Annotated in this window: 47 protein-coding genes and 2 pseudogenes (1 of these 49 running past the window's edge); 24 read left to right on the top strand and 25 right to left on the bottom strand. The window is 56.4% G+C overall.

Annotation, left to right across the window (positions count from 1 at the left end; genetic code table 11):
• The 5 genes from dnaA (at window position 1) to ACN9MY_RS00025 (ending at window position 9,328) form a co-directional block, all read left to right on the top strand.
• Window positions 1-1,392 (top strand): chromosomal replication initiator protein DnaA, encoded by a 1,392-nt coding sequence (dnaA, locus tag ACN9MY_RS00005; RefSeq protein WP_426166305.1) that lies wholly within the window; start codon window positions 1-3, stop codon window positions 1,390-1,392.
• Between the two features lie 180 nt (window positions 1,393-1,572).
• Complete coding sequence (dnaN, locus tag ACN9MY_RS00010; protein WP_426166308.1) at window positions 1,573-2,679, top strand: DNA polymerase III subunit beta; 1,107 nt, start codon at window positions 1,573-1,575, stop codon at window positions 2,677-2,679.
• Between the two features lie 154 nt (window positions 2,680-2,833).
• A complete protein-coding gene (gyrB, locus tag ACN9MY_RS00015) occupies window positions 2,834-5,329 on the top strand; it encodes a DNA topoisomerase (ATP-hydrolyzing) subunit B (protein WP_426336642.1) in 2,496 nt (831 codons plus the stop codon).
• A gap of 574 nt (window positions 5,330-5,903) precedes the next feature.
• A complete protein-coding gene (locus tag ACN9MY_RS00020; RefSeq protein WP_426336643.1) occupies window positions 5,904-7,919 on the top strand; it encodes an N-6 DNA methylase in 2,016 nt (671 codons plus the stop codon).
• Window positions 7,913-9,328, top strand: a complete 1,416-nt coding sequence (locus ACN9MY_RS00025) for a hypothetical protein (RefSeq protein WP_426336644.1) — start codon at window positions 7,913-7,915, stop codon at window positions 9,326-9,328. The genes ACN9MY_RS00020 and ACN9MY_RS00025 overlap by 7 nt, the downstream gene beginning before the upstream one ends.
• Window positions 9,329-9,340: 12 nt before the next feature.
• Here ACN9MY_RS00025 and ACN9MY_RS00030 read toward each other — a convergent pair.
• The 4 genes and pseudogenes from ACN9MY_RS00030 to ACN9MY_RS00045 form a co-directional block, all read right to left on the bottom strand.
• Window positions 9,341-10,383, bottom strand: a pseudogene (locus tag ACN9MY_RS00030) (IS5 family transposase); the annotation flags it as partial.
• 144 nt (window positions 10,384-10,527) lie between these two features.
• On the bottom strand, window positions 10,528-11,349 hold the full coding sequence (locus ACN9MY_RS00035; RefSeq protein ID WP_426336645.1) for a hypothetical protein: 822 nt from the start codon (window positions 11,347-11,349) through the stop codon (window positions 10,528-10,530).
• Window positions 11,346-13,577 carry an AAA family ATPase gene (locus ACN9MY_RS00040; RefSeq protein ID WP_426336646.1) on the bottom strand — a complete coding sequence of 744 codons (2,232 nt, stop codon included), beginning with the start codon at window positions 13,575-13,577 and terminating at the stop codon, window positions 11,346-11,348. The genes ACN9MY_RS00035 and ACN9MY_RS00040 overlap by 4 nt, the downstream gene beginning before the upstream one ends.
• Before the next feature lie 269 nt (window positions 13,578-13,846).
• Window positions 13,847-14,999 (bottom strand): IS3 family transposase gene (locus ACN9MY_RS00045; RefSeq protein ID WP_426336647.1). Its coding sequence is split into 2 segments (ribosomal slippage): window positions 13,847-14,741 and window positions 14,740-14,999, totalling 1,155 coding nucleotides; the frame shifts between segments, so codons are not numbered across the junction.
• A gap of 216 nt (window positions 15,000-15,215) precedes the next feature.
• On the opposite strand from ACN9MY_RS00045, the gene ACN9MY_RS00050 reads away from it, so the two are divergent.
• A protein-coding gene (locus tag ACN9MY_RS00050; protein WP_426336648.1) for an IS3 family transposase occupies window positions 15,216-16,465 on the top strand; the annotation gives its coding sequence in 2 pieces (ribosomal slippage) (window positions 15,216-15,501 and window positions 15,501-16,465; 1,251 coding nt in all).
• A gap of 96 nt (window positions 16,466-16,561) precedes the next feature.
• Entirely contained in the window at window positions 16,562-17,095 is a 534-nt protein-coding gene (locus ACN9MY_RS00055; RefSeq protein WP_426337668.1) for a TetR/AcrR family transcriptional regulator, read from the top strand.
• Here ACN9MY_RS00055 and ACN9MY_RS00060 read toward each other — a convergent pair.
• Both ACN9MY_RS00060 and ACN9MY_RS00065 read right to left on the bottom strand, forming a co-directional pair.
• Window positions 17,043-17,918, bottom strand: a complete 876-nt coding sequence (locus ACN9MY_RS00060) for an NAD(P)H-binding protein (RefSeq protein WP_426336649.1) — start codon at window positions 17,916-17,918, stop codon at window positions 17,043-17,045. The genes ACN9MY_RS00055 and ACN9MY_RS00060 overlap by 53 nt on opposite strands.
• Window positions 17,915-18,745: an SGNH/GDSL hydrolase family protein gene (locus ACN9MY_RS00065; RefSeq protein ID WP_426336650.1), complete on the bottom strand. Its 831-nt coding sequence runs from the start codon at window positions 18,743-18,745 to the stop codon at window positions 17,915-17,917. The genes ACN9MY_RS00060 and ACN9MY_RS00065 overlap by 4 nt, the downstream gene beginning before the upstream one ends.
• A 416-nt stretch (window positions 18,746-19,161) precedes the next feature.
• Between ACN9MY_RS00065 and ACN9MY_RS00070 the strand changes: the two genes are divergently transcribed.
• Window positions 19,162-19,851, top strand: a complete 690-nt coding sequence (locus ACN9MY_RS00070) for an HNH endonuclease (protein WP_426336651.1) — start codon at window positions 19,162-19,164, stop codon at window positions 19,849-19,851.
• A 47-nt stretch (window positions 19,852-19,898) separates the two neighbouring features.
• Here ACN9MY_RS00070 and ACN9MY_RS00075 read toward each other — a convergent pair whose 3' ends face one another.
• From ACN9MY_RS00075 to ACN9MY_RS00085, 3 genes are all read right to left on the bottom strand, one after another.
• Window positions 19,899-20,879 (bottom strand): T6SS immunity protein Tli4 family protein, encoded by a 981-nt coding sequence (locus ACN9MY_RS00075; RefSeq protein WP_426336652.1) that lies wholly within the window; start codon window positions 20,877-20,879, stop codon window positions 19,899-19,901.
• Window positions 20,880-21,474: 595 nt separating this feature from the next.
• Window positions 21,475-22,290: a T6SS immunity protein Tli4 family protein gene (locus ACN9MY_RS00080; protein WP_426337669.1), complete on the bottom strand. Its 816-nt coding sequence runs from the start codon at window positions 22,288-22,290 to the stop codon at window positions 21,475-21,477.
• 254 nt (window positions 22,291-22,544) lie between these two features.
• Entirely contained in the window at window positions 22,545-24,230 is a 1,686-nt protein-coding gene (locus ACN9MY_RS00085) for an esterase/lipase family protein (RefSeq protein WP_426336653.1), read from the bottom strand.
• 477 nt (window positions 24,231-24,707) lie between these two features.
• Here ACN9MY_RS00085 and ACN9MY_RS00090 point away from each other — a divergent pair, with 477 nt between their 5' ends.
• The 3 genes from ACN9MY_RS00090 (at window position 24,708) to ACN9MY_RS00100 (ending at window position 26,467) form a co-directional block, all read left to right on the top strand.
• Complete coding sequence (locus tag ACN9MY_RS00090) at window positions 24,708-24,887, top strand: type II toxin-antitoxin system HicA family toxin (RefSeq protein WP_426336654.1); 180 nt, start codon at window positions 24,708-24,710, stop codon at window positions 24,885-24,887.
• Between the two features lie 34 nt (window positions 24,888-24,921).
• Window positions 24,922-25,338, top strand: coding sequence for a type II toxin-antitoxin system HicB family antitoxin (locus tag ACN9MY_RS00095; protein ID WP_426336655.1), 417 nt, complete (start codon window positions 24,922-24,924; stop codon window positions 25,336-25,338).
• Window positions 25,339-25,453: 115 nt separating this feature from the next.
• Window positions 25,454-26,467, top strand: a complete 1,014-nt coding sequence (locus ACN9MY_RS00100) for a hypothetical protein (protein WP_426336656.1) — start codon at window positions 25,454-25,456, stop codon at window positions 26,465-26,467.
• 7 nt (window positions 26,468-26,474) lie between these two features.
• On the opposite strand, the gene ACN9MY_RS00105 is transcribed toward ACN9MY_RS00100, so the two are convergent.
• The 3 genes from ACN9MY_RS00105 to ACN9MY_RS00115 form a co-directional block, all read right to left on the bottom strand.
• The gene (locus ACN9MY_RS00105) at window positions 26,475-27,479 is read right to left on the bottom strand and encodes a hypothetical protein (protein WP_426336657.1); all 1,005 of its coding nucleotides are present in this window, start codon (window positions 27,477-27,479) and stop codon (window positions 26,475-26,477) included.
• A 69-nt stretch (window positions 27,480-27,548) separates the two neighbouring features.
• Window positions 27,549-28,412, bottom strand: coding sequence for a type II toxin-antitoxin system HipA family toxin (locus ACN9MY_RS00110; RefSeq protein WP_426336658.1), 864 nt, complete (start codon window positions 28,410-28,412; stop codon window positions 27,549-27,551).
• A 434-nt stretch (window positions 28,413-28,846) separates the two neighbouring features.
• Complete coding sequence (locus tag ACN9MY_RS00115) at window positions 28,847-29,206, bottom strand: helix-turn-helix domain-containing protein (protein ID WP_426336659.1); 360 nt, start codon at window positions 29,204-29,206, stop codon at window positions 28,847-28,849.
• Between the two features lie 115 nt (window positions 29,207-29,321).
• On the opposite strand from ACN9MY_RS00115, the gene ACN9MY_RS00120 reads away from it, so the two are divergent.
• The 4 genes from ACN9MY_RS00120 to ACN9MY_RS00135 are packed head-to-tail and all read left to right on the top strand — an operon-like array spanning window position 29,322 to window position 35,940.
• Complete coding sequence (locus tag ACN9MY_RS00120) at window positions 29,322-30,788, top strand: DUF3375 domain-containing protein (protein WP_426336660.1); 1,467 nt, start codon at window positions 29,322-29,324, stop codon at window positions 30,786-30,788.
• Complete coding sequence (locus tag ACN9MY_RS00125) at window positions 30,781-31,401, top strand: DUF4194 domain-containing protein (protein WP_426336661.1); 621 nt, start codon at window positions 30,781-30,783, stop codon at window positions 31,399-31,401. The genes ACN9MY_RS00120 and ACN9MY_RS00125 overlap by 8 nt, the downstream gene beginning before the upstream one ends.
• Window positions 31,394-34,768, top strand: coding sequence for an ATP-binding protein (locus tag ACN9MY_RS00130; RefSeq protein ID WP_426336662.1), 3,375 nt, complete (start codon window positions 31,394-31,396; stop codon window positions 34,766-34,768). Before ACN9MY_RS00125 ends, ACN9MY_RS00130 begins: the two co-directional genes overlap by 8 nt.
• Window positions 34,765-35,940: a Wadjet anti-phage system protein JetD domain-containing protein gene (locus ACN9MY_RS00135; RefSeq protein ID WP_426336663.1), complete on the top strand. Its 1,176-nt coding sequence runs from the start codon at window positions 34,765-34,767 to the stop codon at window positions 35,938-35,940. The genes ACN9MY_RS00130 and ACN9MY_RS00135 overlap by 4 nt, the downstream gene beginning before the upstream one ends.
• Before the next feature lie 89 nt (window positions 35,941-36,029).
• Here the strand turns inward: ACN9MY_RS00135 and ACN9MY_RS00140 are convergent.
• Window positions 36,030-36,570 (bottom strand): annotated as a pseudogene (locus ACN9MY_RS00140) (T6SS immunity protein Tli4 family protein).
• Between the two features lie 204 nt (window positions 36,571-36,774).
• On the opposite strand from ACN9MY_RS00140, the gene ACN9MY_RS00145 reads away from it, so the two are divergent.
• On the top strand, window positions 36,775-37,788 hold the full coding sequence (locus ACN9MY_RS00145) for a hypothetical protein (protein WP_426336664.1): 1,014 nt from the start codon (window positions 36,775-36,777) through the stop codon (window positions 37,786-37,788).
• A 205-nt stretch (window positions 37,789-37,993) separates the two neighbouring features.
• Here ACN9MY_RS00145 and ACN9MY_RS00150 read toward each other — a convergent pair whose 3' ends face one another.
• From ACN9MY_RS00150 to ACN9MY_RS00175, 6 genes are all read right to left on the bottom strand, one after another.
• On the bottom strand, window positions 37,994-38,161 hold the full coding sequence (locus ACN9MY_RS00150; RefSeq protein WP_426336665.1) for a PAAR domain-containing protein: 168 nt from the start codon (window positions 38,159-38,161) through the stop codon (window positions 37,994-37,996).
• A gap of 84 nt (window positions 38,162-38,245) precedes the next feature.
• The gene (locus ACN9MY_RS00155) at window positions 38,246-39,355 is read right to left on the bottom strand and encodes a DUF6708 domain-containing protein (RefSeq protein WP_426336666.1); all 1,110 of its coding nucleotides are present in this window, start codon (window positions 39,353-39,355) and stop codon (window positions 38,246-38,248) included.
• A gap of 137 nt (window positions 39,356-39,492) precedes the next feature.
• Entirely contained in the window at window positions 39,493-39,759 is a 267-nt protein-coding gene (locus ACN9MY_RS00160) for a PAAR domain-containing protein (protein ID WP_426336667.1), read from the bottom strand.
• Complete coding sequence (locus ACN9MY_RS00165) at window positions 39,756-40,856, bottom strand: T6SS immunity protein Tli4 family protein (protein WP_426336668.1); 1,101 nt, start codon at window positions 40,854-40,856, stop codon at window positions 39,756-39,758. Before ACN9MY_RS00165 ends, ACN9MY_RS00160 begins: the two co-directional genes overlap by 4 nt.
• Window positions 40,846-42,498: an esterase/lipase family protein gene (locus tag ACN9MY_RS00170; protein WP_426336669.1), complete on the bottom strand. Its 1,653-nt coding sequence runs from the start codon at window positions 42,496-42,498 to the stop codon at window positions 40,846-40,848. Before ACN9MY_RS00170 ends, ACN9MY_RS00165 begins: the two co-directional genes overlap by 11 nt.
• Window positions 42,499-42,512: 14 nt before the next feature.
• The gene (locus ACN9MY_RS00175; RefSeq protein ID WP_426336670.1) at window positions 42,513-45,236 is read right to left on the bottom strand and encodes a type VI secretion system Vgr family protein; all 2,724 of its coding nucleotides are present in this window, start codon (window positions 45,234-45,236) and stop codon (window positions 42,513-42,515) included.
• Between the two features lie 196 nt (window positions 45,237-45,432).
• Between ACN9MY_RS00175 and ACN9MY_RS00180 the strand changes: the two genes are divergently transcribed.
• The 5 genes from ACN9MY_RS00180 to ACN9MY_RS00200 all read left to right on the top strand — a co-directional run bounded on the left by ACN9MY_RS00180 (window position 45,433) and on the right by ACN9MY_RS00200 (window position 49,719).
• Window positions 45,433-46,386 carry an aspartyl protease family protein gene (locus ACN9MY_RS00180; protein ID WP_426336671.1) on the top strand — a complete coding sequence of 318 codons (954 nt, stop codon included), beginning with the start codon at window positions 45,433-45,435 and terminating at the stop codon, window positions 46,384-46,386.
• A 34-nt stretch (window positions 46,387-46,420) separates the two neighbouring features.
• Window positions 46,421-46,726 (top strand): hypothetical protein, encoded by a 306-nt coding sequence (locus ACN9MY_RS00185; RefSeq protein WP_426319758.1) that lies wholly within the window; start codon window positions 46,421-46,423, stop codon window positions 46,724-46,726.
• A 58-nt stretch (window positions 46,727-46,784) separates the two neighbouring features.
• On the top strand, window positions 46,785-47,249 hold the full coding sequence (locus ACN9MY_RS00190) for a hypothetical protein (RefSeq protein ID WP_426336672.1): 465 nt from the start codon (window positions 46,785-46,787) through the stop codon (window positions 47,247-47,249).
• A 488-nt stretch (window positions 47,250-47,737) separates the two neighbouring features.
• Window positions 47,738-49,000, top strand: coding sequence for a TonB C-terminal domain-containing protein (locus ACN9MY_RS00195; RefSeq protein WP_426336673.1), 1,263 nt, complete (start codon window positions 47,738-47,740; stop codon window positions 48,998-49,000).
• A gap of 65 nt (window positions 49,001-49,065) precedes the next feature.
• Window positions 49,066-49,719, top strand: a complete 654-nt coding sequence (locus ACN9MY_RS00200) for a TetR/AcrR family transcriptional regulator (RefSeq protein WP_426336674.1) — start codon at window positions 49,066-49,068, stop codon at window positions 49,717-49,719.
• A gap of 12 nt (window positions 49,720-49,731) precedes the next feature.
• Here the strand turns inward: ACN9MY_RS00200 and ACN9MY_RS00205 are convergent, their stop codons facing one another.
• Together ACN9MY_RS00205 and ACN9MY_RS00210 are read right to left on the bottom strand one after the other, a co-directional pair.
• On the bottom strand, window positions 49,732-50,169 hold the full coding sequence (locus ACN9MY_RS00205; RefSeq protein WP_426166361.1) for a type II toxin-antitoxin system YhaV family toxin: 438 nt from the start codon (window positions 50,167-50,169) through the stop codon (window positions 49,732-49,734).
• Window positions 50,166-50,495 (bottom strand): type II toxin-antitoxin system PrlF family antitoxin, encoded by a 330-nt coding sequence (locus ACN9MY_RS00210; protein ID WP_426337670.1) that lies wholly within the window; start codon window positions 50,493-50,495, stop codon window positions 50,166-50,168. The genes ACN9MY_RS00205 and ACN9MY_RS00210 overlap by 4 nt, the downstream gene beginning before the upstream one ends.
• Window positions 50,496-50,630: 135 nt before the next feature.
• On the opposite strand from ACN9MY_RS00210, the gene ACN9MY_RS00215 reads away from it, so the two are divergent.
• From ACN9MY_RS00215 to ACN9MY_RS00225, 3 genes are read left to right on the top strand one after another with little or no spacing between them, the layout of a single operon-like run.
• Window positions 50,631-50,984 carry a c-type cytochrome gene (locus ACN9MY_RS00215; RefSeq protein WP_426166368.1) on the top strand — a complete coding sequence of 118 codons (354 nt, stop codon included), beginning with the start codon at window positions 50,631-50,633 and terminating at the stop codon, window positions 50,982-50,984.
• Window positions 50,981-52,348 (top strand): D-arabinono-1,4-lactone oxidase, encoded by a 1,368-nt coding sequence (locus tag ACN9MY_RS00220; protein ID WP_426336675.1) that lies wholly within the window; start codon window positions 50,981-50,983, stop codon window positions 52,346-52,348. The genes ACN9MY_RS00215 and ACN9MY_RS00220 overlap by 4 nt, the downstream gene beginning before the upstream one ends.
• An 8-nt stretch (window positions 52,349-52,356) precedes the next feature.
• The gene (locus ACN9MY_RS00225; protein WP_426336676.1) at window positions 52,357-53,634 is read left to right on the top strand and encodes an alanine racemase; all 1,278 of its coding nucleotides are present in this window, start codon (window positions 52,357-52,359) and stop codon (window positions 53,632-53,634) included.
• A gap of 41 nt (window positions 53,635-53,675) precedes the next feature.
• On the opposite strand, the gene ACN9MY_RS00230 is transcribed toward ACN9MY_RS00225, so the two are convergent.
• The 4 genes in view from ACN9MY_RS00230 to ACN9MY_RS00245 are tightly spaced (at most 52 nt apart) and all read right to left on the bottom strand, a layout consistent with a single transcriptional unit that may run on beyond the window.
• A complete protein-coding gene (locus ACN9MY_RS00230; RefSeq protein WP_426336677.1) occupies window positions 53,676-53,942 on the bottom strand; it encodes a PAAR domain-containing protein in 267 nt (88 codons plus the stop codon).
• Window positions 53,943-53,964: 22 nt separating this feature from the next.
• A complete protein-coding gene (locus ACN9MY_RS00235; RefSeq protein ID WP_426336678.1) occupies window positions 53,965-55,041 on the bottom strand; it encodes a T6SS immunity protein Tli4 family protein in 1,077 nt (358 codons plus the stop codon).
• Window positions 55,042-55,093: 52 nt separating this feature from the next.
• Window positions 55,094-56,170, bottom strand: a complete 1,077-nt coding sequence (locus ACN9MY_RS00240) for a T6SS immunity protein Tli4 family protein (protein ID WP_426336679.1) — start codon at window positions 56,168-56,170, stop codon at window positions 55,094-55,096.
• 1 nt (window position 56,171) lies between these two features.
• Window positions 56,172-57,671: the 3' portion of a lipase family alpha/beta hydrolase gene (locus ACN9MY_RS00245; RefSeq protein WP_426336680.1), read on the bottom strand. The gene runs 174 nt beyond the window's last position; only the last 1,500 of its 1,674 coding nucleotides appear in the window; the start codon falls outside the window, past its right edge; it ends in the stop codon at window positions 56,172-56,174.

The following is a 57,671-nucleotide window of genomic DNA, read 5'->3' on the forward strand; positions in this document are numbered from 1 at the left end:
ATGGAAAATTTCTGGCAGTCCTGTTCCCAGCAACTGGAACTTGAGCTGACGCCGCAACAATTCAGTGCCTGGATTAAGCCGCTTGTGCCTCTCGATTTCGAGAACAACAAGCTGCGTGTTGCTGCGCCAAACCGGTTCAAGCTGGATTGGGTAAAGACCCAATTCGCGAGCCGCATCACGGCCCTGGCCTGCCAGTACTGGGAAACCGTCATCGAGGTGCAGTTCGTCCTCGACCCGCGCACCCACGCCCTCAAAAAGCCTGCCGCACCCACCGTGATCTCCGGCCCGCTGAGTGACATGCGCCCGGAAAGCCCGGCCGCCGCCGCCGCCCCGACCGCCGCAGCCGAATACCAGAATCCGAAAACCCGCGAAAACAGCCGCATCAACCCGGACCTGACCTTCGACTCCTTCGTGACCGGCAAGGCCAACCAGCTGGCGCGCGCCGCCGCGATCCAGGTAGCGAACAATCCCGGCGTGTCGTACAACCCGCTGTTCTTCTACGGCGGCGTGGGCCTGGGCAAGACCCACTTGATCCACGCGATCGGCAACCAGGTGATGGCCGACCAGCCAGGCGCCCGCATCCGCTACATCCACGCAGAACAGTACGTTCGCGACGTAGTGACCGCTTACCAACGCAAGGGTTTCGACGACTTCAAGCACTACTACCACTCGCTGGACATGCTGCTGATCGACGATATTCAATTCTTCGGCGGAAAGTCCCGCACGCAGGAAGAATTCTTCTATGCGTTTGAAGCGCTGATCGCGGCCAAGAAGCAGATCATCATCACCTCGGACACGTATCCGAAAGAGATCACCGGCATGGACGACCGCCTGATCTCGCGCTTCGACTCCGGCCTGACGGTGGCGATCGAGCCGCCGGAACTGGAAATGCGCGTCGCGATTCTGCTGAAGAAAGCCAAGTCCGAAGGTGTGACCCTGAACGACGACGTCGCCTTCTTCGTCGCCAAGCACCTGCGCTCCAACGTGCGCGAGCTGGAAGGCGCGCTGCGCAAGATCCTGGCTTACTCCCGCTTCCACGGCAAGGATATTTCGATCGACATCGTGAAAGAGGCGCTGAAGGACCTGCTGTCTGTGCAAAACCGCCAGATTTCTGTGGAAAACATCCAGAAAACGGTGGCGGACTTCTTCAACATCAAGGTGGCGGACATGTATTCCAAGCGCCGCCCAGCCAACATCGCCCGCCCGCGCCAGATCGCCATGTACCTGGCCAAGGAGCTGACCCAGAAATCGCTGCCGGAAATCGGCGAACTGTTTGGAGGACGCGACCACACCACCGTGCTGCATGCCGTGCGCAAGATTGCGATGGACAGGACCAAGAACCCGGAGTGCAATCACGAGTTGCATGTGCTGGAGCAGACGCTGAAAGGCTAAAACCGGTAAAGCGGCGGGAACTGGCCCTAGGTCCAGCTCCCGTCCCTCACTGCAAATCACGCGACCGTCGCGTATCAGTGTCTGACCCTGCGGGTCAGACACTGGGTTACCGGTTTCAGACTGCTATACTGTCGAGTTAACAAAAGAACCAACGTACCAACCCATTAACTGAGGATATTTATGCAACTGGTCAAAACCACCCGAGACACGCTTCTCCGGCCACTGCAGATTGTGAGCGGTATTGTCGAGCGTCGGCACACTATGCCGATTCTGGCCAATATCCTCATCCGCAAGGAAGGCGAAAGCGTCTCGTTCCTTTCCACCGACACCGAAGTCCAGATCACGACCCACGCAGACATCGGCTCGGGTGCCGACGTCACCGGCACCACGGTCGCCGCGCGTAAGCTGCTGGACATCCTGCGCGCCCTGCCGGAAGCCGGCGACGTGACCATGACCCTGCTGAACAAGCGCCTGACCGTCCAAAGCGGCAAATCGCGCTTCGCCCTGCAGACCCTGGCCGCCGAAGAATTCCCGACCGTGCAGCAAGCCGAAAGCTTCACCGCCAGCTTCCAGCTGCCGCAAAAAACCCTGAAGCACCTGTTCAACATGGTGCACTTCTCGATGGCGCAGCAGGACATCCGCTACTACCTGAACGGCCTGCTGCTGGTATTGGACGGCAACAAGGTGATCGCCGTAGCGACGGACGGCCACCGCCTGGCCTTCTGCCAGGTAGAGACCGACCAGAACTTCGCCCGCGAAGAAGTGATCATCCCGCGCAAGACCATCATCGAACTGCAACGCCTGCTGGAAGAAACCGACGAACCAGTCTCGCTGGACATCGCCGCGAGCCAGGTCAAGCTGACCTTCGCCGACATCGAACTGATCTCCAAGCTGGTGGAAGGCAAGTTCCCTGACTACACCCGCGTGATCCCGAAGGGCTACACCAACAACTTCACCATCGGCCGCGAAGAGCTGCTGCGCTCCCTGCAGCGCGCCGCGATCATGACCAGCGATAAGTTCAAGGGCGTGCGCTGCATCATCACCCCAGGCTCACTGAAGATCTCGTCCACCAACGCGGACCAGGAAGAAGCGGTTGAAGAACTGGAAATCGACTACGGCGGCGACAGCGTGGACATCGGCTTCAACGTGACCTACCTGCTGGACGTGCTGAATAACCTGAAGTGCGACCAGGTGAATGTGGCGCTGGGCGATAGCAACAGCTCGGCGCTGATCTCGATTCCTGAGAACGCAGACTTCAAATACGTTGTAATGCCGATGCGCATTTAAAACCGGTAAAGCGGTGTCTGACCCGCAGGGTCAGACACCGGTCTGCCGGAGCCGCTGGCCGTAGAACAGATGGTGTCAGACCCTATGGGTCTGACACCGGTTTACCGGTTTAAAAAAGAGCAGAAAAGAAATTCGTTAAGAGAGAAAGCAGTCCATGTCCGAAAGCCACAACGAACAACCAAAGGCCAAAGCAGAAGAATACGGCGCCTCCTCGATCCAGATCCTGGAAGGCCTGGAAGCAGTCCGCAAGCGTCCCGGCATGTACATCGGCGACACGTCGGATGGCACCGGCCTGCACCACCTGGTATTCGAGGTGCTGGACAACTCGATTGACGAAGCCCTGGCCGGCCACTGCTCCGAGATCCACGTCACCATCCACAGCGACAACTCGATCTCGATCACCGACAACGGCCGAGGCATTCCCGTCGGCCTGAAGATGGACGACAAGCACGAGCCAAAACGCTCCGCAGCCGAAATCGTGCTGACCGAGCTGCACGCCGGCGGCAAGTTCGACCAGAACGCCTACAAAGTCTCCGGCGGCCTGCACGGCGTGGGCGTCAGCTGCGTGAACGCACTGTCCAAGCTGCTGCGCGTGACCATCCGCCGCGACGGCAAAGTCCACCAGATGGAATTCGTCAAAGGCGTCGCCCAGAACCGCGAAATCGAAATGATCGACGGCGTGGCGACCTCCCCGATCAAAGTGATCGGCGAAACCGACAAGCGCGGCACCGACGTGCACTTCTGGGCCGACGAAGAGATCTTCACCCACGTGGAATTCCACTACGAGATCCTGGCCAAGCGCATCCGCGAGCTGTCCTTCCTGAACAACGGCGTCAACATCAAGCTGACCGACCAGCGCACCGGCAAGGAAGAAATCTTCGCCTTCGAAGGCGGCACCCGCGGCTTCGTTGAATACATCAACAAAGCCAAGACCGTACTGCACCCGACCGTGTTCCAGGCCACCGGCGAACGCCAGTCCGACCAGGGCACCACGATCTCGGTCGACGTCTCCATGCAATGGAACGACGCCTTCAACGAACAGGTACTCTGCTTCACCAACAACATTCCGCAGCGCGACGGCGGCACCCACCTGACCGGCCTGCGCGCGGCAATGACCCGCGTGATCAACAAGTACATCGACGAAAACGACTTCGCCAAGAAAGCCAAGGTCGAAATCAGCGGCGACGACATGCGCGAAGGCCTGACCTGCGTGCTGTCCGTGAAAGTACCGGAGCCAAAGTTCTCCAGCCAGACCAAGGACAAGCTGGTCTCCTCCGAAGTGCGCGGCCCAGTGGAAGAAATCGTCGCCAAGACGCTGACCGACTTCCTGATGGAAAAGCCGAACGACGCCAAGATCATCTGCGGCAAGATCGTGGAAGCAGCGCGCGCCCGTGAAGCTGCGCGTAAAGCCCGCGACCTGACCCGCCGCAAAGGCATCATGGACGGCCTGGGCCTGAGCGCCAAGCTGGCCGACTGCCAGGAAAAAGACCCAGCCCTGTCCGAACTGTACATCGTCGAGGGTGACTCCGCAGGCGGCTCCGCCAAGCAGGGCCGCGACCGTAAGTTCCAGGCCATTTTGCCGCTACGAGGCAAGGTGCTGAACGTGGAGAAGGCACGCTTCGAAAAGATGCTGTCGTCCGAGCAGATCACCACCCTGATCGCCACCCTGGGCACCAGCATCGGCGCCGACGAATTCAATATCGAAAAGCTGCGCTACCACCGCATCATCATCATGACCGACGCGGACGTCGACGGTGCCCACATCCGCACCCTGCTGCTGACGCTGTTCTACCGCCAGATGCCGCAGCTGGTGGAACGTGGCCACATCTACATCGCCCAGCCGCCGCTATACAAAGTGAAGGCCGGCCGCGATGAGCGCTACCTGAAGGACGACCTGGAAGAAGCCGGCTACATGATGAACGTAGCGCTGAACACTGCCGCCCTGACCCCGCGCGAAGGCGCAGACCTGATCCAGGGCGAAGCGCTGGGCGAACTGGCCCGCACCTACAACATGGCCAACGCCATCATGACCCGCCTGACCCGCGTGATCGACCGCGCCGCGCTGACCGCCATCATGACCGGCGTAACGCTGGACCTGGACACCATCGAGTCCGCACAGAAGTCCGCCGAAGCGCTGGCCGCCAACATCAACGACAGCGCAGTAAAAGTCGTGGTGACCACCGACGAAATGACCGACAAGCACACCCTGCGCATCGAACGCCTGCACCACGGTAACGTGAAGGTCTCCTCGATCGACGCCGACTTCGTGCAAGGCGCCGACTACAAAGTGCTGGCCGACGCCGCCGCCACCTTCACCGGCCTGATCGGCGAAGGCGCCGTGATCCGCCGCGGCGAAGGCGAGCGCACCAAGGAAAGCGCCGTGGTCGACTTCCACCACGCCATGCAGTGGCTGCGCGACGAAGCGGAACGCACCGTGAGCAAGCAGCGCTACAAAGGTCTGGGCGAGATGAATCCAGAGCAGCTGTGGGAAACCACCATGGACCCAACCGTCCGCCGCCTGCTGAAGGTGCAGATCGAAGACGCGATTGCCGCGGACCAGATCTTCACCACGCTGATGGGCGACGACGTTGAGCCGCGCAGGAACTTCATTGAGACTAATGCGCTGCGCGCAGGAAATATCGACGTGTAACAACCAACTCCTGTGTCGCAAAAACTGATGGTTTGAGGACCATCGCAATGCAAAAATGAAAGAGGCTCATGCGACGTTGCATGAGCCTCTTTTATTTTTGGAGTACATCGTTTGAAGTCACTGCTATGCGAGCAGTGCTGTTCTATTGTTGACGTCCATTCAAACGATTTCCTTAGCAGAATTCAGCAATTCACTTTCCTCTGCCTGCGAGGCCATCGAAGGGACGATCCACATCTGGTCAACAACGAAGTTTCTTGGTGAAAAGTAGTGTCGAGTGATTTCTCTAATCACAGTGGGGGATTTATGAAATCTAGATGGGAAGGCATAGTTTCCGCCCGGCGAAAACCAAGGCTTAACCAAATCGCCCTCATGACCAAGTACCGTTCGCTCTCAAATATGTTCCACAAGCAAGTTCAAGGCTATTGTTATCGTTGTCAATCCAATTGGGAACAGCTTGACGTGACAACATGCGTTTTGTGAGATCGCGGTTAACCGTGATATATCGCCCATAAATTGACAGCCACATTTCCAGATGATAACATTTGGAGAACGTCTGAAATGGAGCATGAGATAAATGAGTAATGTGGTTGTTGTGCCGGATGACAAGATTGTAGACTACATTGATGGTAGGTTTCGTGCGGATAAGCCCGAGGAACGTGTCCGTCAAAATATCTTAAAACGTCTCGTAGATTCACTCAAGTATCCGAAAACACGCATTAAAGTTGAGCATGGGATCCGGCTCGGCTCAGCAAAGCCTCGCATCGATATCGCAATTTTTAAAGACGGCCACTCCGGGACCCAGGAATCCATTGAGGTAGTCGTCGAATGCAAACAAGAATCTGTTAGCCCCGCCGACCGAACCGACGGCGTCGAACAGATGAAAAGTTACATGGCCGCATGCCTCAATTGCCAATGGGGATTATGGACCAACGGCCGACACCGAGAAGTTTGGAGAAAAGTCACAGGAGTTGACGGCAAACTTGCATTCATTGAAGAGATTGATATTCCGCCAGCAAGCGGCCCCGCTACCAAAGGCAGGAAGCGAAGCGAGCTAGACAAGGGTATTGGCGACGTTTTGCTATACGCATTTAAGAGCTGCCATAACTACATTCATGTAACTGACGGTTTTCAGCGCGAGACGGCCTTTTTTGAATTGCTGAAAATCATCTTCTGCAAGATCTCAGATGAGAAGAACGTTCCGTATGATTTAGAGTTCTACGTATTGGCGTCTGAGTTAAATACGCCTGACGGCCAGCTTGCTTGTAAAAACAGGATTGAAAAAATCTTCAATCAGGTAAAGTTAAAATTTCCTCAATTCTTCAAAAAGAATGATTCAATCAATCTAAATCAACGAAGTCTTGTCCGCGTCGTAAGTGAGTTACAGAATTTTAGCCTCCTTTCAACTGATATCGACATTAAAGGCAAGGCTTATGAGGAAATTGTCGGAAGCAACCTAAAAGGCGACAGAGGTCAGTTCTTCACACCGAGGAATATGATGCATATGGCGGTTTCGATGATTAATCCTGCTCCAAACGAACGCGTGCTGGATCCGGCTTGCGGTACAGGCGGGTTTATCGTAACTGCAATGAACCAGGTAATTAAGCGTCTTGAGCAAGAATTTGAAAGTATGCAAGGTCGCCCTTTTGCAGAATGGTCGGTAGTTGAATTACATCAGTATCATGAAAAAGTCTCGGAACTCGTGGGAATGTATTTCTACGGCTTCGACATTACACCTGAACTCGTTAAAGCCGCCAAAATGAATATGGTGATGAATAACGATGGAAGTGGCAATATGCTTCATGCCGACTCATTGTTACCGCCGTACATGTGGTCTGCGGAATTTCGGTCCCAATTAATAGGTGCAATCAATAGCAGCGAGGTCGACCCGAGCCAGCACGTTAACGATTTAGTTTCTTGGCAGGATTTGGCACATTTTGACATAATCGTCACAAATCCACCTTTTGGCAGCAAAATTGTCATCAAAGATACAAGCATCCTTGAACAATTTGAGCTTGGTCACATTTGGGAGAAGCCAAAGAGCAAAGGTGATTCGTGGATCAAAACCACGAGACTTCAAGGTGGCGTCCCACCTGAGCAGCTTTTCGTCGAGCGTTGCATTCAGCTACTGAAACCTGGTGGCAGAATGGCAATCGTTTTGCCGGATAGTATTTTAGGCTCTCCAGGTCTCGGTTACATACGTCAGTGGCTTCTGCAACAGACGCGAGTTATTGCAAGCATTGATTTGCATCAAGATGCTTTCCAACCTCACACGGGGGTTCAAACGTCAATTCTTTTGCTCCAAAAGAAGACAAACGAAGAAAAGCAGAAAGAGTCTAACTCTGGCCTACTCGCCCCCTATAATGTGTTTATGGCCATAATTGATAAAGTTGGTCATGATAAACGCGGAAACACTATCTATCGACGTGATGAGCACGGTAATGAAATTCTTGTCGAAGTAGAGGCGCTAGTTCCTCAGGAAGACGGGACCATAAAAGTCGAGCGTAGAAAAGAGAAAGTGATTGATGACCAATCAATCTTTGTCCCTGAAGAATTCGCACGTTGGAAACGCACTGAGGGCTATCAATGGTAAACTCAGACAAGGTTAACTTTCGGCATGCGTCAATTTCATTAGCCGAAGTTATCACTGCCGGCGTTCGTTTAGATGCTGCAGTATACAATCTCGAAGCAAAACATGCTCGCGAGATAATAAAAGGTTCTGGGTTACCCGTCCGACCATTGGCTGGCCAGAATGGCCTGGTGAATGCATTTCATCGCCCGCGTTTTAAGCGCCCTTATGTTGACAAAGGGGGGATTCCATTTTTCCAGCCAGCTCAGGTCTTGGAATTACAGCCTTTACCTGCAAGATACCTCTCCAGTAGTTATGCGCATGATTACGAAGCATTGAAAGTAACGAAAGAACAGATACTGCTCACATGCTCGGGGACTGTTGGACAATGCACAATTGTTGGTGAGCACTTTGCGAACGCTGTGTTTAGCCATGATCTATTAAGGTTAGATGTTCTTGCAGACGTGCCTTACGGATACGTCTATGCCTTTCTGCGAACACGAATCGGCCAACTTCTATTGAAAACTAGTAATTATGGTTCGGTTATTCAACATATAGAACCCTCGCACTTAGCTTCGATTGGAGTTCCACTTGCACACACCTCAATCATAGAGAAAATTCATGGGATGATTGCGCGATCGTTTGCATTTCGAGATGAAGCAAACGCTAAAATCGTTGAGGCATGGGAACAATTGAAGCAGGAATCCGGCCTTCCTGATCTAAATTCGATTACGGAAAGAGTCAATACCTCCGCTTTCTCTGTCCCCCTATCTGGAATATCTGGTCGTCTTGAATCGAAATTTCATGATCCCAAGATTTCGGCTATATTGGGATATATGAAGGAGAAGAAACTTCATCTTGCACAGATCGGCGACAAACAGATCGCCAACGAATTGCGTCTACCTGGTCAATTTAAACGAGTCTATGTGCAAGAAGGGTATGGCATACCATTTTTCTCTGGCAAAGATATTGGCGAATTGGATCCCTATGACAAAAAGTACCTAGCATATTCACAGCATAATGAACGAATAGAAAGCCTAAAGGTATGCCAAAATATGATCCTCGTCACTTGCAGTGGAACAGTCGGGAATGTTGCACTGGTGCCTCGCCACTGGGATGGATGGGCAATGACTCACGATATTATTAGATTAATTCCGCGCTCGGAGAAAATGGCAGGATATGCCTACACTTGGCTTTCTTCAGAATATGGAAGAGCGTTAGTGCAAAGGTTCTCTTACGGTGCGGTAGTCCAACATATTGAGGAGCATCATTTGGCAGAGGTTCCAATACCGATTTTGGATCAAACCATTATGGATTCAATTGGCGATAAAGTTTTGCAAGCAAATGAGTTGCGAGCAAGGGCCTACGAAGAAGAGCGAGACGCTTTAAATTTCTTTGATGACAAGGTTTTCGGAATAATTAGTCCGGTCTGAATAAATCAAAATTCAGAGCGACGTCAGTTGCCATCGGGGCTGCCGGCGTATCGCCAAGTTCAGTGACGATACTAGGTCGGAGGAAATCTGGACAAAAAGAAGCCGTAGCTTCCTGAGGATCATGCGCAGGTTGTGCCCGCATCCGCACAACAGCGCATGGAACGCATCGCCGTCGGAACCTTTCAGCCAATTACGCCGCAGGCGCCCGTCATTTTTCATGTGCCCGATTGCTGGCTCGATGGCGCTGCGGCGGCGGATGTCACGCCGCAAGCGCTGGGTGATGTTGCGCTTGAGCTTGGGGTGATAGACCTTGGTGCCAGGCTGCACATCCACGCCGCGATAGCCCAGGTCCACAAAGACTTCCTTGGGTTGGCAGTCGGTCAGGATCGACACCTGCTCCAGCGCTTCAAACAGCATGTGTCCGTCGTACGGATTGCCAGGCATGCTGCGCATGCCGACCACCAGACCTTCCTTGTGCGTGGTGGCAATCGAAACCTTCACGCCGAACTCGTAGGGCTGGCGCGATTTGCCTTTGGCGATGCACTCCGCCTCGGGCGAGTGCAGGCTGTACAGCTTATTCTTGTCCTTCTGCTTTTGAGTCAACAAACGCTTGGACTTGGCCAGCAAATCACCGGCCTTCCCCTGCATGGCTTCGGGCAGCTTTTCCACTTGGCGCTGCACGTCGCGCCACACCCGGCCTACCACTGTCTTCAGCTTTTTCAGGCTGCCGCGCATACGTTGTATTGCTTGGCATGAGCGTAGCGGCCAGTCTGTGCCGCCAGTTTCGGCGCTTCCCGGTTGTAGTTCTGGCGCAGAACCAAACCGCCTTCAGTGGCTAGCTTGACCAGGTGCTGCCTGGCCCGCTCCAGCAGTTTACTGTCGGTGGGATCGGCGATGGCTTTCTCCTGCACCGTGCTGTCAACGATGATTTTCTGGTAGCTCTGTGGCTTGACGACCTTGGTCGATTCGGCGGCCTTGATCGTTTGCGTCAGCATCCATTCCAAGCCTTCCTCGCCGATACGATTGCGCCAGCGCGTCAATGAACTTGGATCGACGATGAGGCTGAATCCAATGGAGAATTAATCGTGGACCGCGCAACCGACTCTACCGATGTCCCAGAATGTAACGCAACCCCTGCCCCTAACGAAAATGGATGCACTTGAGCATTGCGAGTTGGACTCGACAGCTGTGTGGTTGCGCTACTTGAGTCCATATTCCTTGAAGACGGCACGTGCAACGGCCAAGTACGGCTGATGAGGTTCAAGCAGCTTACGGGCATCGCTCAACAGGTCCCTGGCAAGTTGTTCCTGTTCCGCGCGCCGCCTGGCACTGCGTTCCCCGACTGCGATTTCCGCTGCTTTTAGCGCGCGTTCGATTGCCGTGCGCACGAGTCGTTCCTTTTCGGACCGCTGCTCCACCAGATCAGTACGCTGTAATCCGAAGACCTCAATCGACTCCGCTCCGCGCAGGCTTTCCGCGCCACCCCGCTTCTTTGCCCTGATCAGGCCACCGCGCAGGAATTCCAAATGAGACTCCGGCCGATCGTCACAAGGATTCAATAGAAGATGGGCTTCCTTGCACGCGGCGCGGTGGCTGTGCCAACGCTTTTTCTCATCCTCCACCGGGAAGATGTTAGCCTTGCCGGAAACATCGACGCCGTGTGCAAACTCCTTTCGGCGCTTGCGATTGCAGTCGGGGCATGCCGGCAGCAAGTTCGTCCACTCGGCTCCTAACCAGTAGTACCCTGGCGTCTTCAGTTTCCCGCCAATCACTACACCGCCTTTCGGTCGGAAGTGTTCGATGTCCTCCGGCCCGCCCGCGGCATACGGGAATTCACAATAGGCACATTTCTTGTTAAACATCGTGCGCAGTTCCGCGACCACGTCGTCCGCCTTGTAAGCCTTGTACTCGAACGAGTCGCCTCGCTTGACGGCGTGAATTGCCTTTTTCGTTTCGATTCCGCCAGGCGAGGCCGGTCCATCCAGGCTCACAGGCACACGGCCGCGCTTTACACGGATCATGCTGCTCCCTTCCGCTGCCGTTTCTCTGTTGGGGATATTAGACCGCCTTTCCCAGTATTCAGGTCAGCCCAGAGCGTTTTCAACGTCTTAAGCGCCGCATTGCGTTTCTCACGTGGCTGCGTCGCCTTTTCGGCTTCGCGTTTGGCGAGAAACTCGTCCGCGGCTTGGAGCACGATGCGCTCGCGCTGCGTACTGCCCATTTGGCGTTTGTTCGCGAGGTCGCCCCTTAGGCTTGCCAACTTCTTTCGCTCCTCCGGTCCCAGTGAGTGCTTTGCCAACAAGTTGTAATACTCTTCAAACATCGACTCGACGATAGGATCTTCGGTCGAATGAAGACCGAACAGTTCCGACTTCAGCAATTGTTCGATTCGCATGAATCTTGGTGAGGGAATCTCAGCGTCGGCGGCGGTCGTGGCAGTTACCTCTCCGTCGGACGAGCGCCTGAGTACGGCAACCTCTGCCGAGTTTAGACTGCGCAGTGTCAGCGGCTCGTGGCTCGTGGCGATGAACTGGACACGCGGGAATAGCCGGCGCAACAGCGGGACGATCTTCATTTTCCAACGTGGGTGTAAATGTGCGTCGACTTCGTCGATCAGTACGACCCCTTCGGCGCCGTCCATGTCATCCCAGCCGCGCCGCATCACACTCATGATATCCAATGCAAGCGCAAGAATCGCCTGGTAACCGCTGCTTAGGTCTTCCAGCGAATTCCGGGCCCCCGGCGTTTCCACATAAACCACACCGCCGCGCCGTGAGAACGTCGCAGTATCCTGGCGCGGCAATAACGTGGACAGCGAGCGGACGTGGCGGTTGAACGTCGCCCTGGGTGCATCGTGAAGCCACGGCCTGCCATCGCTCAGCGGTGCGTGCGGATCGAAAAGGTTGCGGACCTTGAAATGGGTTTTGCCATCGTCGGGTTGCACCGCGCCGGCCAGCAAGCGTGTCGCGCCGTAACCGAGGATCATTAGCTTTGGGTCAGGCGGATCCACGGTAATCCGATCGCTGCCGCGCTCCAGCGATAACGTAATAGGCGCACTCAGTCCTGACACCTGTATCCGCACCTCACCACGCGCACACCCGCGGCGCAAAAACGAAGCGGCCTTCAATTCCAGGCTGTCTACGCCTTTCTGGCCTATCAGCGCGCACGCGATCGCCTGGAGTACCGTACTCTTTCCTGCGCCGTTCTCGCCCAGCAGCATCAACCAGCTTCCTGGCCCCTGTTCCGAAAACGCCGGCTGCAGGGTCAGCCGTTTGATCGCGCGGATATTCCTCAGCTCGATCTTCTCAATGAAGCGCGCGTTGCGGTAGAAGTCCTGCGAAATCGTGTCGGCGTCGAGCGTATAGGTTTCATGCTGCTTGATATGTTCATCAAGGTGCATCGCCGCAACAATCAGCTTGTCCGCATCGACATTTGCCGATGATTCGACGGCGTCGAGCGCTGATCGATGCTCCAAGAAGGAAGCGAGGGCCGCTTCCTGCCAGGCATCGCGGCGTGGTAGCGCTGATGCCCATGCCTTGGCAAATTGCCGCTTCATTGCGGTGAACTGCTCGACGCCAGAGATCATGCTACGCAATTCATCAAGAGCCTGCGCGCTGAACTTTTCGTGCTCGACAAGACGCAATTGAAGATGTAGCTTCCTGAGCTCCTTGCTGCGCGCCTCGACCAGCGCGCCACGGTTCAGGCTTAAAACATCTATTGTGACCTTTCCGCGTTCGCTCTCGCTGGTCACACGTCCGTCATCCAGGAACAGGAGAATTTCCTCTGGATAGTCATCACAGGGATCGAGCAAAAGCCGGCCCTCGCGCTCCAATGCTGGCCTGACCGTTCGAGGTTTGGCACGCACACCACGGATCGGGAAGCGCGTGCCTTTCATGAGGTTGCATTGGCGACAGGCAGGCAAATAGTTCGACCAGTCAAACACGAGCCACCAATAGCAATCCTCGTCGACATGGCCGTCAAGGTTCGACGCGCCAATCTTGGGGCGAAAGTTTTCAATGTCGGGCTGCTCGACGAAGGATTCACAATATGCGCACTTCGATGCGAATCGTTCTTGGAGGTGGCGACGCAATTCGGGGTAGAACCTGCCGGTGACGCGCCCGAAATCGTAGCGCCTCTGCGCCCGTTGCGACATGGGCTGGGCAAAATATGCGTTCGCGTCCTCGGCAAGTTTCTTGAATGGCTTAGAGTGGAATAGGTCTGGCGCCGGGCCGCGTTCAATTCTGATCAAGATAAATTCCGTGATATGTATAGGGGCCGAGAACGCACCGATGAATAACGGATCATAGTATAGTCCGGTGGGCTGGCAAGTAAACTCACAAAAACTCATCGCGCCCAAGTCGGTTCTATGCCATGCCACCACAGGGTGTCGCTGGAAATAAAAATACTAGGTGCAGCGCCACCGATGATGGACTGTTCCATTCATCACCTGAAAAGATTTGGTCGCCCATGTACTAGAAGATGATGAGTGGCATTCCCCCGATTCGACGGACACTTCACTTAGGCGCATTTAAGTGTGTGGGCTTCGAATTGTACCGGGCTGACGTAGCCCAGTGTTGAGTGTCTGCGTTTCTGGTTGTAGAACCTTTCAATATAATCGAATACGTCGGCGCGCAAGGCGTCGCGAGTCCGGTAGTGCTTCCTGTTTAGCCGTTCTGTTTTCAGTGTCGAGAAAAAGCTCTCCATCGCGGCGTTGTCCCAGCAATTTCCCCGCCGGCTCATGCTGCATATGATGCCGTGGGCTTCAAGCAGGTTCTGAAAGTCTTCGCTCGTGTACTGGGAGCCCTGGTCGCTGTGATGCAGCACTTCCTTCGGGCGGCCACGGCGGAATACCGCCATTAAGAGCGCATCCATGACTAACTGCGACGTCATTGTTGGCTGCATCGACCAGCCGACAACGCGACGCGAATACAGGTCGAGGACAACCGCAACAAAGAGCCAGCCCTCCCCAGTCCACACGTAGGTAAAGTCAGCTGCCCATTTCTGGTCCGGTGCGCTAGCTTCAAACTGGCGATCCAGCAGGTTCGGTGCGATCGCGTGAACTTCTCCAACAACTTGACCAGGATGCCGGCGGCGTCGATGGCGTGCTTTCATGCCGGCCTTCTGCATTAGCCTGGCCACGCGATTCTCGCTACACGTCTCGCCTTGGTCCCAAAGGTCTCGCACAACACGCGGCGATCCATAGGTGCTATCGCTTGCCTCATGGCTGACACGGATTGCATGCAGAAGCCTCTGATTCTCCATTTCACGTTTGCTCGGCGCCCGCTCCAGCCAATCGTAGAAGCCACTAGCTGAAACGCCAAGTAGGCGGCACATGGTCCGGGTTGGCCACACCGCCCGATGGCGGGCAATAAAGGCATACTTCACTTGGGCTCGGCAGCGAAGTACCCGAGCGCTTTTTTAATATGTCTCGCTCCGTCTTCACCTTGGCCAGTTCACGGCGCATGCGCTCGTATTCGTCCAGCGATACCTTCTCAGTGCCTGCAGGTCTCGACTTACTGATGCCTGCAGCGTCACGGCACCAACGGCCAAGCAGGTTTGGCCCAATCCCTAGGTCTCGAGCTATACCGGCCCTGCTGGCTCCAGGCTGGCCGACCAACTTGACCGCTTCTCGCTTAAACTCTTCTGTGAAATTCCTGCGTTCCCGCTTCATACAAAACCTCCGTAGGTGACATCATACCTTTCGGAAGTGTCCGTCTAAACGGGGGAATGCCAGAGTTGCCTTCGCCAGTCGCCAACTCTACTGAGAATTGACGACGCATTTCTGCTTCGGATACCAATTTTCCTCAATGAAAAGCACTACTGATTATAGTGGTCCCCGAGTTTGAGACGGTGGTTTAAGCTGTCGTCCGTGAAAGGATGATAGCAAATGAGTGAAGGTAAAAAACGAAGGGTGCACACCGCAGAATTCAAGGCTAAGGTTGGCCTGGAAGCTGTGCGCGGCGTGAAGACGGTGACGGAGATCGCGCAGGAGTATGGCGTACACCCTGTGCTGGTAGGTCAGTGGAAAAAGGAAATTCTGGAAAACGCTGGCGCCTTGTTTGACGTTAAACGCGGCCCCAAGCCGGTCGACGAGAGCAGCCCGGAAGATAAGCTCTACAGCGAGATCGGCAAGTTGAAGATGCAGGTGGATTGGCTTAAAAAAAAGCTAGGGGAATGAGCCCGTCGGAGCGGTCGCAGTGGATCGAGCAAGGCGATGACATGCCGTTGGCAATGCAATGCGAACTGGCAAGCGTGCCACGCTCCTCGGTCTACCGGCGACTGGAAGCAGCGGCCCGACAACAGTGCTTGGACGAAGAAGAGCTGGAACTACGAGCCTTGATCGACCGGGAATATACCAACCGGCCGTTTTATGGCAGCCGACGCAGGGTGGTGTTTTTACGAGCCCAAGGTCACTGCGTGAACCGCAAGCGCGTGCAACGACTGATGCGCGACATGGGACTGGCGGGAATGGCGCCGGGCCCGGCGACGAGCAAACCGAATCCAGGGCAGAAAGTCTATCCGTATCTGCTGCGGGGCGTTCCGGTGATACGGCCAAATCAAGTGTGGTCGACAGACATCACGTACATTCGGCTGGCGCGAGGCTTTGCATATCTGGTGGCGATCATCGACTGGTATAGCCGCAAGGTGCTGTCCTGGCGCATCAGCAACAGCATGGACGCCTCGTTCTGCGTGGACTGCCTGGAGGACGCATTGCGGCACCACGGAAGGCCTGAAGTGTTTAACAGCGACCAGGGCTCGCAGTTCACCAGCAGCGCCTTCACAGACGTGCTCAAACGCGAAGGTGTGGCGATCAGCATGGATGGGCGCGGACGGGCATTGGACAACATCTTCGTGGAACGCTTGTGGCGCAACGTGAAATATGAGGATGTGTACTTGAAGGGCTACGCCAATATGGCCGAGCTTACGGTGGGACTGGCGCAATACTTCGCTTTCTACAACACCGAGCGACCGCATCAGGCATTGGAATACGAGACGCCAAACCGCGTCTACAGCGCGGGAAATGGCGGCGGTGCGCTAATCGTCGACAAGTTCGGCGACACGGATCTAGAGCAGGAAAAAGTGCGTAGGACGGGGCAGCGCCGACCAGCTGCAGAAGTTGAAATGGGCACAGCTTAAATTAACCGGCTGAGTGTCTTGACTGACGGGGCCACTGTAGATCAACAAGTCCGACGCGAGCCCAGGCAACAACGGTCAAGGCAAACCGTGAATACAATGCTCGATGCCGTCACAGTTGTGCTCAAGCGCCACGGCCCGGATGGCGTCACGACCAATCGCATCAGCGAGGTTGCGGGTTTTAGCATTGGCTCGCTTTATCAGTATTTCCCAGACAAGCAGGCAATCTACAGGGCGCTTCACGAACGCCATGTGAATGAAGTACGCGCAGCCATCACGCACGCGCTAGCGGAAAACGCGTCCGGGGCGCTTGAAGGTTTCACTCGCGCTCTTGTAGAGGCGCTGGTCAATGTCCATGCCGCCGACCCGCAGCTGCATCAACTCATTACTGCCTTGGTGCCGGAAGGCCCGGCGGAGTTTCGCTCTGCACTGAGGGAGATTTTTGAACAAGTCGTCGAGCCCGTCGACGATGAAACGAGGCGGATGCTCTTTGTGCTTTCTGGTCTCATTGAGTCGCTGGTGCATGGTTTGGCCGAGTGGCCTTCTCATATCCCGCTCGAAGAGACGAAAGCGGAGACTGTCAAGACTGCGCTCTCCTACCTCGAGACTTGCCGGGCGCAGCGAACTCAGTGACGTTCTCGGCTACCCATTGATCGAAAGAACGCGGCGCTCGCCCGAGGATGCGTTGAACCACGTCCGTCGTCGTGGTCACGCGCCCTTCCCCGATCGCCCGCCAGATATCGGTCACCGCTTCCGCATAGGCATCACTACCGAAGCTCGCTTCGTCGTCGCTGATGGGAACGTATCGAATGCGCTTTCCAATTGCGGCGCCGATCACGTCCGCCATCTCGGCATAGCTCAATGCTTTCGGCCCGGTAATCACCACGGCCTCGCGGCGAAGATCGCGCGTCGTCATGGAATGGACGGCGATTTCAGCGATGTCGGCCGGGTAGATGAAGGCGATTTTGCCCTCGCCGGTCGATGACCGCAGTATGCGCTCGGTCTTGATCGCTTCCGCCCAATACAGCGCATTGCTCATGAAACCTGCGGACCTGATGAAGGTGTAATCGAGTCCGCTCTCCTGCACCGCAGCTTCACCCTGGGCATGCCAAGGCCCCGTGCCAACGCTCGTCAAGATGTCCAGTGTGGAGAGTTTGACCAGGTGACTGACGCCGGCTTTTTTGGCGGCAAGCGCTGTCGCGCGGTCGCGGGCAGCAAGGCCGGGGCCGCTGTTGAGAAGAAAGAGCGTGTCCATCCCCGCAAAGGCGGCGGCTAAGGACCGCTGACTTGCACCCAGGTCTCCAACGCGTATATCGACAGCGTCGCCAAACAGTGCGCGCGCCCTCGCTTCATCGCGGACAAAGATACAAGGCCGAAAGCCGCGTTCAATCAGGCGGTGGGTGACCAGTGAGCCGATGTTTCCAGTTGCGCCTGTCACGAGATGCTTCATGGTCATAGCGCGCTCCAGCCGAGCACCACTTCACGGGCGATGCGCTTTTGCCCCTCAAGTGAAAGGTGGAGGCCATCATCCATCAACAGTTCCTGAGCAGGTGGAGCGCCCAGGCCTGAGAAGAGGCCGATCACTGGATCGCCAAGGCCGCGCACATGTTTCGCAACCTGCGCTACGTCCGCATTGCGGAAGCGGACGCCGAAGCGTGCAAGACCCCAGTGCGCAGCCACTTGTTCTTCGTTGACCGCAGGCGGCGTGAGCCATAGACGCTGCGCCTTGCATTCGCCTACGGCGCGGCTGCGCATTTCGGCGAGGTTGCGGGCGGTTTCTTCGTGGCTGACGATCGTTTTGGTCGGCTTAGGTCCCTGCGTTCGGGCGTCGTTGGTGCCCATGAAGAAAATCAGCCAATCGGGTTGACGCGCGAGTGATTCGCCAAGCCGCACCAGCCCATGCGCTGTAGTTTCGCCCGGAACCGCGTTGATCATCACTGTCAAGGCGTCATTGGGCCGGCACGCAGCGAGCATCTCCGCCAGGATCACCGCCCAGGCCTGGGGATCGGCGGTCAGGCTGTCGCCAAAGACAACGATTTGGGCGCCCTGGTGCAGCGGGAGTTGGTCGACCAGCTTGGCCATGCCTGGTTCATCAAGCAGCGCGGCGGCAGCGTCCTTCGCGTTTTGGCGCATCGTTTTGAGCTCTAATCGGTAAAGCTCCGGATCAATGCCGGTGAGTGCGGCGAGACTGTCTTCGGTGAGCGCAGCAATCCCAGGCAATGCGGCCAGCGTCTTCTCTGGTTGCAGCACTTTCAAGAGCCATTGAATTCGTTCGTTTGACATGAATACTCCTTTGTAGTGCAAGGAGCTTAGAGCTCGAAGAGGTGTTCCGTCAGCTCGCTTTACGAGTTCAGTAAGCCATTGAATCTGTTGCCGAATTTTGAACGTTCGGGGCAATTACTCAAATTTAGAACGCTCAACTCATGCTTCCAAAACAGTGACGCAAATCTAAAACTCATTGAACGTCGCGACGTTCGCAAGGTCATGATTGCCACCGTTATACGGCTTCGGCTGTAATTTCTGCTTGCGGCACCACCGTCTTCGCCGCTTATAAATAGCAGGCTCAACTAACCAACTTACGGTATTTGCCGTGCTAAACTTGGTTGCATCTAATCAATAGGCATGCAACCAACTTTATGGCGACAGGTCCGAGCGAGGTAAAGACTGATGATTGGTCTTCGTTCGAGCTGGAAGCTGCCGTGGTCGCCTATCTGGAAATGCTCCGGCAAGAACTTAACGGGGCTATGTATGTGAAGGCGCATTTCAACAAGGCGCTTCGCGAAAACGAACTGTCCTCTCGCTCGTCTGGCTCCGTCGAGATGCGCATGCAAAATATTTCGGCAGTCATGATGAAGCTAAGGCTGCCGTTCATTCCTGGCTATTTGCCCAAAGGGCAGGTAGGCAGTCGCGTGAAGCCAGTCTTGATTGCCGCAATTGAGAGACATAGCGGGAACATGCCGTGGGCTGCAACCTCCGATCCGAGAACGTTGGATGAACGCGTTGCCGTCATGCTTTCGCAGCCGCTGGTGGATGCGCCGCCGGGGAATTCGACGCCCAAGCAGTCTATATCTCAAGTTACTGTGTTTGAACGTAGTCCAGCCGTTAAGGCCTGGGTACTAAAGCATGCCGGACCATATTGCGAAGGCTGTCACTCAGTCGCGCCATTCGAAGTTCAGCCTGGGGTTCCATACCTGGAAGTGCATCACGTTGTGCCACTGGCTGCTGGAGGCGAAGATACGGTGGAAAATTCCGTAGCATTGTGCCCAAACTGCCACCGTCGCTGCCACTATTCACACGCACGGTCGGAGTTCATTCGCGAACTCTATTACAAGATTCCGCGACTATTGCCGCGGCCGGCCGAGGATGATCAGTTCAATGCCTTCATCTGACCGAACAGAATGACGGGCTCTGGACAAATATTTCGCTTATTGATGAACTAGCTCGTTGGCCTGGGTCTAATGGAGCTCAACACCTTCTCCCATAGGTAAAGGGCCTCGCGATCAGAGATGCTGGCTCTAACGCCGCCAATCACGTTGTCTTTAACTCCGGTCTGCATCTGAATATCCAACACTGGCAGCAGAGGGTTCTTTGGTTCCCCTTGGCTCACGTATCCAAATTCGTGATGTTCGTCTCCGGTCTTTTGTGCGGGCATCCGGGCTCCGACTTCGAAGCCATCCCAGTTATCCACCTTCCTCGGCCCTCTGCTCAAAAACTTGATGCGGCTATGCCACTCCCCATTCCCATTTGCGACTGCATCCCTTTCTGCAGCCTTCAATCGCGGTTCGAGTGCATCCGAATCGATGTATATGTCCTTTTTGGTCATCTCAATAGAGATATGGACATCTGCGAACTCCTTCAGGCGTATCCCGATTGAGACCGCTTCCACCATGTATTTGTGAGGCGGATCAGCAAGGAAAGCGCCATCAATACACACGCCGGGTTCGCTCGGTATTTCGTCTTCCGCACGCGGGCGAAGGCGCTTGGCGACTTGCCTGGCGTCGTCGACATCGTCCAGGAACTCGTCTCCTTCGCCAAAGGCTTCGTACTCTTGCACGTAAAGATCCGAGCCTAGCTTTATCAACGACTGCACATTGTAAAAAGCACCGTCGCCCCGGCCTACACCAAAGACTATTTTCTGGTTTGGAGAGAAGCCTTCTCTTATCGTCCCAACCAGCGAACCTTTTTCCTTTAACGGCCCGTAAGCAAGCCATCTTCTCGACTCGCTCTCAGCCACCGCGCTCTTGATCGAAGCGTCGAAATTATTGCCTTCACCCGCCTTCCTCCAAATCTCAACAGGCAAGCGAGCTGGCCCGAAGACTATCTCCGCATTCTTCGGAACATCGACAATGAAACGTCCAATGCAAGTTGGCCTGACGTCTTCCGTTGTTGAAATGAGCCGATTCGAATCATTGTTCATTCTTCGCTCCGTTAACTTTCCGCAGCCAATACCAGCCACCATTGCGGTAGCGCACGCAAGAAGTTGGGTCCGCAAACCGATTCTGCTCACGTGCCCTCCCATCGCATTTGAGCAGCAATCTTGGCGATGCTGAACAACGTCGAGTGTAGGGCCCGGACATCCTTGTAGCTATTCTGATGTTCGTAGCCTGTCTGGAGATATTGCACCCTATTTGGCTTAAGCTCGGTCCACACGGTGAGCTCCTTGAACGTGAGCTCGTCACCTGCGAGCTGGTTGGACCGTTATGACGGAAAGCTGAGCGCGCACACAAGCGCAGCACGTTTATATCGGGCATTTAGCCGCGCCTTGCGGGCGAGCCGGATGTGCACACCAAGTTCATCGAAGCGCATCGCGGGGCTTAGCGATCTGCTCGACATGGCGTTACCGCCGAAGTCGGTCAATCGGCAATTCACCGGCGTGGAGTGCTTTGCCCGGCGCTACGTCTTCGACCCGGTGATCACCACGGCCTCGCAACGAAGATCGCGCAGGATTACCAGCCATGCGGAGCAAGTACACTGGAAGCGGAGACCGTGGGGCTCACTGGCGGCGGTGGCGCCTATTTTCGCGGCTTACCGATGGCCCATGGCCTTATGGAGGACGTAATCCTGTCCCAGAGGTAAAGTGCCTCTTGGTCAGATATGCTCGATCTCATACCGCTCGCCTTATTGCCCTTTACCCCCGTATCAAGCTCAATCTCGACTGACGGGACCATATGATTGCCGGGCTCTCCATGCGAAAAGAATGCGAATTCATGCGACTCCATCACCTGATTAATTCTTGGCTTTCTAGCCAGATACTCCGATCCAATCCAATTGCCGATCTTTCGTTCTCCTCGACGAATTACCCGAACCCGGTCGTACCAGCCTCCAGCACCGGACTGCCTTGCATCTTCTTCCGCAGCTGCGGAACGCGCTTCTAGCGAATCGCCTTCGACTTTCCTATCTTTGGTGATCAACTCTATCGAGAAATGGACGTCAGGAAATTGGTGCAAGCGAACACCCAACGTTACCGCCTCATAAATGGGTGATGAGGGTTCTACGATGAAGGCTCCATCAAGGCAGATTCCCGGTTCCGCTGGCACAGCGTCTGATGACCTAGCACGCAAAAGTGGCGCTATGTTTTTGAGCTGCACGACCGCATCGCGATACGCATCTCCGTATGACGTAGTCCTTTGGATGAAAAGGTCTTCTCCGACCCTTTGAATCGATTCAATTTCGTAAAACGAGCCAATTGACTTTGCGGCGCCGAAAATGATCTGTTGGTCTGCGACGGAACCGCTAATTACTTTACCAAACATTGAGTCACTCTTCAGCAATGGGCCTCTCGCACGAGCACGATCTTCTTCAATCTCTGAGAGCCGACTGTTGATCATTTCATCCAACTTCTCGCCGTACCCAGGCCATCTTTCGATTATGTATGGCAGTCTCGCAGGGCCGTATATCACTTCAGACTCCATTGGAATCTCCAAAACGAACCTGCCGACACAAACGATTCGCGTAGTCTTGAAGAGAGTAACAAGTCGATTGTTCGAATCCTGGTCCATGGCACGTCCTTTGTTTGCTATGATATGAAGCCCAAGTGCAGCCGCAGTAAAAAGTACTGCTAGCAGGGCCCTCTTACCTGGCCTCATTTGGACCACCACATTCTTGCGGCGATCCGCACCACGCAATACAAGGTGCTATCTAAAGCGCGCTCGTTCTTGTAGCTCTCTTGATGTTCGTAGCCTGTCTGACGAAAGACTCCTTTTACGTTCGCGCTCAACAGCTGGTGCTCTGCCGAGCGAAGCGGCACTGTTTGATCTCCTGCGCCAGATGAAGGTCCTAGACGTATTTTTGTATGGAGTTTGCGGCCGCCTTCCAGTTGTTCTACAGCCTCTAGCTCACCCTTCTTGTCATCCTTCACGATTTTCAAGTCGTGCCAATGGCGGCCGGTGTAATCACGGTGAATCTCCCAGACAACCGATTCCCAGGACGGTTGCGAGTTGTCGGCTCCGTAATGAACGTAGGTTCGCGGATGGTAATACTGTCCCAGCTTGTCGTGGAAGTCGCGCGCATCATCGACGAAGCCGCAAAAACGCAAAAATGTCGCATCAGGCGACCTCGCGGGATTTAACCATTCTTCACGAATTAACCCGTACCAGCGATCTCGCAATTTGTAGATTTCTTCATATGGATCGCCGTGCTTTGGAAAACTATCGTACTGGATACCATTGTGACGCACTATCAACCATCCGTTTCCATAGGCCTTGCTGGGCAACAGTTGCAAACCGCCAGGCGAATTACCTAGTACGGCAGTTACCTCACTTCCCTTATTGCCTATGATTTTTGGGACCGGGTCGAGGCCGGCCTTCTTCTCTTCAAATCCACATCTCATTCTCTTGTAGGCTGCCGGCGCACCGATGGCGGGAAGTACTCCGTGGACAACCCCTAGAATTTTGTCACTCATGTTCGCCATTTCAGGATGAGCCAACGCACGTGCTACAAGACCTCCCATTGAATGAGTGATGATGATGACTTTTTCGCATTCGAAACCGTAATCTTTATAATTTTCGATGAGCTTCTCTATGCGCTTGCGTATCGACAGCGCCGATTCATAATTCGATTGAAGCCAGTTGTAGCCCATCGCATGCACGGGAAAGAAATTCCCAAGCATTGCCCTCATGAGTTCGTCTTTTGACAGTGGTTTCAATGCCGGCGCATGGTGGGCTTGCCATGCACCCGGGTCAACTCCTATCATTCTCGATAGGGGCCCATTCTCGATTGGTGTATTCAGCGCCTCCTCAAGGCGCTCGAGTAAAATCCTATAACTGCCAAAGAACACTTCTCCCCACCCACGGCTCCTTGCCTTTTTTTCGATAGAAAGGCTGTTGCAGCCGAACCGAGGCTCGCCAACGAGTAGTGGAGAACCAGCCGAATATGCCAAGTCAACATTGATGTCATCAACTTTGCTATTTCTTTCGTCGGCTGTTTCATCAGGATCGCCGGTAGGGTTCGAATAAGGATCGTATGTATCGACCTCCGTGGCCTCCTGGTCCAGCAACCGTTGCCGTCGCCAAGGCCCTGTGTAAAGTAGACTTCCGACTTCACCTACCTTATCGGGAAGCCATACTGAATTGTTGGAATTTCCAAGTTCCTTTTGACGTTGGTCGCTAACTCGAAGATTTGAACCCATAATGCCGGGCAAGAAAACGATTGGTATCACGCGCCTAGGAGGCACGATCATTTTTTGTGGCGCACGGTCTTCTGTTGGGGTCGCAAACCCGTTCGCCTTCATACCACCGGACTTGAGATCAACTGCAAGTTGCGTTGCCATAAGGGCTCCTCGAATTCCGTTACTCCTTGGGCGATGAAGTCGTCAAAGGAGGCATGCAGGATGTGGTAACCAGGGTTGCGGCGGATTGACTCGCTGCCTTGCGTTGCTGCACAGGCACGTCTTCCAGCATTTGCGTCCAATGCGTCTGACACAGTTGCAATGGACGGCGGTAATCAGATCCTTGTATTGCTGCAAGAAACTCAGCAGGACGTTGCCCCCAGCGGGCTCCCGTCGTCTGTTTGACGCGAGAGTCTATGTTGGCATCCGTAATGGCCGCCGACATTGATCTACTGCAAAAGGCCTTGAGGTGGAAGTCTTTTTGGAGAGTGGTAATCGAGTCCGCTCCGGCTCTTCTGTTTCGCGAACTTGATCCTGAACAAAAGTGTGAATAGTTGCCAGTGGCAATATCGAACGGCAACCAAGTTCACATCATGCCAACAGATGCAACAGAAGTGTTGTATTATCAGGCTTAGGGCCATGAAATACAGCGAGTTCCGACGTTGGCTGGAGCGGCAAGGCGCCGTCTTCTCACCCGGCCGTGGCAGCCATCCCAAAGTGGATCTGAATGGTCGAACAAGTGTATTTCCCGACCACGGACCGAAGGAAATCGGTACCGGATTGGTCAAGAAGATCAAGAATGACCTCGGACTGAAATGAACGCATTGGCTCGACTTGAGGGACCAAATCCAAGTTGAACTACCCCGTCACTTTGACCCCCGACAGCAACGGCTCCTTTCTGGTTGGGTTTCCGGATTTTCCTGAAGCTAATTCAGTAGGAGACACTGTCGAGGAAGCATTGCATGAAGCGGTCGACGCCTTGATTACTGCGTTGGAAATTTACTTCGATGCGTGCCGTCCGGTACCGCAGCCTTCTGCGCTGGCCAAGGGCCAACATACGGTCGCTCTTCCCGCGCTGGAAACTGCCAAGGTACTCCTTTGGAATGAAATGCAGCGACAGCAGTTGCGCAAAGCGGACCTGGCGCGAATGCTGAATGTGCACCAGCCACAAGTGGATCGCCTGTTTGACTTGCGTCATTCTTCCAAGCTGGACTTCGTTGAGCAGACTGCCAGGGCACTCGGGCGACGTTTGACTATTGGCTTGCAGTGAGTCCTAGTGCTTGCACGGCATGGTGTCAGTCATCGTGAGCAATGACCTTAACCGCTTACAATAGCGACCGAATCGCAATCTCCCCAGTTCGGCTGCAATCCAGACAGCATTTGCCATGTCCATTCAGTTCCAAATATTCCCAGACCGTTCCGGTGCCTTCGACTATTCCAGCAACGCCACGAGAGTCGCCGGTGAAAAGGTCGACGAGCTTGCCGACCTGTGGCAACAAGGCCGTTTGAGCGAGAAGCGCTTTCAGGCCGCGCTTGAACAGCAGCTGCAGCAAACTCCATGGCTGCTGGATGCACACGTCTTCCTCGCATCGAACTATTTCGACCTCGGCAAGCCGGTCAAAGCGCTCGAAGCGGCGCAGCGAGGGTTGGACACTGCCCATGACATGATGCCGGAAGGGTTTTCCGGCAGGGTCGAATGGGGCCATCTGGAAAACCGCGCGTACCTGCGGATGCTGCATATCGCGCTGCTCTGCCTCTCACGTCGCCGCAAGCACACGGAGGCGGCGGAGATCGCCGTCCTGATGCTGGCTCGTAACCCAAACGACAACCAGGGTGCGCGTTTCGTGGTTGGCTCAGAACTGCTGCGTGCCGGCATGCGTAAAGAAGCTGCGGTGGCGCTGCAAGAGCACGCCGCTGACTATCCGCCTTACTGGTATGAACTGGGCCTGTGCCACGCTATCGACGATAACTGGGTGGCTGCCGCGACCGCATTCCGCCGCGGCTTCGCTGCTAATCACTACATTGCCGAGCTGCTGTTGAATGAAAGCCAGCCTCTGCCACTCCTGATTCATCACGGCAGCAACTTCGATGAGCCATCGACTGCTGCCGAGTACGTCAGCATGTATGGCGATCTATGGCTGGCACCGAATGGCGCGGTGCGCTTCCTGCGATGGCTGTACAACCAATCACAAGTGATAATTGAGCGTGCCGGAGTCCTGGCCTGCAAGGAGGAACTGCTGTGGGCGGCAAACAGCGCTGACGCGGGCAAGATCGTTCAGCGGCTCGATACGCTGACAGGCATGATTGACGACAAACTCTCCAAAGCGATTGTGCAGCAGCGCACCACCAGGCGCGGGCAAACTGGCTGGCCCTGGAACCTGGCGCTCGGCATGCTCTGAGACCGGATTACATCAATCCCACGCGCTGCAAGCGCTCAATCCAGGCGCGCCGACGTCTATGAGTGGACAACAGTTTCACCAAACCGCGCTGGAACTCGGGCGCCCGTCCGCCAGCCTTGAGTGCCTCGTGTAGTTCCAGTATGGCGCGTTGTGCCCGTTCATAGGCGGCGCCGGAGCCGGCGCGCAAGCAAGCGTCGATCTCCTGCCAGATTTGCTTCGCACGGTCCGCTACGCCAGCCAATTCCAGCGCCCGCTCGGCCTGTTGCGGCGCGCCGGTCATGATGAGTCGAACGACACTGCGCATCTGGTCAGGGGGCAGGTCGCGCATCCACTCTTCCAGCATCGCTGCGTGTATGTCGGCGCCGGCATCTTCTTCACTTGCGGACTGGGCAACAGCAAGTAAATCCTGATCAAGCTGCAGGAATTCGACAAGCGCCTGCTGCGCCGCGGTCAAGGTTTGCAAGCCCGGCGGAACCGGCGGCTCCAGGTCGTCGTCGTCAAGCTCTTCGCTGCACAGGGCGCCGAGCCAGCCCAGGTACAGCGGCCGCCGGTCCCCACGCAGCAATTCGTCGCGCAGCGGCGCCAGGCGCGCCATCCAGCCCGGTCCATCTTCGTCCGATTGAAAGCGTTCGTCGTATCCTTCTTCATCGGTGTAGGACCAGTCCAACAGCCAGTAGTGGCCACTGTCATGAATGGAAAATGCGCTGCAGCCATAAGAGCCCCGGTCTCGCCCGAACCCGGTTGCCTGGATAGCTTCGTTCGGCGAAAACAGCGGCTTGGGAACGCGCAAGATGAATTGGCATTGCCCAAAGTCCGATGAATAGACATGGGCATCGAAATAGCGCTCCATCCATTCGTACGGGTCGCCTTTCAGGTCGCCCCAATGGTAGGTATTGCTGAAGCTGCTGGCGGTGATGGTGGCCCGGGTTGAATAAGACCGCAGCTCGGCTTGCTCAGCCTTGCTGAGTGGCCGATCCAGTACTGCAAATTCATAGTATTGGTCCTCGCTCATCTTGATCCTCGATTATTGGGGACGTCGAGCCGGTACTCTGCCAGGCGCGATGCTGCACATGAATCATGCTCACGGCTGCGGACCTTCATCGCCTGGGAGAGCGATTTGGACTGGTACTTGCAAACGATCGGCTTCATCAGCGACATGGAAGCAACCAGCCAAGGCATGGATATCACGCGGCGCCACACCAGCTTCCCGGAACTCGTCGCGCCACGTCGATGCAATTGCTTTCACCTCGTCGATGATCGTGTGCGCTTCCTCTTTGGTCAGCAGGAACCGGCCACATTGGGAAAGTGCATTCGCAATGGTGCTCGCCGGCCCGAGCTCACCGACGCCGATACTTTGCGGCCGGCCTGGCGCTTCGAGATGCGGGACGATGTCAAATGCTGGAGAGAGCCGGTACTGACCTGGTTGAAGCATAAGGAAAGCATGATTGCGCAGGTGGTCGTCAACGTTACCCACCATGATATTGAGGATCATGCGCCTGTATAGCTCGTGTGCGTCTGCACGAGCGTCCAAGCCGTAGGGGCGCAAAATTTCGGCAATGCCTGCGTATGAGAAGTTTGTCACATATTCTCGACCGTCGTGACTAAGGGGGCGAGGGTCGAGGAAGCTATGCGCGCTTGCGTAGTGAATACGTCTGTCGCCGACGCGATCAAATCGCTCGACGAGCAAGACCGATCGATCCCTGATTTTGATCAGCTCGAACGAGGGAATATTGATACCTGCCCTGGTGCCGAGTCTCAGTGCCGCATATTCAGCTGCGGGAACGTCGAACAGGTCGTCGGGTCGACTGAATTTAGCGATATGTTCCGTTCCGTCGTGGATGACCACTGTTTTTGGGCGCACTCCGCCCAGGCCACTTCCGGGAAATAGCAAGTGAGCCGTCTCTGAATCAAATTTCGCCTCCGGGTCGATGGCGTAGGCCTCCATTTCCCGCAACGCCCTCGCTGTCAGCGCACGCGAACTTTGGATATCGGCTTTAAGCTGAGGTGGCGTATGGTGGTCGGTTGAAAATCCAAGGCAACCGGACCCATGGTGTAGTGAGCTGAGGAACCACTCCACAGCATTCTGGGGCGCTAATTTATTAGATTCACGAAGGAGTTTGAGCGTGAGTTGGGCGCCCCATGCGTTAGGGCCAGCATCGGAGAAAACACCATATGAGGAGTCTCCCCTCCGTGGAATTGCCATCTCAGGTTGTTGTAACGGCACATGGATTGGATCAAGCGCGAACGCGTGGGCCGTCTGCAAATACTTTAATCCATACCCGAACCGTCCGTTCCCATGCCCATCGAGTGCAAAGCGGCCAACTGGAATTGGGTTGGCAGGATTCGCACAGTCAAAAACGACACAAGATTGAATCGGCATTAGAAGTCCCGCTCAAGAGGAACATCATCGCTCGATCGCAAGTGTGCCGGCACACTTGGTTGGTTTACGAGCAGTTCAACGCTCGAAAGCTCTCTCAACGCTTCAAGGACGCTAAGCAATACGCCAATCGACACTCCAGGATCGCCCTGCTCGAGGCGTGCCAGCGTTTGTCGATGAACGCGGCAAGTCCTTTCGAGATCGGCCAATGATCGCTTTTGCGCCTTTCTCGCCTTACGGATGCGGTCGCCCAACCGTTGAGCGGCATCTTGAACTGCAGTGGAATTGAAGCTCTGGTCGCGTCGCATGATCGGGAAAGCTAACTGTATGGGCCTAACGCATACTACATCAATTTGATGCATAGATTCACCTTTTTACGAACAAAAGATGGATGTATGCACCCTAATGGAGGCCTGTGTATCGCACACCCGGCCATGCCTTACAATATTGCTTTTCCCCCAACTCTACCGCCCAACGGTGAAACTCGATCACGCAACCCTTGAGGGCCTGCGCGCCAACCACCCCGCCTGGCGCTTGCTGGCTGCGCGCAATGCGCCGCTGATCGTGAGCTTCCTGCAGCGGGTCTTCATCGCGCCCAATATCCGTACCATGGGCGCCGCCGACCTGGCTGAAGCGCTGGAGGACGAACTCTATGGCCTGCGCGAGCGCATCGGGCAGGACGCCTACGCTGGCGCGGCGATAGATTTCCTCAACGCCTGGGCCAAGCCGGAAAACGGATGGCTACGCAAATTCTATCGACAGGGCTCGGACGAGCCCCAGTTCGACCTGATGCCGGCGACGGAGAAGGCGATCGCGTGGCTCGGCACGCTGGCCGAGCGCAGCTTTGTCGGCACAGAATCGCGCTTGCTGACCCTGTTTGACCTGTTGCGCCAAATGAGCGAGGGCAGCGAAGTCAATCCAGAGCGCCGCCTGGCCGAACTGCAAAAGCGGCGCGACGAGCTGGACGCGGAAATGGCGCTGGTACGCGCTGGCCACGTCGAGGTGCTGAACGACACGGAACTGAAGGACCGCTTCCAGCAATTCCAGCAACTGGCGCGCGAGCTGCTGACCGACTTCCGCGAAGTGGAGCATAACTTCCGCCAGCTTGACCGCAGCGTACGTGAGCGCATCGCCTTGTGGGACGGCGCGAAGGGTGCGCTGCTGCGCGAGATCATGGGCGAACGCGACGCCATCGCCGATTCGGACCAGGGCCGCAGCTTCCGCGCCTTCTGGGACTTCCTGATGTCCAGCACGCGCCAGCAAGAGCTGACGGACCTGTTGGTGCGCGTCCTGGCGCTGGAACCGGTGGCGCAATTGAAACCGGATGTACGCACACGCCGCGTGCACTACGACTGGTTGGAGGCGGGCGAGCATACCCAGCGCACTGTGGCGCAGCTGTCGCAGCAATTGCGCCGCTTCCTGGACGACCAGGCCTGGCTGGAGAACCGGCGCATCATGGATATCCTGCATGGCATCGAGGCCAAGGCGCTGGCCTTGCGCGCCACGCCGCCGCCGGGCGAATGCACGTGGCTCGACGACAGCGCTGCCGATATCGAACTGCCCATGGAACGCCCGCTGCATACGCCTTCCATCAAGCCGCAGTTCGACACTGCGGCCCTGCTGGCGGGCGATGGCGCTCTCGATGCCTCGGCCCTGTACGACCAGGTGGTGATCGACAAACAGCAACTGGCACGCAACGTGCGCCAGGCTTTGCAGCAGCAATCGCAAGTGAGCCTGCGCGAGCTGTGCGAACGCCAGCCGCTGCAGCACGGCCTGGCGGAGCTGATCGCTTACCTGCAACTGGATGGCGGGGCCTTCCACACTGTGGTGGACGAAGACGAGAGCGACCTCATTTCCTGGCGTAGTGTGGACCATGACGGCAGCATTGCGCTGCGCCGCGCGCACCTGCCGCGCGTGATTTTTGTGAGAACCAGCAATGGATAATTTGCAGCAAGCCGCGCCGGACCAGTTGTCCGTGCTGTCGATCACCCTGCTCAAGGGCGTCCTGTACCGCGAAGCGGACGAGCGCTTGTGGAGCGACCTGCTCAACTTGCAGTCGCAGGTGCGCGACTATATGGCGGTCCTGCGCCTGGAACTGGCCCTGGACGAAGCGGAAGGCTATGCCTTCCTGCGCCCCAGGGCCGCAAGCGAAGATGAAGGCGAGTCGAAGATGCCGCGGCTGATGGCGCGGCGCCCGCTTTCGTTCCCGGTCAGCCTGTTGCTGGCATTGTTGCGCAAGAAGCTGGCGGAGTTCGACGCCAGCGGCGGCACACGGCTGGTGCTGACGCGCGACGACATCGTGCAGATGGTGGCGCTGTTCATGCCATCCGGCAGCAACGAAAGCCGCATCGTGGACCAGATCGAAACCCACATCAACAAGGTGGTGGACCTTGGCTTCCTGCGCGTGCTAAAACAAAGCACCGGGCCGGCCAGCTATGAGGTCAAGCGCATCCTGAAGGCCTTTGTCGATGCGCAGTGGCTGGCGGAATTCGACAGCCGCCTGGATGCGTACCGCAAGCAACTGGCGCCGGACCCCGCAGGTGAAGCCAATGCTTGATACGGCCAGCATGGACCTGGAATTCCAGGACGACGATACGCAATCGGGTTTCCGTCTGGCGCGCCTGGAAGTCTATAACTGGGGCACCTTCGACAAGCATGTCTGGTCGCTGGACCTGGATGGGCGCAATGGCCTGCTGACCGGCGACATTGGCTCCGGCAAATCCACGCTGGTGGATGCGGTGACCACCCTGCTGGTGCCCGCCAACCGCATCGCTTACAACAAGGCGGCCGGCGCCGACAATAAAGAGCGTTCGCTGCGCTCCTATGTGCTGGGGCATTACAAGTCCGAGCGCAACGAGGCCACCGGAGCATCCAAGCCAGTCAGCCTGCGCGACCACAATAGCTATTCGGTCGTCCTGGGTGTGTTCCGCAACACAGGATATGGCCAGACTGTGACTCTGGCCCAGGTGTTCTGGATGAAGGATGCGCAGAGCACGCCGGCACGCTTCTTCGTCTGCGCCGAGCAGGCGTTGTCGATCAAGGAACATTTTTCGCAATTCGGCAGCGACATGGCGCAACTGCGCAAGAAGCTGCGCAACCTCGGCGCCGAGATAGAGGACAGCTTCCCCAAGTACGGGGCATGGTTCCGCCGCCGCTTCGGCATCGACAACGACCAGGCGATGGAGCTGTTTCACCAAACGGTGTCGATGAAATCGGTCGGCAACCTGACCGACTTTGTGCGCAGCCATATGCTGGAGCCGTTCGAAGTGGCGCCGCGCATCGATGCGCTGATTTCCCACTTCGATGACCTGAACCGCGCGCACGAGGCGGTGCTCAAGGCGAAGAAGCAGGTTGCCATGCTGCAGCCGCTGGTGCAGGACTGTGACCGCCACCTGGACGTGGTGCGGAAGGTGGAGGAGATGCGCCAGTGCCGTGAGCTGCTGCGCCCTTTCTTCGCGGAGCTGAAAACCGGTTTGCTGGACAAGCGGCTGGACAACCTGGAAGAGGAACGCCTGCGGCTGGAAGCCCAGGTGCGGCGGGCAGAGGAAGGCCGCGCCGCCCAGCAGATCCAGGCGGACGAACTGAAACGTGCCGTGGCGGAGAACGGCGGCGACCGCTTGGAGCGCCTGCGCGCGGAGATTGTCCAGAAGGAGGGTGAGCGCGCCAGCCGGCACGCCAAGGCACAGCGCTACGGCGAACTGTCGCAACTGGCGGGCGAGCCGGCCGCACAGGACGAGGATGGCTTTATCCAGCAACGGCAGCGCTTTGCGGCGCTGGCGACGGATGCGCGCGCCCAGGAAGCGAACCTGGACAACGTGCGCCAGGAACACGAATACCAGTTCCGCCAAGGGCGCGAGGAGCATGCCGCACTGGCCGGCGAGATCGCCAGCCTGCAAGCCCGGCGCAGCAATATCGACGACCAGCAGGTGCGCATCCGCAGCGCACTGTGCGAGGCATTGGGGCTGGACGAAGACGAGATGCCTTTCGCCGGTGAGCTGATCCAGGTGCGCGACGATGAGCGCGACTGGGAAGGCGCGGCGGAACGCCTGCTGCGTGGGTTCGGCCTGTCGCTGCTGGTGCCGGACAAGTATTACAAGCGGGTGGCGGAATGGGTGGACAGCACGCACTTGCGCGGGCGCTTCATCTACTTCCACGTCAATGCGCCGCGCGCCGGCAACTTGCCTGAACTGCATCCGGATTCGCTGGTGCGCAAGCTGGCCATCAAGCCAGACTCGCCGTATTACGCGTGGCTGGAGAACGAGCTGTCGCACCGTTTCAATGTGGCTTGCTGCGAAACACAGGAGCAGTTCCGCCGCGAACCGCGCGCCATCACGGCGGCGGGCCAGGTCAAGGACCCTACCGGCCGCCATGAAAAGGACGACCGGCGCCGCATCGACGACCGCTCCCAGTACGTGCTGGGCTGGTCGAATGCCGGCAAGATCGCGGCCCTGCAGGGCAAGCTGCGGCAGCTGGAGCAACGCCTGCAGGCCACGGCGGATGCGCTGGCCGGCCTGGCCCGCGAGCGTGAGCAACTGCGCGAGCGGCTGCAGGCGCTGGGCAAGCTGGAGGAGTTCAAGGATTTTCGCGAACTGGCCTGGACCGACCTGGTGTCCGAGATCGCACGCCTGCAGGACGAGTATGCAAAGCTGGAAGCGGCATCGGACATTCTCAAGCAATTGAATTCGCAACTGCAGGCCGTGCTGGCCGAACTGGCGGCGCTGGAGGCGGATCTTGGCCAGCGCGGCAAGGCGCTGGGCGCGGTCGCCTCCAAACAGGAGGCAGCCCAGGTGCTGCGCCAGCAAGCGCAGGAAATCCTGGCGGCGGCACCGGCGGAACTGCTTGACGCCCAGCGCGCAACCCTGGCAGCCTATCGCGACCAGGCTTTGGGCGAGCATCAGTTGACGGTCGAATCCTGCGACAACCGCGAGCAGGACGTGCGCGGCTGGCTGCAAGCTGCCATCGACGCCGAGGACAAAACCGTCAAGCGTCTGCGCGACGGTATTACGCGCGCCATGATGGCCTTCAAAGACGAGTTCAAGCTGGAGACCAGCGAGTTCGACGCCAATATCGATGCGGACTTCGAATACCGCAACCTGCTGGCACAGCTGATGCGCGACGACCTGCCGCAGTTCGAAGCGCGCTTCAAGGAACTGTTGAACGTCAACACGATCAACGAGATCGCCAACTTCAACGCGCAGTTGTCGCGTGAGCGCGAAACGATCAAGGAAAAGATCGAGCACATCAACCATTCGCTGACGCAGATTGACTACAACCCGGGCCGCTACATCGAACTGGAATGCCAGCTCAGTCCCGACGTGGAAATCCGCGATTTCCAGCGCGACTTGCGCGCCTGCACCGAGGGTGCCCTGACCGGCTCTGAGGATGCCTTGTATTCGGAAGCCAAGTTCCTGCAGGTGAAAGCGATCATCGACCGCTTCCGCGGACGCACCGGCCAGACAGACCTGGACCGTCGCTGGACCAGCAAGGTAAGCGATGTGCGCAACTGGTTCACGTTCGGCGCGGCCGAACGCTGGCGCAGCGATCACTCCGAGCATGAGCACTATTCCGACTCCGGCGGCAAGTCCGGCGGGCAGAAGGAAAAGCTGGCCTACACCATCCTGGCGGCCAGCCTGGCCTACCAGTTCGGGCTGGAATGGGGGGCGGTCCGATCGCGTTCCTTCCGCTTTGTCGTCATCGATGAAGCGTTCGGGCGCGGCTCGGACGAATCGGCGCAATATGGCCTGCAGCTGTTTGCCCAGCTCAACCTGCAACTGCTGATCGTGACGCCGCTGCAGAAGATCCATATCATTGAACCGTTCGTTTCCAGCGTCGGCTTCGTGCAAAACGAACATGGCCGGGACTCGCGCCTGCGCAACCTGACCATCGAAGCCTATCGCGAGGAGAAGGAGGCGGCAGGCAAATGAGCTGGACCACCGCCGCCGACCTTCGCGCGCAGGTGCTGCGGCTATGGGAGCGCGGGCTGCTGTTGTCCGCTGCAGCCGGGCAGGGGGAGTCCTTCCCTTGGCGGTTGCAGCTCAAGTGCCCCAGCTCGGGTGAGATCGCCGCCAGCTTTGAGCAAGTGCGCGCGTGGGCCGGCGCGCTGCATGGGGCAGCACATGTGCGCATTGAGATGCGCAGCTTCAATCACCGCATTTTCGGCCAGAATAGCTTGCCGTGCGAAGCGTGGCTGGATAGCCTGGACGATGCCCTAGCCCTGATCGGAAAACGCGAGGCCACAGCGCGCTTCCGCCAGATGCTGGAGCTATGCACCGTCAGGCTTCCCATCCTGCAGCCATGGCTTCTGCGCAAGCCGCTGCGCAGCCTTGAGTTGGCGGATGCCTGGCCCCAATTGCTGGCAGTGGTCGAATGGCGCAGCCAGCATCCTCAACCCGGCATCTACCTGCGCCAGGCGGAGGTGCCGGGGGTGCACACCAAGTTCATCGAGGCGCACCGCGGCGTGCTTGGCGAGCTGCTCGACCTGGCACTGCCGCCGGAGTCGGTCAATCGGCAATTCCCCGGCGTGGCGGGCTTTGCCCGGCGCTATGGCTTCTTGGACAAACCTCCACGGGTGCGATTCCGGATGCTCGATTCCGAACTATCCGTCATTCCCAACCAGAGCGGGGCGGATATCAGCGTGGATGCGGCGACATTTGCCCGCCTGTCGCTTCCAGTCCGGCGCGTTTTTGTGACGGAGAATGAGATCAATTATCTTGCCTTTCCTGCCACTCCCGGCAGCATGGTACTGTTCGGCGCCGGCTACGGGTGGGATATGTTGGCGGACACCGTATGGTTACACGAAGTGCCGGTGTGGTACTGGGGAGATATTGATACTCACGGCTTCGCGATCCTGCATCAACTGAGAGAACGCTTGCCGCATGCAAGGTCGTTCCTCATGGACCGCGACACCCTGGTAGCGCATTCATACGCATGGACAACCGAGGACAGTCCTGTCTCTCATGAGATGCCGTTGCTGACCGAGCAGGAGCGCGAGGTGTACGACCTTCTACGTCGGAACGCACTGGCAAAAAACTTGCGCCTCGAACAAGAGCTGGTCGCATTTACATGGCTCGCCAACGCCATCAATACGAAGGACTAAGTTCTCCTGCCTGAACAGTGCAGCATTAGTTCGTTAGCCTAAGCCTGATGGAGCTCAACACCTTCTCCCATAGGTAAAGGGCCTCGCGATCAGAGATCGCTGGCTCTAACACCGCCAATCACGTTGTCTTTAACTCCGGTCTGCATCTGAATATCCAACACTGGCAGCAGAGGATTTTTTGGTTCCCCCTGGCTCACGTATTCGAATTCGTGATGTTCGTCTCCAGTCTTTTGTTCGGGCATCCGGGCTCCGACTTCGAAGCCATCCCAATTACCAACCTTCCTCGGCCTTTTTTGTCATCTCAATAGAATTATGGACATCCGCGAACTCCTTCAGGCGTATCCCGATTGAGACCGCTTCCACCATGTATTTGTGAGGCGGATCAGCTATAAAAGCGCCATCAATACACACGCCAGGATCGCTCGGTATTTCGTCTTCCGCGCGCGGGCGAAGGCGCTTGGCAACTTGTCTGGCGTCGTCGACGTCGTCCAGGAACTGGTCTCCTTCGCCAAAGGCTTCATACTCCTGAATGTAGACATCCGAGCCTAGCTTTATCAACGACTGCACACTGTAAAAAGCACCGTCGCCCCGGCCCACACCAAAGAAGGGGCGACACAATTTCATCCGCATGTTTCTCTCGCCCCGAGAAAGATTTCATGACGTATCTTACCGATGGGATGCTGATGGCATGGAACATTGCAACGCTCAAAGCTTTCGGCCCTGTGATCACCACTGCCGATCGTTGAAACCTTCGTGACCAATATCCTTATCCGCTTACAATAGCGACCGAATCTCAATTTTTCCAGTTCAGCTGCAATCCAGACAGTAATTTCCATGACCATTCAGTTCCAGATTTTCCCAGACCATTCGGGCGCCTTCGACTATTCCAGCAACGCCGCACGAGCGGCCGGTGAAAAATTCGACGAGCTTGCCGACCAATGGCAACAAGGCCGCCTGAGCGATAAGCGCTTACAGGCCGCGCTTGAACAGCAGCTGCAGCAAACTCCATGGCTACTGGATGCCCATTGCTTCCTCGCGTCGAACTATTTCGACATGGACAAGCCGGTCAAAGCGCTTGAAGCGGCACAGCGAGGACTGGACGCCGCACATGACCTGATGCCGGAAGGGTTTTCTGGCAAGATCGAATGGGGCCACCTGGAAAACCGCCCGTACCTGCGCTTGCTGCAGATAGCACTGCTCGGCCTCGCTCGTCGCCGCAAGCACAAGGAGGCGGCGGAGATCGCCGTCCTGATGATGGCTCGTAATCCAAACGACAACCAGGGCGCGCGTTTCCTGGTTGGCTCAGAACTGCTGCGTGCCGGCATGCGTAGTGAGGCCGCCCTTGTTCTGCAAGAGCAGGGCGCGGACTATCCTCCCTACTGGTATGAGCTGGGCCTGTGCCACGCTATCGACAATAACTGGGTGGCTGCCGCGACCGCATTCCGCCGCGGCTTCGCCGCCAATCATTACATTGCCGAGCTGCTGCTGAATGAAAGCCAGCCTCTGCCACTCCTGATTCATCACGGCAGCAACCTGGAAGAGCCATCGACCGCCGCCGAGTACGTCAGCATGTATGGCGATTTATGGCTGGCGCCAAATGGCGCGCAGCGCTTCCTGCGATGGCTGTACAACCAGTCGCAAGTGATGATCGAGCGTGCAGGAATCCTGGCCTGCAAGGAAGAACTGCTGTGGGCGACAAACAGTGCTGACGCGGGCAAGATTGTTCAACGGCGCGATACGCTGGCAAGCAAGATTGACGACCAACTGTCCAAGGCGATTGTGCAGCAGCGCACCACCAGGCGCGGGCAAACTGGCTGGCCCTGGAATCTGGCGCTCGGGATGCTCTGAGACAGGATCACATCAATCCCACATGCCGCAAGCGGTCTACCCAGGCGCGCCGATGTCCATGAGTGGACAACAATTTCACCAAGCCGCGCTGGAACTCAGGCGCTTTCCCGCCAGCCTTGAGTGCCTCGTGTAGTTCCAGTATGGCGCGTTGCGCCCGTTCATAGGCGGCGCCGAAGCCGGCGCGCAAGCAGACGACCAACGAACCTCAAATTGACGAAATAAGCTTTGCGCCACAACCCGTTCGGTGCCCATCATAGGCAACCTCTTTGCCATTATGGGTTCGTTCACTATGGGAGGTCTTAATGGGAAAGGTGCCTCGGCATTGGGGACAAAACGTCATGTCACCATCAACAGCAACTGGCTTACCTAACACTTTGAAATCGCTTGTCGCGCTTATGACTTTTCCGCCGTGCGAAGTTATCGCCTAAGCGAATGGTGCCGCGGCCTTTGCTGTCTTTCATGATGCTCTCGCAGGATAGGGCGCCACATCGTTTAACGGTGATACTTCTTCCGCCCAGAGTTCTGCATTTTTCGATTCGCTTTGCCCAGACCAACCGATGACTTCCTTCCTCGGAAAGTGAGGATATTCGTTACGGTGTTTGGCCAGTACCGTCGCAGCCCAACCAATTGGGGTTTTTCCAGAAGGTTGTGCGTGAACGTCGCTAGCATCTAAAGCACAAAGCCGATCTACATCATCCGGCCAGATCGGCGCACGGCATGTTGATAATGATAGGACACGCAAGCATGTCAATCCCAGGATGGCAGGCATAAAAAGGATTCGGAAGACGATGCCCGCTGAATGGTCGATCTCGTACATGCAATGCAAGAAGGATTCGCGAACGTCTTCTTTCTCGGACAAATAAAGCATTGGCGAAGGCAAGGTCTCGGGACCATCATTCATGAACGCGCAGTAGTAGTTCCACTGTGCCAGCAGGTACTCCAATCCGGGAAGCTCAGGCCAGTCCTTGCCGATTGCGAATGCGCGCTCAACTAATCCTGATTCGTCGAGTACATATCCCATTATCTGGTAGTTGGTGAATGTAGTTTTCGTTCCTTTGTGAACACAAAAGATGGTCCTGTCAGACCAAGGAACTTCCCAACAAATATCGCCTTCGCCGGGTTTGGCGAAGAAGCGGCGGCGTCGGATCTGGAATATCTTCTTCTCTCTTCTATGGAAGCGAATTGTTCGGCGCGTGAGTGAGAAAAATTCGTCCCGACCTGTACGGAATGCCATGTATCCAAATCCCAGCATCATCGGTACGGACCATATAAGAAGCGCAAACGTGCCAGCGGCGTGCTCCGAACCAAGACGGTTGTACAAATACGGAAGCATCGAGAAAAACAGTCCAACAATGGTGGCTACTAAAGCAACCAAAGTAGCTGCAGCTATCCACTGCCTCGAACAAAATGGCTCGTCACTGACGTCCATATAACACGAATTCACACGGAATATGGTCCCATCGTCCGCAATAACTGGGCCAACCTTTCTATCGATAGGCAGTCGATGTTTGCGATCCCACTCCGATATCGGCTGTCCACATTTATTGGGTACGATCCGCTCATCCATGTTATCCTCCGACCGCTTCATTGAGCGGCTGGCTTGCCGATCAAGCTAAGTACCGGAATTTTCGGGTCGCTTCGTGGAAGGCCACGCTGATCACCCGGCCTGGACCGTCGCGGAAAAGCCAGGCCGTTCAGCCTTACTTAGACGGACATAAAGTTCTCCACTGTCGAAATCAGGGTCGCGCCGCAGCTCGTTTTATCGCCGTGATATGCAACCGCCTTTCCGTTGATAGTCTGGCTGTCACTTCCGCTAACGATGACGCAGTTCTGGTGACCAGTCATTGGGCACATGCAGCGATCACCGACCAGGACAACTGGTTTTCCGCCAACCAGAAAATGCGGAGCAGTGCTCGCCAAGACCTTTCCACCATGGGATGTCGGGTCACCAACACGAATCACGTTCTTCATTTTGAGCCTCTCTCCTCGCCTTTATTGCTCGGGTATGCTATCGCTGATGGGTTCTCGGCCCGATCACGAATCGAGGAAGAAATTTGGTTCCACAAGGCGAGCGCTTCGCGTTTCGAAAGTGACGAATTGACGGGTCTACCTGGCCGGCCGTTTCCCGTGTCCATTTCCAGCAATATGCGTGGCCGAAACAGGTTCGTCTTTTCCATCGCAGATTCCCATTGGAAGCTATAGGCAACTGTGCCATTCGGCTCAGAGACCTCGTCTGCAACTTGCCCACCTTTGATCCCGTTGATGGTCCGCTCGCCCGTTCCAAGATCCTTGAAGTGATTGGCATACTCCTGCCTTATCGAATTATTCTTGTCTCTTTCCAGCAGGGGCGCTTCCAAGTCAATGCCGGCCCAAGTGCTAATTGCTATCGCCAAATCAGGACGCTCTTTGATGCCAAGAAACATCATCACAAACTCGTGATCTTGAATCGACAACGGCTCATGAACAAAGCCCTCACCGAAACAAAACCCTGGTTGACCTGCCAGCTTCCCAAATTCCGAGCTATCGACTTGCCCAGCAAGTCTCAAATAATGCTCTAAATGATCGTCTGATCGCAACGCCGCAGAAAGCGCGTAAGTTTTCCCCATTGAATAGACAATTGCTTCAAATGAAATCGCTTGCGACTCCACTCGTTTTCCCCATTCCAAGTGATATTGCCACTTCCTGTCATACACAAAGAGCTTTCCTTTGACGTTTGGATTGCGAATTTCAATTGTTCGTTCAAGGGACTGCCACTGCTTTTCATTTTTTAGGGACGTCAACTCAGCTTCACGAGTTTGGACGCGCTGGTTAAATTCATCCTCGCCTTCTCTTCCAATAGGCACAATGTCCCAGCCACCGACCGTGGTGGACCCAAGTGAAACCTCTACGTTCATAGGAACATCTATCAAGAATCGTCCAACACAAATTGTCTTTGTTGGAGAGTTGCCGTTATTGCTCTTCATCTTCGCTTCTCCAAATGCGTAGGAGCATCCAGATAAGACTTGAATCGCGAACACCCACCTGACAAAGCCGTCCAATTTGCGAACGATATCCAGGTCACGGTTCATTTGCTATCCTAACGACTAGATGCAAAGTTAGCTTGAGCATTGCCTCTGTAGCATAACTTCCTTGGTGGTCGAAACCCGTGACACGGAAGAGACTCTTAACCTTGTTCTGGGGCCCAGCGCCGGAGACCGCGGGCACAGTACCATCGCCCGAAGCGTCTTGCGCCCCAATTTGAAATACAATATTTGTTCCATTGGGAAGCTCGACGTTTCGACTATCCTCCCACCCGCGAGATAAGAGCTTCCCTTGCATTACTGTCTCTCTCGATATCTCACCGCGTTTAGATGAAGTAATCCATCGACAGCTTCCAAAGGTAAGATGAGAAGCATCGTCGCAATAGTATGCGTATGTAATCGGGTGGTAATAGTCACCCAAGGACGAATGAAATCGTTCCGCATCATTGAGTGCCGCCTTAACATATTTCTCCGCCAAGCCCCGGTACCGATTTGTCGGGTCAACAAGCGACATGTCGAACAGGCGATACCATGCATTTGCTTCGCGATAGAGATCATAGGGACTTCCTTCTGGAAGCTGCAGAATATTCCGCATTTCTTTATTTCCGACCTCTGCAACAGCAAAGAGCCACGGTTTGGGAAACATCTGATTCGGCAATAGCTCAAGCGGGCCTGGTGCAATCGCCAAGACAGGGGTCGTCTCTTGGGATGTTTCTCCCGCAATCTTCGAAAACGTTGCCATCGCCGCATTCGCAATTCCACCATTGCTAGGACTGGACTTTTCAGTTCCACAGGCAATCCTTCGATAACATGCCGGAGCGCCAAGAGCCGGCATCACTCCATGAATGACGCCTTTGATTTTCTCGGGGATTCTCCGAGCACACGCACGCGCTACCAAACCGCCCATTGAATGCGTAACCAGCACAACTTGTTCGCATCTGCTTCCGCTCTTCTTCCAAAAACCAATGATCTTATGAATTCTTGCTTCCAAGCGCTGCGAAGAAAGTTCGTTGGACTCCAGCCAGTTATAGCCACAGGCATAGACTGGATAATGGAACTCAGCAAATTTCGCAATTTCTTCATCAGTTAGCGAAGCCGTTACGCCAGCTCGAGTTGCTCCCCACAGTGCCCTATCGAATAGGTTGATATGCAACCAGTGGTCTTCAACTTCGCAATGTTCATATACGGCGCGGAATGCTGAGTTAAGGTAGACATGCAAGGTCGAAAGCAGTAGGCCATAGCTGTCCGCATGTATCTCCCCCCATCCTCGCTCACGTGCTATGTCAACACTAATCGCTCGACCATTACCGTCAGGGGCAATATTGATTTCCCCTGTATCGTCAACGTCCAGGGTCTGCCCATGAAGTATTCGCTGCCTTGCAGCGCCGTCTCTTGCTTTCCATTTCTTGGCCTCTTTCAAACCATTCGCTGGCCCATTTGGTGGACGCCAAGCGACCTCCCCAGGCCTTAAAGCTTCGTTCTTTGACTGTCCATCCTGTCGCGCGCGCAGATTGCTTCCCATGATTCCCGGAATAACGATAACCGGTATCACCTTTGACGGAGGGACCGCAATACGTACACGCGTGGTACATGCCTTGGGCGTCAGATGGGTTTTGGCATGGATTGTTCCATCTTCTGCCGTTCGAGAAGCAATCTGCCGTGTGGGTTCAGCATGAGGGTTGTTAGCCATGATCGTCGAACGGTTCAGGACTCTTCGGGAAAGATGCTTATCTGGACTTCGCCTATTACATCGGCTGTCGCCAGTGCAGTTCGCCCCAAGTCGTCAGTAGTACCAGTGATAGTTCGCCCGTTTGGCAGATCTAACTGGTACTTTCTTCCGACGACTGGACGGCCATTCTGCGCGTGATAGAGGATCACCCTTTCGTCAGTTTCCACTTCCGTGCTCGGCAACTTGATCTTGTCGATCGCTCCTCCGCCACCTGTCGTGTGCGAGAATTGGGCAGACTTGATTACGTGATTCCCCTTGCATTGCTCGACGATCGTTCCATCGCCAATTTTTGCTTGCGCGCCGTCAGCAGCGATTTGCACTGAGGGAGCCATAAGCTCGATACTCTTCCCGGCTAAGATCTTGATACTTCCGGGTGAAGTGAGCTCGATGTCACCGTTATGGCTCTGAACAATTACATTTCCGTTCGCTGCAACGAGCTTCATCCCTTGCTTATGCGCGAACACGCTGACGCCTTGCGCAGAGCGCAAATACATTGAAGTTCCCGAAGATATCTTCGTATCTTCGCAGCTCATCAAATTGATCCCGGCTTGCGCACCAATCGCCACCGATTTTCCACTTCCGAGAATCACTCCATCATCGCCGCTTAAAGCGACAATCGCTTTCGACTCCGACTGCTCGTCGCCCCAATGAAGCAAATCGGCTTGGAGCTTTCGAAGCCTCTGATCTTCATCGGTATCACGGCTATGCGTCGCTGCCAAAGAGGTCAGCAACTCTGCAATACCGCAGAGCGTATCGACGAGGCTGTTCATCGCCGGCCGATCAAGTGTCTTACGTTCGCTATCGGCCTCAGTCGTCAACAGGACTCCTTTTCGCCCCCTGATGACGACGCTTTCGGAGCTCCGCAACTCCGCGCCATGTCCTCTCAACGTTCCGTCGCCATCGCCCCTGTCTTCGGTAACAAAGCCAAGGTTCAACTGAGAAGAAGCATGGTCCGACGCCAACTGCGCGTTAATCTGGCCTTTGGTATCGTCGAAGCGGAGCCGGTTCGAACCATCACCACCGACTTCCCGACTCTTTAACCCAGAGAGAGCCCGGTTACCAGGTAGCGCTCCGCCGCAGCTTAAAGCAGGCGGTCTAGCCCGCTGGTTATAGACTTGTCCGACAATCGCTGGCTTGTCTGGATCTCCACCAATAAACGCAACTAATACCTCACTCCCAACTCGTGGCAATCCTAGAAAGCCACACTGATGGTGCTCTCCTGGACCGTCCCCCGCCCAGCTCGTGGACACACGAACCCAGGCAGAATCAAAGTGTTCATCGGCTGCTCCAGCACCTTGCGCATGTTCATGATCTTCCGGTCGTGTAGTGCGGAAGCGGATCTTTACCCGGCCCAGTTCGTCACAGTAGACCTCCTCGCCTTCCGGGCCGACGACAATGGCGCTTTGCATCGGCACGTTCGGAAGATCCGAACGCGCGTCATATGCCGGCACGATGGAGATTCCGCGCCGTACAGCAGTGATATTTACTTTGACACGCGTGGCAGATGATCCACATTCATGCGTCGACATCCATCGACTACCGGAAAACAGTCGTTCAACTCGCGCAGTCAGTTCTTTCGATAGGTTGTTCGTGACCGCCATCTGCAGTGACGTGATGACAAATTCACGTTCACTACTGCCGTGGGCGTCGATCTCTGGGTGACCTTCGAGTTCGAAGTGTTCTCCAACGCAGAAGTCACGCACACTGCCTTCTCCATAAAAGCACTTGGTGTCAAAGTCATGACGGTTCATCGTCAGCTGACCAAGTCGGCAAAGGTCGTCGTAGTCATCGCCTGCATGGGGCGACAAGGTCAGGTAATCATCCAAAGAAGCCGACATTTCGTTGCCGTTCTCCCCTTGATCGGAGCGGCCCTCGACCTGGGTGCTCATAAAATCCGTACCTTTGGGATTCCTGTAATTCCAACTGAAGCGCGACACCCGGCCAGGCTGCAGGGCGCGAACAGCGCGCCATGAAGTGATGGTGTCGCGTTCTTCGGTCGCGGCATCGCGGTGGTAGCGCACAACGCCGGCTGCATTCGGCGGCAGCGTGTCAGCGCTGTCGAACAAGACCATCGTATGTGAAGGCCAGTTGGACTTAGCTGCGCGGAAGTACCAGGCAATGCCTCGGCGTTTGAGCAGGCGGCGGATAAAGGCTGCATCAGACTCGTTGTACTGCATGGTGAATTTGCGCTGTGGGTATGCATCGACCTTGAACGAATCATCCATCTCGTAGCGGAAGCAGGTGCCGATGATAGGGTTGGTATGTATCCATTCATCCAGAATAATCTGCACGATCTCCACTTCATTCTTGCAGCGGAACACACGGGTGTTGTTGCGCTTTTCCATGATGGAGAGCGCATCGCGCAGCACAAGCTGGTAGCTGGCCAGGCCACCGTCGCTGTCGCCGGCATGCGCTTCGGTGACAATGCCGCATACGCTGCGCAGATCGCCGCGGTCAGTCACAATATCGACCGCCGCGGGGAGTGCGATGAGCTCCTTGAGCGGGATGAAGGCATCGAGAGAGAGGCAGAGGATGCGGTATTCAACGCTGCCGCAGATGGATTCGCTGCCTTGCACATGCTGGGGTAGCAGCACGTCTTCCAGCATCTGCGTCGGATGCGCCAGGCGCAGTCGCAATGGACGGCTGTCGGTGATCAGGTCCTTGTCTTGCCGGAAGAAGCTGAGCAGGGCGTTGTCCACGTTTGGCTCCGTTCGTCTGGTTGACGCGAGCGCCTATAGTGGCACGCGTGATTTGTACCGGCCTTGATGTTTGGCAAATATGCTCGTCGCACCAGCATTGCCAAATTAGCCACATTGGTAACCGGACTGGTTATAATTTGCAGCCGTATTCCTGCGGCCGCATAAAAGCAAACTTATAAATCCTCGTCCAACACCCATGCACTTCCTCGCCCGCACCCTGCTGGCGGCCCTGCCGCTTGTCGCCATGCCCGCCTTCGCAACAACGACCTACCCTCCTTCAGCCTACCGCGATGGCGCGGTCAAATGCCAGCAGCTGCGCCAGCTCGATTGCGCGGAAAAGAACTGGGTGCAGTACATCAAGATGAACCCTACCGACGTGCATGCCATTGCGAGCCTGGCGGTGATCTATAGCTGGGACGAAAAGCACGCACTCGCCATCGTCCAGGCAGAAAAAGCCATCGAAATGGGCCAGGGAACTTACGACCTGTTCGCAGCCTATGCACGAAGCCTGGAGAAGGTGGGCCGCATCGACGAGTCGATCGACTGGAACTACAAGACGCTGGCGATCATGCCCAAGCTGGTGAATGTGCGCGGCGACCTGGCCAGGCAGCTGGTGGCGAAGAAGCGGGAATACGAAGCCTTGGCGCTTCTGGCCTCGTTCGACGCCACGCTGGAAGAGAAAGGCCATGGGCACTACTTTGACGGCCAGCGCATCGCCATCGAAACGACGATCGAACGCCAAGGCCAGGCACTGGCTGGTGCACAAAAGAACCTGCGCCTGTCGAAGACCGGCGACCATTTCTATGCACCGGTACGCATCGGCGATGCACGGCCGACGGCGTTCGTTGTCGATACCGGGGCCGCGAAGACCATGCTCAGCGAAGACATGCTCGCCAGCTCCAGGGCAAGCTACAAGGTGCTGCAGCCCAAGGTCGTGATCGGCCTTGCCGACGGCCGTCGTTCTACCGCACGACTGGTTGTGCTGGATACGCTCAATGTCGGGCCTTTTGAGCTCCGCAAGGTCACCGCCATTGTCTGCTCTACCTGTGTACCGCTTTTGGGCCAGGCATCGCTTTCCCAGTTCAATATGGCTTCGGCCAAAAAGCAGGGCGTGGAGTTCATGACGCTGGAACCACGGGCGGTACGGTAACGGGCGCTGAAATCCGCGAACTATGAAAGCAGCTATGACAGATCCTGAAACCAAACAGATGGCCGAATTCCTCGTGAAGATTGAATTGACCCTTGCCCAGGTGTTGGATGCCCAGCGTGAGCACAACAAGTCCGAGCGCGATTGGTTTGCTGCGGATATTCGACTTCGAGAAGAGCAACTCACTCTCCAGCAAGCTCTGCTTCAAAATAATAGGGCCGCCCAACGGAAAAGCACGCGCAATGTGCTGGTGATGGGAATGTTGGCCGGGGCCATGCTCTTGCTGGGGCTTGGGCTTCTAACGGAGCCTTGGTGGATGCCAGTGGTCTCGGGCGGCCGATAAAGTGCTACGAGTCACTGAAAGGCATGGTTCTTTCAGAAACCGACTAACCGCCCCCTTCATGACAGGCAAAACCATCGCAATCACCCAGTTTGACGGCGCCGTCACGCTGATGAAGATCGACCTGGCCACCTGTGCCAGGGAATTTGTTCCGTCCACGGAAGTAGACGAAGGGAAGGTCGCGTTCGGGCTATACGAGATTGAAGAGAGCGGCCATCACGCGGAATCGATTGTCTTGCTGGCGACTCCTGATGGGCCCCTTCTGATTTTCAATGACACCCTGTACCACCCTGATGCCGATGAAACCAAAGTGGAGATCGCGGATCAGGAGACGGTCTCGCACTTCCGCGTTCTTCATCGCGGCACACCAGTTTTCGAGTTGGCTTACGAGAAAAAATCTGCAATAGGCCTACATCCCTATGCTCGACATCGCGAAGACGTGGACTTCTACTTCTGGCTCAAAAGCAAAGTCAACGAGCCGGATTTTTATCGCGCCTACACCAGGGAAATTGTCTTCGTGACGTAGTTCAGTGTTGCGTATTTCACCCTATCAGTTGCCAGTTGATTAATAGCCGCCTGCCTTTGTGATAGTCTGTGCTGATGTCCTCAGCAATCACACTCGGCCGACTCAATGGCTTTCAGCGCGAACCGTGGCGACTGAGCTCTGCGCTCGTGATCTCCACATTCGTGCACGCGCTTCTATTGAGCATCAGCTTGGGTGGCCAGACATTCGGGCTTCCCGCACTCAAGTTCCCGTGGCAGGAACGCCGACTGGGGGCCAACGATTTGCAGGTCTTGCTGTTGCCGGCCCAGCAGCCTGCAGCGCCCACATCGGGGCCGCTACAACTACCAGCGGAACCGACGCGGCCAACAGTCCCCGCGCCGGCGCCGCCTGCGTCCGAAAAGACCGCGCTTGCGAGCACCGTGACAACCATGCCCATGTCACCTCCCGCCGTGCCTCCAACGCCGACACTTGCACCAACGCCCGTTCCCGCGCCGGCACCAGAGCCCACAGTGGCGTCGAAGCGCCCCGATGTTCCGTTGCCGACAGCGCCCGCCGCGCCGCCAATCGTTACGCCCAAGGCGAACGACATCCCGCTGAAGCAGCCCGAGCAGGAAACCCGGGAGCGCTCGCATGAACAGGCCAAGCTGGAGCAAGAGCAGCAAGCCGCAGAAAAGCTGCGTCAATCTGAGCTGATCGCCGAGGCCGAGCGCGAGGCCACGCGCCAGGAGCAGCTCCGCCAGGAAACCGCCCGCGCCGAACAGGCAGCGCGTATCGAGGCTGCCCGCCTGCAGGCCGAACGCCAGGAGGTTTCTCGACAAGAGCTGGCACGCGCCGAAGCCGAGCGCGTGGAGGCTGCCCGCAAGGAGGCCGTGCGCCAGGAACAAATCAAGCAAGCGCAGCTCGAAGCAGCCCGGCAAGAGCAATTGCGGCTGGATGCCGCGCGCGCGGAGCAGGCAGCCAAGGCGGAGGCTGCACGTAAGGACGCCGAACGCCAGGAACTCGCCCGCCAGGAGGACGTCCGCCGGGAGCGCGCGAAACAAGAAGAAACGGCACGGCAAGAATTGGCCCGCCAGGAGCTGCAACGCGCTGAAGCCGCACGCCTCGAAGCAGCGCGCAAGGAAGCCGCCCGACAAGAACAGGCGAAGCAGGCGCAGATCGAAGCAGCACGCCAGGCGCAGCAACTGGAATCTGCCCGCCAGGACGCAATCAGGCAAGAGGCGGCCAGGCAGGAAGCAGCCAAGCAGGAAGCTGCGCGCCAGGAACAGGCAAAGCGCGAGCTGGCGCAACGTGAGAAGGCCAAGCAAGAGGAAGAACGTGAAGAACGCCTGCGCGCCATCGGCCGGCAACTCAACGAAGAGGCGGCCCAACGCGATGCGGCGGCGAAGAACCCATCACGCTCGCTGCTTCCCACCGTTAGCGGCCTTCGTCGCGGCTGGCTTTTCGGGCGTGCCGATCCAAACATCGACCTCGTTCAGTACGCGGAGGCGATGAGCAAGAAATTTGAGCTGAACATGGCGTTCGACATGCTGCGCGACGTGGTCAAACAGCGCCACGTGTCACCGATGGTGACCGTCGCCATCCGGGCCGACGGCTCCGTGGAAAAGGTGACTTTTGTCGTCTCCAGCGGCGTGGCCGCAATCGACGAGGCAATCCGAAAAGTCATCTCCAGCCAGGCGCCTTATGGTGCCTTTCCACCTGCGCTCGCGCGCCAATATGACGTCATCGAAATCCGTCGGACATGGGTGTTCGACACTGCCATTCGCTTGCAATAGGCTGGTTGCCCAACAAAAGGCCGCATGCTAGTCTCGGTCGCGTAGAGCGAACTTGAGAAAACCGAATGAACAAGTCCAACAGCGTAGAGCTTCGAAAGCTGCGTGAATCCGAGCAGCGCCGCAAAGACATTATCAAGGCCGTGCGTGCCTTGATCAAGGCGGGCGGTGCGCGCGAGATTACGCTCCGCAAGGTAGCGGAGAAGGCCGGCTTTTCGACGACCGTGGTCTACAACCTGTTCCAGAACAAGGCTACGCTGATCACCCAGGCGATGGACAGCGACCTGCTCGACCTGGTCAAGGCCATGCGCAACGCCGTGGATGCAAAGCTGCCGCACCTCGAAAACATCCGCCGCGTAGGCCGGGCCTACGTGACCTTTGGCATGCGCCACCCAGACCAGTACGCGCTGGTCTTCATGGAGCGCAGGCCGCACGCGCCGATTGAGAGCTCCCGTGTCGAACACGGCAACCAGGCGCAGGACCCGTATGCCTTCGCTTGTCAGCTCTTTGTCGACCTGGCTGGCACTGGGCAGATTCCACTGGACCAGGCGGAAGCGATCGCCCAGATCTTCTGGGAAGGCCTGCACGGCATGGTGTCATTGCGCCTGGTATTCGGGGAGAACGAACCGTGGTTCGAGCATGACGAATTCAATCGGCACCTGGATGCATTGATCGACGTGCTGCTGGCCGGTATCCTGCATCGCTTCCGCCCTGGCGCCTAGATCTACTCCGGGTTAGTCTTGACCAATCGCTGCAGCCGCTGTGATCCTGCTTTCGCTTCGCTCACCAGTTGAGTCGTTACTTTCATACGCTCGTTTCGTCGACTCATCATTCACCCACGCCAGCACAATTACCTTGCTGGACGCGTGAAACCGAAAGAAGATCCGATATTGCTGGAAAAACTTGGCGCGGAACCAGTGCTTGTGTTCGCCGCCCAGCGTCGCTCCCTGTCGATATTCCGCTCGGGCAGGATCTTGGGGAATCTGGTCGAAAGCTAACTTTGTTATTGCCGCAAGGCGTTTGGCTGCATTTTTCTTAACGTACCCTTGTGGGTCCTTCTGCTTCTGAGCCTCTACCTGGCCCCTTAATGCTTCAAGTTGCGAGAGAAACAGTGGGTGTGCGAAAACCGTCCAACCATGAATAACCAACGGCGTTGGTTTGGGCGTGATCATTCATCGGCTTCCGATAACGGAGCATTCAGGTCAACTTCAACATCGGCTGTCAATTCACGAAGCCGCTCAACCAGTCCAACGTCAACTGCTTGAATGTGCTCAGGGTGCTTCGCAATGTCGTTGGCCAGGAAGCCAAGGAATTGAGCGAGCAAAGGATCTTCTGTGTCGGGTTCTTCCGCACGGCGCAAAACCACTTCGCCATTGCTGCGAATTAGATACTGAATCTTTCCACGCTTGCTGAGGCGTAGTGCCTTTCGGACCGGCTCCGGTACCGTCGTCTGGTAACGATCGGTTAACGTGGATTCTGCTTCAAAAGTAGGTTCCATGAACTCATGGTAATGCAATTGCATTACCACATCAAAGTGTTGCTAATTGATATAGCCCGATATTAATAACGTTGTTGCGGAACGAAAACAACGTTATTCTCGCTTGACGTTGTCCCACTTGAAGAAGGGGAGTCGATGCGAGCGTTGTTGCGATTGGCAATGCTGGCAGGCCTGTGCGCCTGTTCCGCTGCCAAACAGGAGCCGGCTGCGGCCGACCTGCAATGGGCTGCTACGGCGCGGCCGGGAGAGTTGCGGCTGGCCGAGCGCTACGAGCGTTCGTGCATGATGTGCCATGCGCGAAACGGCAGCGGGGCGCCGCTGGCCGGCTTCGCGCCGCACTGGAAGCCGCGTCTCGACAAGGGCATCGACCAACTGGTGCGGCATGCTAGCGATGGCTTCAACGCCATGCCGGCCATGGGCCAATGCAACGACTGCAGCGCCGATGACCTGCGGGCTCTCACCCTCTTCATGGCAAGGAGCGGATCATGAGGCAGCGTCGCCTGTTCCTGAAGGCCGGCGCCATGGCGGCGGCGGCGGGTTTGCTAACGGGTCGTGCGCACGCAGCGCCGATGCAACCCCGTCCCTTCCGTTGGAAGAACTGGTCGGAAGTGCAGCAATGCCAGGCGCAATCGCTTGCCACGCCGGCCGACGAGCAGGCACTCGCAGACCTATTGCGCAATGCTGGCGGCACGGTGCGCTGTGTAGGCGCGGGCCACTCCTTCACTCCCCTGGTGCCTACCAACGGCACGATTATTTCGCTGGAGCGCATGTCCGGCGTGCTGTCGCACGACAAGGCGGCCATGACTGCCACGCTGCGCGCAGGCACCCGCCTGGCTGCGATCTCGCGCGAGCTCGATGGCGTTGGGATGGCCTTGCGCAACCTGCCGGATATCGACATGCAGTCGCTGGCAGGCGCCATCAGCACCGGCACGCACGGCACGGGGGCGAACCTGCAAGCCATGCATGCGGACGTGATGGCGCTGCGCCTGGTCACGCCGCAAGGCGAGATCGTGGAGTGGGACCAGGAGCGCCATCCCGAGCAAATGGCGGCGGCGCGCGTTTCCCTCGGCAGCTTGGGTGTCATCACGCAGGCGACCGTGCGGGTTGTGCCATCCTTCAGCCTGCACCGCAAGGTGTGGCTGCGACCTGTGGGTGACATGCTGGAGCAGGCCGGCGAGCTGGCGCGCAAGCATCGGCATTTCGAGTTCTACTACCTTCCCTTCACCGGCTATGCAGCGGGCATTGCGCATGACGAGTACCAGGGCGGCGATGTGCTGGTGCCGCATTCGCAGGATGAGGAGATGTTGAGCGACCTGCGCAAGCTGCGCGACTGGCTGGGCAGGTTCCCCGACCTGCGGCGCTGGGCGGCAGGCAAATTGATCGATCCGGACCTGACCGAGGAGGCGAAGAACCGCTCGTGGAAGCTTCTCTCCACGGTACGGCCAACGCGTTTCAACGAAACGGAATACCACGTGCCGCGCGAGGCGGGCATCGCCTGCGTGCGCGAAATCATCGCTGCGCTGGAAAAGCGCAATGAAGTGTTCTTCCCGATGGAGTTCCGCTTCATCAAAGGTGACGATGCTTGGCTCAGTCCCTTCCACAAGCGTGACAGCTGCTCCATTGCCGTGCATGCGGCGCATGGGGAGGCTTACGATTACCTGGTGACCGAGCTGGGCCCGATCTTCCGCAAGCATGGCGGCAGGCCGCACTGGGGCAAGCTGCACAACCTCACGGCAAAGGAGCTGGCGGCGCTTTATCCGCGCTGGAACGACTTCCTGGCGCTACGGCAGAAGATGGACCCGCAGGGCCGCATGCTCAATCCGCATTTGCGTTCGATGTTTGGGGTGGCGTGATGATGGCGTTGAAACGACGTGCTGTGATGACGGCCATCGGCGCAGGACTGGTGGGCGCTGCTGCGCTGGCGGTCCGCCCGCGTGACAAGGGTGCGCCGCATGCGGAATACTTTGCGCGCGCTTCCAGGGCCTTACGTGCGGCAGGTATTGCCACGCCTACCATGGTGATCGACCGCGACCGCCTTCTGGCTAATGCGCGCCAGGTAATGCGCAATGTGGATGGGCGCCTGCCGTTGCGCTTGGTGGCCAAGTCCCTTCCCTGCCTGCCCTTGCTGGATCTACTGATGCAAACCATGCAGACGCGCCGGCTGATGGTGTTCAACCTGCCTTACCTGCAGCAGCTTGCGGCGCAGCGCGGGGATGTGGACCTGTTGCTTGGCAAGCCTCTCCCTGTTGCTGCGGCAGCGGAGTTCTATCGGAGCTTCCAGGGTGGGCAATTCAGTCCGGAGCGGCAGTTGCAGTGGCTGGTGGATACGCCGCAACGCCTGGCACAGTATCGCGACCTGGCAAAGGCGCAGCAGCTGGATATGCGCGTCAGCCTGGAGATCGACGTGGGCTTGCATCGTGGCGGCGTGGATAGCACGCAGATGCTGCAGCAGATGCTGGCGATCCTGCGTGAGGAGCCTCGCCTTAAATGGGCGGGGATGATGGGATATGACGCGCACGTTGCCAAGCTTCCATTGGCGAGCTTGCGCGAGAAGGCGCTGACAGAAGCCAAAGCCATTTACCGTGAGTTTGCGGGTATTGCCACGCAGGGCATGCGCACCCAGGGTGCGGCAGATGCGCTGGTGTTCAACGCGGGCGGTTCACCGACCTACCGGCTGCATGACGGCAGCGGGGCTGCAAATGAAATTGCGCTGGGCTCCGCGCTCGTCAAGCCGAGCGACTTCGATACCGACTTGCTGCGGGATTTGTCTCCAGCAGCTTTCATCGCTACGCCGGTGCTGAAGGCGGATCGACGCTTCCAGATGCCGATTGGCGTTGAGGTGCTGGGCGATGCGGCGCGCGCATGGGATGTGAACCAGGAGCACGTCTACTTCGTCTATGGGGGCAACTGGATGGCGGAACCGGTGTCGCCAGCGGGGCTGGCGGCTAGCGGCCTGTATGGAAATTCGTCCAATCAGCAGGCCTTGCTGGGATCGGGGGCGCAGCAATTGCAGGTCGACGACTATGTGCTTTTCCGGCCGCGGCAGAGCGAGGCAGTGCTGCAGCAGTTTGGCGATATCGCTGTTATGGACGATGGGAAGATTGCGGAACGCTGGCCGGTTATGGAAGCCATGCCATAGAAAAAACGTTGCAGCAATCTTCTTTCGATGCCCGGAAATTGCTAACCTGAGGAAAACGTGGCGATTGTTGAAATCAGGGTTGCACCGCAGCTTGTCTTGTCGCCTTCATACGCGACGGATTTACCGTTGACTGTGTGTCGGCTGTTTCCACTGACAACGACGCAATTCTGGTGACCGGTCATGGGGCACATGCATTGATCGCCAACCAGAACAACGGGCTTACCGCTAACTCGCACATGTGGCGCGCTGGTCTTTGCCACCTTCCCTCCATGTGAAGTTGGATCGCCCACCCTGATGACCTTTGCCATACTCGCCTCCTGCTAAAATTTATCAGTGGTCTATGTTGTTCGGACGAATTGAGCCAGTAAGCCTGTCCCATAACTCGATGGCCTCATCATCTGTAAGGCTAGGCTGGCCGCCGAGAGCATTGCCTGCTACACCTGTATACAAATCAAGAGTTAAAACAGGAAGTGCCAGATTGTTCGGCTCCCCCTGGCTAACGAATGCGAACTCGTGAAATGAACCGTACTTTCCCTGAGGAGGCCTCCGCAACAGGGCCTCAAAGCCCGTCCAATTGGCGATTCGCCGCTCGCCACGACGGAGAGACTTTATTCGCGCATACCATTCTCCATTTCCATTTGCCTTCGCTTGCTCCTCTGCGGACCGCAGCCGCGGCTCAAGTGCATCGGAATCGATGAGACGGGTCTTGAATATCATCTCCAACGAAAAATGAACGTCAGCAAAATCGCGCAGGCGGATTCCCAACGTGGTCATTTCGTGATGACTATGGCCGCCGTCAAGCACGAACGCGCCGTCAATGCATACACCATTCTTCTCCATCGGAAGTTCGACATCTCGCGGGATTATCCGTGACGCTATTGATCGTAGTTCTTCCTCTATCTTGCTTAGTTCAGAGACGTCGCAAAAAAAAGAATACTTCTGCACATACACGTCATTCCCAATGGTTACCACCGAATGGAACTGATAGAACGCGCCAGTACCAAAGTCAACGCCATAAACAATCTTTTGCCTATCGCTGAAACCATTAACAACTGTTCCGACCTTCGATCCTGGAGCGGATGCGGGCCCAATGGGGAAAGGGGATTTCCTTGACTGGGCTTCGTGAACAATCTCTTGGATGATATGGAGAAAGCGCCCAGCCTCGCCTGGTCGTCGCTCAATCGCGTAAGGTGCATTTGCGGGCCCATACGCGATTTCTGCAGTCGAGGGAATGTCGATGACATACCGACCGATACAAACTGGCCGAGTATTCAGATAGATCTGTTGAACCCTGCTCGGCTTTTCTGCCACTTTCCGTTCCTGCGGAATGGCATGCGCTGAAGGTGGAACCACAAGGCTTAAGGAAATGAGATGGAGAGCCACCTGTGCTGATCCAATTCCCTTCATATCAGCTCCATTTCATGGTCTCAACGTGGACTTCAGAATTGTTGGAATTGACTCATTCCTTAACGGGGAAGGCGATAGGCCTAATAGAGTTCGTCAACTTGCCCCATAGTTCAATCATCTCGTCATCATTCAGGCTGGGTGCCCCCTCGCCAAAAATGTTCCCCTTGACTCCAGAGTAAAGCTCAAGAGTTAACACTGGCAACAGTGGATTGCCGGGCTCTCCTTGACTAACAAACGAGAACTCATGAAGTGACGAGATATCTCCTTGCGCAGGCCTTTTCGCCAATGCTTCAAAGCCCTGCCAATTTGAAATCCTCCGCGTCCCTCGTCGAAAGAACTTGATCCTCGAATACCATTCCGCATTCCCTTGGATCTTGGCATTCTCTTCCGCTTCCTTCAGACGCGGTTCAAGCGCGTCTGAGTCAATCAACCTGTCTTTCAAGATCATTTCGAGTGCAAAGTGAACGTCCTCGTACTCTTTCAAACGGATGCCTAAGGTCGCTCGTTCATAACGGATGGCCCCGGTATCGACTACTAAAGCCCCATCGATACAAACACCTGGCTTTTCTACGGTCGCATCGAGTAAGCGCGGAATGATCCGCGCTGCAGATGCTTTGAGCTCGCCTTCGATTCTTTCAAGGTCTTGGGAGTCGCCATAATGGCTGTGCTCTTGAACGTACAAGTCCGGACCAAGGACAAAAATCGAATACATCGTATAAAAGGCACCAGTCCCTTTGTCTACTCCGTACACAATCTTGTGTTGGCTAGTATTTCCTTGCCTAATCGTGCCGACTAAAGAGCCTGAACTCGAAGCAGGCCCAATAGGGAACTTTGACTTTCTTGCCAATGCATCTGTTGCGAACTCCTGTGCGACCTCATCAAGCCGCGACGCCTGCTCTGGATAGCGTTCGATCGGGAACGGTGCACTCGCAGGTCCATATACAACGGTCGCTGACTTGGGGACCTCGAGTGCATAACGGCCAACACACACCGTCTTGATTTTGGCGAAAATCTCGCCGACTCTACTTCGCGTAGGATGCATTGTGTTTTCCATATGTGCAGGTTCCTCAGGCACCATTATTGCTGCGGATACAAGAAGTAACGAATTGAGCGCTTTGATGATGCACATGTCACGTCCATTGCATATTCTGAACAATCTTGACTAAACAGTAGATCGTTGAGCTCAGCACTTTCTCGTCGCTGTAGCTGTCTTGATGCACGTATCCATGCTGTCTGAATATTCCTTTGAATCGTCCACTCGCCTGTTGGGTATCGGCGGAGCGTGCTGGAACAGTCTGATCCCCTGGTCCGGTTGAAGGCCCCAGCTTCACTTTGATCATTGAAGAATTTCCATGCTTAGTGTCGCCGGCGAGAACCTGCAGGGACCCATTACCGGAGTCCGAACATACCTTCCATTGATCGGGCATCATGGAAAGCGAGCCGGGACCTACCTCCCACGTTATGGTCTCCCACGATGGCCGATTGCTGTCAACACCATAGTGCGCATAGCTATTTGCGTGGTATGTGTCGGCAATCAGCTCGTGAAAGTACTTTGCATTTGCGAGATATCCTCGGGTCCTTTCCGCGCCGCCTTCAGTATCACGCGCAGGGTTCACCCATTCATCAACTAAGAGGCCGTACCAGGTATTCCTGGCTTGATAGATTTCGGCGTATGGATCCCCAGATGCTGGCAGCTTCTTGATGACTTGCTCACCTTGCACTATTTTGAGCCATCCATTGCCGTACTTTGCGGAAGGAAGTAATTCCAATGCGCCGGGTGAGTTTGCCATCACTGCCGACACCTTCGCCCCGGTGGGACCCAGGATTTCAGCCGTGATGCCAGCCCCCTCAACACCGCATCGGACACGCTTATACGCAGCTGGCGCCCCAGCAGCGGGCATTACGCCATGGATCACGCCAAGTATTTTTTCCGACATACCTCCGATAGAGGGATGAACAATTGCGCGAGTAACCAGGCCTCCCATCGAGTGCGTTACCAGGATGACCTTTCGACAGTCATATCCATTCGATTGATATTTTGCGATCAGCTCTTCAATACGACGCGAGATGATCAAAGCAGATTGCATGTTTCCCTGGAGCCAGTTATATCCGATCGCATGAACTGGGAACACGCACCCTCTCAGTGCATCGTTCCGTTCTTTCAAAGAAAGCGGGGCAAGGGAAGACTCTTTAATCGCCCCCCAAGTACTCGGACTAACGTCGAGTATCCCGTCCCAATATTTGGTACTCGAAAGGTCATTTAACGAAAGCTCACAGCCTTGCAACAAGTCCTTGTAGCTGCCGAAATAGACTTCACCCCAGCCGCGTCGGCGAGCCTTTTTTTCAATAGCATCTTTTTTCTTATCGGTAGACGATTCTGAATCCATCAGCACATACTTGCTCTTTGACTTCTTCAGCTCAGAACTTGGCACAACTGCATCATGGCGCTCGTCGGCCGTTTCTTTAGGGTTTCCGGTAGGATTGCGGACAGGATCATAGATTTCCACTTCCGTGCCAGCTTGATCGAGTCGCAGTTGTCGCGCGCTCGGCTGAAATGTCCTCATCTCCAACATTGACCCGACCTTATCCGCGTTCCAGGCAATGTTGTCCTTCTTCCCTAACCTTGCTTG

The sequence above is a fragment of the Pseudoduganella sp. R-31 genome, from assembly GCF_049913235.1.
Lineage (GTDB): Bacteria > Pseudomonadota > Gammaproteobacteria > Burkholderiales > Burkholderiaceae_D > Rugamonas.

Excerpts from the sequence above, each read along its gene's own strand:
- ACN9MY_RS00180 (WP_426336671.1), top strand. The coding sequence starts at position 45,433 with ATGCACTTCCTCGCCCGCACCCTGCTGGCGGCCCTGCCGCTTGTCGCC.
- ACN9MY_RS00055 (WP_426337668.1), top strand. The coding sequence starts at position 16,562 with ATGCTCGATGCCGTCACAGTTGTGCTCAAGCGCCACGGCCCGGATGGC.
- ACN9MY_RS00100 (WP_426336656.1), top strand. The coding sequence starts at position 25,454 with ATGTCCATTCAGTTCCAAATATTCCCAGACCGTTCCGGTGCCTTCGAC.
- ACN9MY_RS00130 (WP_426336662.1), top strand. The coding sequence starts at position 31,394 with ATGCTTGATACGGCCAGCATGGACCTGGAATTCCAGGACGACGATACG.
- ACN9MY_RS00160 (WP_426336667.1), bottom strand. The coding sequence starts at position 39,759 with ATGAAGAACGTGATTCGTGTTGGTGACCCGACATCCCATGGTGGAAAG.
- ACN9MY_RS00075 (WP_426336652.1), bottom strand. The coding sequence starts at position 20,879 with ATGAACAATGATTCGAATCGGCTCATTTCAACAACGGAAGACGTCAGG.
- ACN9MY_RS00210 (WP_426337670.1), bottom strand. The coding sequence starts at position 50,495 with ATGGAACCTACTTTTGAAGCAGAATCCACGTTAACCGATCGTTACCAG.
- ACN9MY_RS00145 (WP_426336664.1), top strand. The coding sequence starts at position 36,775 with ATGACCATTCAGTTCCAGATTTTCCCAGACCATTCGGGCGCCTTCGAC.
- ACN9MY_RS00220 (WP_426336675.1), top strand. The coding sequence starts at position 50,981 with ATGAGGCAGCGTCGCCTGTTCCTGAAGGCCGGCGCCATGGCGGCGGCG.
- ACN9MY_RS00170 (WP_426336669.1), bottom strand. The coding sequence starts at position 42,498 with ATGGCTAACAACCCTCATGCTGAACCCACACGGCAGATTGCTTCTCGA.
- ACN9MY_RS00200 (WP_426336674.1), top strand. The coding sequence starts at position 49,066 with ATGAACAAGTCCAACAGCGTAGAGCTTCGAAAGCTGCGTGAATCCGAG.
- ACN9MY_RS00240 (WP_426336679.1), bottom strand. The coding sequence starts at position 56,170 with ATGTGCATCATCAAAGCGCTCAATTCGTTACTTCTTGTATCCGCAGCA.
- ACN9MY_RS00105 (WP_426336657.1), bottom strand. The coding sequence starts at position 27,479 with ATGAGCGAGGACCAATACTATGAATTTGCAGTACTGGATCGGCCACTC.
- ACN9MY_RS00185 (WP_426319758.1), top strand. The coding sequence starts at position 46,421 with ATGACAGATCCTGAAACCAAACAGATGGCCGAATTCCTCGTGAAGATT.
- ACN9MY_RS00090 (WP_426336654.1), top strand. The coding sequence starts at position 24,708 with ATGAAATACAGCGAGTTCCGACGTTGGCTGGAGCGGCAAGGCGCCGTC.
- ACN9MY_RS00125 (WP_426336661.1), top strand. The coding sequence starts at position 30,781 with ATGGATAATTTGCAGCAAGCCGCGCCGGACCAGTTGTCCGTGCTGTCG.
- dnaN (WP_426166308.1), top strand. The coding sequence starts at position 1,573 with ATGCAACTGGTCAAAACCACCCGAGACACGCTTCTCCGGCCACTGCAG.
- ACN9MY_RS00020 (WP_426336643.1), top strand. The coding sequence starts at position 5,904 with ATGAGTAATGTGGTTGTTGTGCCGGATGACAAGATTGTAGACTACATT.
- dnaA (WP_426166305.1), top strand. The coding sequence starts at position 1 with ATGGAAAATTTCTGGCAGTCCTGTTCCCAGCAACTGGAACTTGAGCTG.
- gyrB (WP_426336642.1), top strand. The coding sequence starts at position 2,834 with ATGTCCGAAAGCCACAACGAACAACCAAAGGCCAAAGCAGAAGAATAC.
- ACN9MY_RS00115 (WP_426336659.1), bottom strand. The coding sequence starts at position 29,206 with ATGCATCAAATTGATGTAGTATGCGTTAGGCCCATACAGTTAGCTTTC.
- ACN9MY_RS00035 (WP_426336645.1), bottom strand. The coding sequence starts at position 11,349 with ATGATCCGTGTAAAGCGCGGCCGTGTGCCTGTGAGCCTGGATGGACCG.
- ACN9MY_RS00235 (WP_426336678.1), bottom strand. The coding sequence starts at position 55,041 with ATGAAGGGAATTGGATCAGCACAGGTGGCTCTCCATCTCATTTCCTTA.
- ACN9MY_RS00060 (WP_426336649.1), bottom strand. The coding sequence starts at position 17,918 with ATGACCATGAAGCATCTCGTGACAGGCGCAACTGGAAACATCGGCTCA.
- ACN9MY_RS00135 (WP_426336663.1), top strand. The coding sequence starts at position 34,765 with ATGAGCTGGACCACCGCCGCCGACCTTCGCGCGCAGGTGCTGCGGCTA.
- ACN9MY_RS00085 (WP_426336653.1), bottom strand. The coding sequence starts at position 24,230 with ATGGCAACGCAACTTGCAGTTGATCTCAAGTCCGGTGGTATGAAGGCG.
- ACN9MY_RS00215 (WP_426166368.1), top strand. The coding sequence starts at position 50,631 with ATGCGAGCGTTGTTGCGATTGGCAATGCTGGCAGGCCTGTGCGCCTGT.
- ACN9MY_RS00065 (WP_426336650.1), bottom strand. The coding sequence starts at position 18,745 with ATGTCAAACGAACGAATTCAATGGCTCTTGAAAGTGCTGCAACCAGAG.
- ACN9MY_RS00190 (WP_426336672.1), top strand. The coding sequence starts at position 46,785 with ATGACAGGCAAAACCATCGCAATCACCCAGTTTGACGGCGCCGTCACG.
- ACN9MY_RS00165 (WP_426336668.1), bottom strand. The coding sequence starts at position 40,856 with ATGAACCGTGACCTGGATATCGTTCGCAAATTGGACGGCTTTGTCAGG.
- ACN9MY_RS00155 (WP_426336666.1), bottom strand. The coding sequence starts at position 39,355 with ATGGATGAGCGGATCGTACCCAATAAATGTGGACAGCCGATATCGGAG.
- ACN9MY_RS00230 (WP_426336677.1), bottom strand. The coding sequence starts at position 53,942 with ATGGCAAAGGTCATCAGGGTGGGCGATCCAACTTCACATGGAGGGAAG.
- ACN9MY_RS00080 (WP_426337669.1), bottom strand. The coding sequence starts at position 22,290 with ATGATCAACAGTCGGCTCTCAGAGATTGAAGAAGATCGTGCTCGTGCG.
- ACN9MY_RS00110 (WP_426336658.1), bottom strand. The coding sequence starts at position 28,412 with ATGGAGGCCTACGCCATCGACCCGGAGGCGAAATTTGATTCAGAGACG.
- ACN9MY_RS00205 (WP_426166361.1), bottom strand. The coding sequence starts at position 50,169 with ATGATCACGCCCAAACCAACGCCGTTGGTTATTCATGGTTGGACGGTT.
- ACN9MY_RS00025 (WP_426336644.1), top strand. The coding sequence starts at position 7,913 with ATGGTAAACTCAGACAAGGTTAACTTTCGGCATGCGTCAATTTCATTA.